Annotated in this window: 37 protein-coding genes (1 of these 37 running past the window's edge); 19 read left to right on the top strand and 18 right to left on the bottom strand. The window is 71.4% G+C overall.

The window, feature by feature from the left end:
* Nucleotides 1–4,799, bottom strand: the 5' portion of a protein-coding gene (pulA, locus tag AB0K21_RS36480; protein WP_364156481.1) for a pullulanase-type alpha-1,6-glucosidase. The gene continues 1,063 nt to the left of window position 1, outside the view; the window shows 4,799 of its 5,862 coding nt (coding positions 1–4,799); it begins with the start codon at nt 4,797–4,799; its stop codon lies beyond the left edge, outside the window.
* A gap of 369 nt (nt 4,800–5,168) precedes the next feature.
* Between pulA and AB0K21_RS36475 the strand changes: the two genes are divergently transcribed.
* The 10 genes from AB0K21_RS36475 to AB0K21_RS36430 all read left to right on the top strand — a co-directional run bounded on the left by AB0K21_RS36475 (nt 5,169) and on the right by AB0K21_RS36430 (nt 25,020).
* Entirely contained in the window at nt 5,169–6,461 is a 1,293-nt protein-coding gene (locus AB0K21_RS36475; protein ID WP_364156478.1) for an extracellular solute-binding protein, read from the top strand.
* 24 nt (nt 6,462–6,485) lie between these two features.
* Nucleotides 6,486–7,478 (top strand): sugar ABC transporter permease, encoded by a 993-nt coding sequence (locus tag AB0K21_RS36470; RefSeq protein ID WP_364156475.1) that lies wholly within the window; start codon nt 6,486–6,488, stop codon nt 7,476–7,478.
* Complete coding sequence (locus tag AB0K21_RS36465) at nt 7,475–8,338, top strand: carbohydrate ABC transporter permease (RefSeq protein WP_343978846.1); 864 nt, start codon at nt 7,475–7,477, stop codon at nt 8,336–8,338. Before AB0K21_RS36470 ends, AB0K21_RS36465 begins: the two co-directional genes overlap by 4 nt.
* Before the next feature lie 50 nt (nt 8,339–8,388).
* A complete protein-coding gene (locus AB0K21_RS36460; RefSeq protein WP_343978843.1) occupies nt 8,389–10,008 on the top strand; it encodes a glycoside hydrolase family 13 protein in 1,620 nt (539 codons plus the stop codon).
* A complete protein-coding gene (locus AB0K21_RS36455) occupies nt 9,995–11,050 on the top strand; it encodes a LacI family DNA-binding transcriptional regulator (RefSeq protein WP_364156471.1) in 1,056 nt (351 codons plus the stop codon). Before AB0K21_RS36460 ends, AB0K21_RS36455 begins: the two co-directional genes overlap by 14 nt.
* Nucleotides 11,051–11,238: 188 nt before the next feature.
* Complete coding sequence (locus AB0K21_RS36450) at nt 11,239–13,818, top strand: AMP-binding protein (RefSeq protein ID WP_364156468.1); 2,580 nt, start codon at nt 11,239–11,241, stop codon at nt 13,816–13,818.
* 62 nt (nt 13,819–13,880) lie between these two features.
* Nucleotides 13,881–16,976, top strand: coding sequence for an amino acid adenylation domain-containing protein (locus tag AB0K21_RS36445; protein WP_364156465.1), 3,096 nt, complete (start codon nt 13,881–13,883; stop codon nt 16,974–16,976).
* A gap of 4 nt (nt 16,977–16,980) precedes the next feature.
* A complete protein-coding gene (locus AB0K21_RS36440; protein ID WP_364156462.1) occupies nt 16,981–22,461 on the top strand; it encodes an amino acid adenylation domain-containing protein in 5,481 nt (1,826 codons plus the stop codon).
* On the top strand, nt 22,452–23,432 hold the full coding sequence (locus AB0K21_RS36435) for a DUF6734 family protein (RefSeq protein ID WP_364156455.1): 981 nt from the start codon (nt 22,452–22,454) through the stop codon (nt 23,430–23,432). Before AB0K21_RS36440 ends, AB0K21_RS36435 begins: the two co-directional genes overlap by 10 nt.
* Nucleotides 23,433–23,460: 28 nt before the next feature.
* Nucleotides 23,461–25,020 carry a condensation domain-containing protein gene (locus AB0K21_RS36430; RefSeq protein WP_364156452.1) on the top strand — a complete coding sequence of 520 codons (1,560 nt, stop codon included), beginning with the start codon at nt 23,461–23,463 and terminating at the stop codon, nt 25,018–25,020.
* Between the two features lie 181 nt (nt 25,021–25,201).
* Here AB0K21_RS36430 and AB0K21_RS36425 read toward each other — a convergent pair whose 3' ends face one another.
* Nucleotides 25,202–26,221 (bottom strand): DUF4331 family protein, encoded by a 1,020-nt coding sequence (locus AB0K21_RS36425; RefSeq protein WP_364156449.1) that lies wholly within the window; start codon nt 26,219–26,221, stop codon nt 25,202–25,204.
* 547 nt (nt 26,222–26,768) lie between these two features.
* Here AB0K21_RS36425 and AB0K21_RS36420 point away from each other — a divergent pair.
* From AB0K21_RS36420 to AB0K21_RS36410, 3 genes are all read left to right on the top strand, one after another.
* Nucleotides 26,769–28,037, top strand: a complete 1,269-nt coding sequence (locus AB0K21_RS36420; protein WP_364156446.1) for a right-handed parallel beta-helix repeat-containing protein — start codon at nt 26,769–26,771, stop codon at nt 28,035–28,037.
* Between the two features lie 95 nt (nt 28,038–28,132).
* Nucleotides 28,133–28,777 (top strand): amino acid-binding protein, encoded by a 645-nt coding sequence (locus AB0K21_RS36415; RefSeq protein WP_364156443.1) that lies wholly within the window; start codon nt 28,133–28,135, stop codon nt 28,775–28,777.
* 200 nt (nt 28,778–28,977) lie between these two features.
* Entirely contained in the window at nt 28,978–29,721 is a 744-nt protein-coding gene (locus AB0K21_RS36410) for a hypothetical protein (RefSeq protein ID WP_364156440.1), read from the top strand.
* Between the two features lie 72 nt (nt 29,722–29,793).
* On the opposite strand, the gene AB0K21_RS36405 is transcribed toward AB0K21_RS36410, so the two are convergent.
* Nucleotides 29,794–31,086 (bottom strand): ABC transporter ATP-binding protein, encoded by a 1,293-nt coding sequence (locus AB0K21_RS36405; RefSeq protein ID WP_364156437.1) that lies wholly within the window; start codon nt 31,084–31,086, stop codon nt 29,794–29,796.
* Nucleotides 31,087–31,381: 295 nt separating this feature from the next.
* On the opposite strand from AB0K21_RS36405, the gene AB0K21_RS36400 reads away from it, so the two are divergent.
* The 3 genes from AB0K21_RS36400 (at nt 31,382) to AB0K21_RS36390 (ending at nt 34,193) form a co-directional block, all read left to right on the top strand.
* Nucleotides 31,382–32,446, top strand: coding sequence for a LacI family DNA-binding transcriptional regulator (locus AB0K21_RS36400; RefSeq protein WP_350920523.1), 1,065 nt, complete (start codon nt 31,382–31,384; stop codon nt 32,444–32,446).
* Nucleotides 32,447–32,471: 25 nt separating this feature from the next.
* The gene (locus tag AB0K21_RS36395) at nt 32,472–33,359 is read left to right on the top strand and encodes a carbohydrate kinase family protein (RefSeq protein ID WP_343978837.1); all 888 of its coding nucleotides are present in this window, start codon (nt 32,472–32,474) and stop codon (nt 33,357–33,359) included.
* Nucleotides 33,360–33,491: 132 nt separating this feature from the next.
* Nucleotides 33,492–34,193, top strand: coding sequence for an NAD-dependent deacylase (locus tag AB0K21_RS36390; RefSeq protein ID WP_343978834.1), 702 nt, complete (start codon nt 33,492–33,494; stop codon nt 34,191–34,193).
* Nucleotides 34,194–34,322: 129 nt separating this feature from the next.
* Here AB0K21_RS36390 and AB0K21_RS36385 read toward each other — a convergent pair whose 3' ends face one another.
* The 7 genes from AB0K21_RS36385 to zwf all read right to left on the bottom strand — a co-directional run bounded on the left by AB0K21_RS36385 (nt 34,323) and on the right by zwf (nt 42,270).
* Complete coding sequence (locus tag AB0K21_RS36385; RefSeq protein WP_343978831.1) at nt 34,323–34,649, bottom strand: cupin; 327 nt, start codon at nt 34,647–34,649, stop codon at nt 34,323–34,325.
* A gap of 69 nt (nt 34,650–34,718) precedes the next feature.
* Nucleotides 34,719–35,336: an ATP-binding protein gene (locus AB0K21_RS36380; RefSeq protein WP_343978828.1), complete on the bottom strand. Its 618-nt coding sequence runs from the start codon at nt 35,334–35,336 to the stop codon at nt 34,719–34,721.
* Nucleotides 35,337–35,768: 432 nt separating this feature from the next.
* A complete protein-coding gene (locus AB0K21_RS36375; protein ID WP_343978825.1) occupies nt 35,769–37,016 on the bottom strand; it encodes a TIGR03118 family protein in 1,248 nt (415 codons plus the stop codon).
* A 245-nt stretch (nt 37,017–37,261) separates the two neighbouring features.
* A complete protein-coding gene (eda, locus tag AB0K21_RS36370; RefSeq protein ID WP_343978822.1) occupies nt 37,262–37,879 on the bottom strand; it encodes a bifunctional 4-hydroxy-2-oxoglutarate aldolase/2-dehydro-3-deoxy-phosphogluconate aldolase in 618 nt (205 codons plus the stop codon).
* Nucleotides 37,876–38,832 carry a glucokinase gene (locus AB0K21_RS36365; RefSeq protein WP_343978819.1) on the bottom strand — a complete coding sequence of 319 codons (957 nt, stop codon included), beginning with the start codon at nt 38,830–38,832 and terminating at the stop codon, nt 37,876–37,878. The genes eda and AB0K21_RS36365 overlap by 4 nt, the downstream gene beginning before the upstream one ends.
* Before the next feature lie 43 nt (nt 38,833–38,875).
* Complete coding sequence (edd, locus tag AB0K21_RS36360; protein WP_343978816.1) at nt 38,876–40,744, bottom strand: phosphogluconate dehydratase; 1,869 nt, start codon at nt 40,742–40,744, stop codon at nt 38,876–38,878.
* A gap of 50 nt (nt 40,745–40,794) precedes the next feature.
* Nucleotides 40,795–42,270 (bottom strand): glucose-6-phosphate dehydrogenase, encoded by a 1,476-nt coding sequence (gene zwf, locus AB0K21_RS36355; protein WP_343978813.1) that lies wholly within the window; start codon nt 42,268–42,270, stop codon nt 40,795–40,797.
* 146 nt (nt 42,271–42,416) lie between these two features.
* Here zwf and AB0K21_RS36350 point away from each other — a divergent pair, with 146 nt between their 5' ends.
* The 3 genes from AB0K21_RS36350 to AB0K21_RS36340 all read left to right on the top strand — a co-directional run bounded on the left by AB0K21_RS36350 (nt 42,417) and on the right by AB0K21_RS36340 (nt 47,312).
* Complete coding sequence (locus AB0K21_RS36350) at nt 42,417–43,619, top strand: ROK family transcriptional regulator (protein ID WP_343978810.1); 1,203 nt, start codon at nt 42,417–42,419, stop codon at nt 43,617–43,619.
* 622 nt (nt 43,620–44,241) lie between these two features.
* Nucleotides 44,242–45,501 carry a pectate lyase gene (locus tag AB0K21_RS36345; RefSeq protein WP_364156428.1) on the top strand — a complete coding sequence of 420 codons (1,260 nt, stop codon included), beginning with the start codon at nt 44,242–44,244 and terminating at the stop codon, nt 45,499–45,501.
* Between the two features lie 227 nt (nt 45,502–45,728).
* Nucleotides 45,729–47,312: a right-handed parallel beta-helix repeat-containing protein gene (locus AB0K21_RS36340; protein WP_364156425.1), complete on the top strand. Its 1,584-nt coding sequence runs from the start codon at nt 45,729–45,731 to the stop codon at nt 47,310–47,312.
* Between the two features lie 304 nt (nt 47,313–47,616).
* On the opposite strand, the gene egtD is transcribed toward AB0K21_RS36340, so the two are convergent.
* The 8 genes from egtD to AB0K21_RS36300 form a co-directional block, all read right to left on the bottom strand.
* Entirely contained in the window at nt 47,617–48,597 is a 981-nt protein-coding gene (gene egtD / locus AB0K21_RS36335; protein ID WP_343978801.1) for an L-histidine N(alpha)-methyltransferase, read from the bottom strand.
* Nucleotides 48,598–48,739: 142 nt separating this feature from the next.
* Entirely contained in the window at nt 48,740–49,456 is a 717-nt protein-coding gene (egtC, locus tag AB0K21_RS36330) for an ergothioneine biosynthesis protein EgtC (protein WP_364156422.1), read from the bottom strand.
* The gene (egtB, locus tag AB0K21_RS36325; protein WP_343978795.1) at nt 49,457–50,818 is read right to left on the bottom strand and encodes an ergothioneine biosynthesis protein EgtB; all 1,362 of its coding nucleotides are present in this window, start codon (nt 50,816–50,818) and stop codon (nt 49,457–49,459) included. It lies immediately after the preceding gene.
* A 70-nt stretch (nt 50,819–50,888) separates the two neighbouring features.
* The gene (gene egtA / locus AB0K21_RS36320; RefSeq protein ID WP_364156419.1) at nt 50,889–52,148 is read right to left on the bottom strand and encodes an ergothioneine biosynthesis glutamate--cysteine ligase EgtA; all 1,260 of its coding nucleotides are present in this window, start codon (nt 52,146–52,148) and stop codon (nt 50,889–50,891) included.
* 292 nt (nt 52,149–52,440) lie between these two features.
* Complete coding sequence (locus tag AB0K21_RS36315) at nt 52,441–54,234, bottom strand: DUF2264 domain-containing protein (RefSeq protein WP_343963145.1); 1,794 nt, start codon at nt 54,232–54,234, stop codon at nt 52,441–52,443.
* A 140-nt stretch (nt 54,235–54,374) separates the two neighbouring features.
* Nucleotides 54,375–55,223, bottom strand: coding sequence for a carbohydrate ABC transporter permease (locus tag AB0K21_RS36310; protein WP_343963144.1), 849 nt, complete (start codon nt 55,221–55,223; stop codon nt 54,375–54,377).
* Nucleotides 55,220–56,185, bottom strand: coding sequence for a sugar ABC transporter permease (locus tag AB0K21_RS36305; protein ID WP_343963143.1), 966 nt, complete (start codon nt 56,183–56,185; stop codon nt 55,220–55,222). The genes AB0K21_RS36310 and AB0K21_RS36305 overlap by 4 nt, the downstream gene beginning before the upstream one ends.
* Before the next feature lie 18 nt (nt 56,186–56,203).
* On the bottom strand, nt 56,204–57,421 hold the full coding sequence (locus AB0K21_RS36300) for an ABC transporter substrate-binding protein (RefSeq protein ID WP_364156415.1): 1,218 nt from the start codon (nt 57,419–57,421) through the stop codon (nt 56,204–56,206).
* Nucleotides 57,422–57,671: the final 250 nt, after the last annotated feature.

Raw genomic sequence — 57,671 nt, 5'->3', positions numbered from 1 at the left:
TCGAAGCGGGCGTTGTCGGCGACCTCGCCGAAGTTCCAGCCCTCCCCGTACAGGATGATCGACTTCCCGTCCACGCCGTCGCGGGCCACGGTCAGCCTGTCCAGGGCGGCGCGGACCGCGAGCATGTTCGCCTTGGGGTGGTGACCCATCAGGTCGAACCTGAAGCCGTCCACCTTGTACTCGCGGGCCCAGGTGACGACGGAGTCGACGACGAGCCTGCCCATCATGGCGTGCTCGGGCGCGGTGTTGGCGCAGCAGGTGGAGCTGGCCACGGTGCCGTCGTCGAGCAGCCGGTGGTAGTAGCCGGGCACGATCCGGTCGAGCACCGAGGTGGGGTCCTGGCCGGCGGCGTGGGTGTGGTTGTAGACCACGTCCATCACCACCCGCAGTCCCGCCCCGTTCAGCCCGCCGACCATGCTCCGGAACTCCTTGATCCGCGAGGACCCCTCGGGGTCGGCGGCGTAGGAGCCCTCGGGCACCGTGTAGTGCAGCGGGTCGTAGCCCCAGTTGAAGGAGTCTCCTGCCGCGGTGCGCGCGACGCAGGCCTGCTGCTCCTCGGAGTCGGGGGGCAGCGAGGCCAGGTCGCAGTCGGGCTCGGTCCGCTCCGACCTGCGCTCGGGGACCGTCGCGATGTCGAAGACCGGCAGCAGGTGCACGTGGGTCAGGCCGTCCTTGGCCAGCCCGCGCAGCTCCCTCATCCCCGCCGAGTCGCCGGTGAAGGCCGAGTAGGTGCCGCGCCTGGAGGCGGGGACCGTGGTGTCGGAGGCGGAGAAGTCGCGCACGTGCAGCTCGTAGATCGACGCCTTCTCCTGCGGCACCGCCCTGGGCTTGGCGAGTGACGACCAGCCGTCGGGCCGCAGGGAACGGTCGGACAGGTCGACCAGCTGGCTGCGGCCCGAGCCGGCGGCCAGCGACAGGCTGTAGGGGTCGGTCACCTCGTTGGTGACGATCCTGCCCTCGGCGGGCGCGTAGACCGTGACCAGGAAGGTGTAGTAGCGGTCCTTCCAGCCCTGCTGCCCGCGGACCGACCAGATGCCGGTGCCGTCGTCGCGCCGCATGGCGTGGACGGTGCGGGCCCCGCCGGAGGGGGCGCGGTAGAGCGCCAGCTCGACCTTGCGCGCCGTCGGCGCCCAGACCGACAGAGCGGGCGTGCCGCCGCTCCACGAGGGGCCGAGCCCGGCGGTCGCCGCCTTGGCGTGCAGGTCGTCGAGTACGCCGGGCAGCTGCACGCCGGTGGCGGCCAGCAACGCGCCCGAGGCGTCGCGCTCGACGGCCACGACCTGGCCGCGTAGCGCCTTCCCGACGAGGTCGGCGTCGCGCGGGTCGATCGTGAACGCGGCGTGCCCGGCCAGGTGCGGCCACTTCGCCCGCTGCGCCTCGGTGAGCGCTCCGGGAAGCAGGCGGATGATCCGGAGGTCGCCGGTCAGCTCGCCCTTGGCGTAGGCGATGTCGCCCTTCTCGGAGAAGGCCAGGGAGTGCCGGAGCGAGGACGACGGCTCGACCTTCCACACCACGGTGCCGCGGTCGATCCAGTGCGCCGCGGACTTCGACAGGTCGGCGTCCGCGCCGCGTGCCGCCGGCTGCGGCAGCAGGTGGCCCTCGGTGGCCGCGATCCGCCAGACCTCGTGGCCGGTCGCGGTGAGGTCCAGCGCCTGGTTGTCGGGAAGATCCTTCTCGTCGCCCTTGTGGAGGATGTAGCTCACGTTCTTGGCCCCCTCGGTCAGGGGGACGCGGAAATGGACACCGAAGGCGTCTTCGCCCGCGGGCTGGAGCGGGGTGGCCCACTCGGTGGGCTGGGCCACGTCACCCCACAGGTGCAGTCCCCAGCCTTCATACTTCCCGTCGGGACGGTGGTAGTGCAGGATCGCCACGTTCTCGGCCGAGGCCCGGCTCTGATGGACCTTCGCCACGCCCGAGACGACGGCGGCCTCCGGCTGGAGTGCCGGGGTGAACGACTGGTCGGGGCCGGGGTCCTTGGTGTCGCCCTTGTGGATGATGAAGTTCACCGGCGTCGAGGCGTTCTTCAGCGGGACCTTCCAGAACGCGCCGTAGGAGTCGGTGCCGTCCGGCGGGCGCGGTGTGGCCCACTCGGTGGGCACCCCGTCGGCGAGCCCGTCACCCCACAGGTGCAGGCCCCAGCCGTCGTAGTTCTTGTCCGGCCGGCTGTAGCGGATCGTCGCGTGGCCCTGGGCGGCCGCGCGGGACAGGTGCGTCTCCGCCTTCCCCTCCGCGAGCCAGACCTCGCCGTTCCTGGTGGGGTTGACGACCCGGTCGCCGCCGTCCTTCTCGTCACCCTTGTGGGCGATGATCCCGACGTTGGACGCGCCGGGCTTGAGCTTGATCCAGGCGAAACGGCCGTAGGCGTCCTCGCCGGTGAGCTTGAGCGGCTCGGCCCACTCCGTGGGGTTCTCCACGTCGCCCCAGACGTGCAGGCCCCAGCCGTCGTAGTCCTCGCGCTGGTAGTGCACGACCAGCCAGTCGCGCCTGACCGCGCCCGGCTCCTCGGGGGCCGGCTCGGCGCCGACGGTCGCCGCCGCGCTCGCCGAGGCGAAACGGCCCGCGGAGTCCTTCACCACCGCCTTGTAGGAGATCTTCGTGCCCGCCGCGATGCCGCGCAGGTCGTGGAAGACCCGGAAGACACGGCCCGCGGCGGAGGCGTTCGGCGCGTCGTCGGTGCCGATCACCCGCCAGGGGTCCTCGCCGACCTTGGCGGCGAAGGTGACCTGGTCGAAGCCGCCGCCGGGCACGGTCGCGGCGACCGGGATCCGGCCGTCCTCGGCGGTGCCCCTGATCTCGGCCCCCGGCAGCGCGATCGAGACGGCCGGGGCCGCGGCCGGGGTGGCGAGCTTCGCGGACGCCTTGTAGACCACCGCCGACAGGGCGGGGACGGTGAGCGCGAGCTTCGTGTCCGAGCCGGTGGTGAGCGCGGCGGCGCCCTCCCCGTACACCCTGGTGAAGGCGGCGCCCGCGGAGAAGGTGGGCACGCTCGCGCTCGCCGGCTGCTCGGCGTTGTTGACCGCCACGACGTACTCGACCTGCCGCGTGGCGTCGATCCTGGAGAAGGCGTAGACGCCGCCTGAGGCGAGCCGCTCGATCTGGGCGCCGTCGGCCAGGGCCGGGTGGGCGTCGCGCAGCGCGGCCAGGGCGGAGATGCCCCGGTACAGCGGGTGGGAGGGGACGAAGTTGTCGCGCGCGTGGGTCGCGTCGGTGCCGATCAGGTCGTCGCTCAGGTAGCTCTCGGTCTTCGAGGCGAACATGGACGCGCGGGCGTCCTGGTCGCCGCCCTTGCCGGTGAAGCCCTGCTCGTCTCCGTAGTAGACGACCGGCTGGCCCCGGGTGAGGTACATCAGCTCGTGGGCGAGCAGGTCCCTGCGGAGCAGTTCGGAGTCGGGCGCGCCGGGGTTGTCCTGGGAGATGAAACGGCCGATGCGGCCCATGTCGTGGTTGCCGAGGAAGGTCGGCAGCGACGCGGCGTTGCTGTCGGCGTCGGTGTGGTGGTCGTCGCCGGCGTACAGCTGGGCCAGCCGCGCCGCGCCCGCCGTGCCGCCGCTGAAGGAGCGGGCTGCCTCCTGGAACGGGAAGTCCAGGGTGGCGTTCATCTGGCCCCGGGTGGAGTAGCGGCTGGTGAAGGCGGGCTCGCTGGAGTAGACCTCGCCGAACATGAAGAACCGCTTGTTGCCGTGCTGGGCCGCGTAGCCGCGCAGGGCCGGGGAGAACCTCTCCCAGAACTCCATGTTCACGTGCTTGGCGGTGTCGATGCGGAAGCCGTCGAGGCCGGTCTCGCGCACCCACGTCTGGTAGATGTCCGTCATGCCCTTGACGACCTCGGGACGCTCGGTCCACAGGTCGTCGAGGCCGAAGAAGTCGCCGTACTGGTCGTTCTCGCCGCTGAAGGTGGAGTCGCCCCGGTTGTGGTACATCGTCGGGTCGTTCAGCCAGGACGGGGTCTTGGCCTTCTCGGGCGCGACCGGGGTGTACGGGAACGAGCCGGTGTCCACCTTGGGGAAGGTGTTCTTGCCCGCGTAGGCCCGGTCGTCGAACGGCACGCCGTCGGTGTCGACGTAGGGGTAGGCGCCCTTGGACCGGTAGGAGGAGGTCTTCTCCGCGTAGTCGATCACGTCGGCGGTGTGGTTGGTGATGATGTCGAAGAAGACCTTCATCCCGCGCCGGTGCGCCTCGCGCACCAGTTCCTTCATCTGGGCGTTGCTGCCCAGGTGCGGGTCGATCCTGGTGAAGTCGGTGATCCAGTAGCCGTGGTAGCCGGCCGAGACGTTCGCGCCGGTGCCCTGCACGGGGCGGTTGACGAACGCCGGAGTGATCCAGATCGCGGTGCTGCCCAGATTCTTGATGTAGTCGAGCCTGCCGAGCAGCCCCTTGAGGTCGCCGCCCTGGTAGAAGCCCTTGTGGGTCGGGTCGAAGCCGGTGGTGAGCCGGTCGCCGGACAGGCCGCCCCGGTCGTTGCCGGGGTCGCCGTTGGCGAACCTGTCGGTCATCGCGAAGTAGAAGCGCTCGCGGCTCAGGTCGGCGCGGAGCGCGTCGCGGGCCAGGTCCCTGTCCGAGGGTTCGGCGGTGCGGCTCAGCGCGGAGACCACGGGTTCGGCGGGGCGTTGCGGGAGGGGGGCCGAGAGGGCGGTCGGCCCGGGGGATGGCGCGGAGGCCGCGAATCCGGAGGTACCGGTGGCGGAGGCGGCTGCGGGGAGGGGGGTGGCGGCGAGGGGGGTGACGACCAGGGCGGCCGCGAGCGCGGCACCCTGCAGAAAGGTGTTTCTCGCGCGCCGTGGGGGGAGTGGCCAGACCACGGGGGGCCTCCACGGGAGTTGTTTCGAGGGTGTTGCCCGGAAGTTACTCACTGGGATTGCTCTATGCAATCCCTTGCGGCAATTTTCTGAATCCGACTCCCTGCGGACAGGGGCGCCGAGAGGTAACCAAGGGACAAAACTGGATAAATGCCACTTTTTGCCCTCCGGGGGATGGTGGCGCCTCCGTAAGGGTCTCCAGCCGGAGGTGTCTCGGCCCCCGGTTTTGGAGTACTTTGTAACGACTTTGCAGACTCTTGCAGAAAGTTCTTCCAATGGGGTTCACGTCGGCGTAACGTCCGGCGTACTCCAGACCCGGCCGGGCGGCTTCCCCCGCCCCTGGCCGGTCCCCTTGAACCTGAGGAGAAACACATGCGGCGAGCCTTCTCGGCTGCGACGATCGTCGCGGCCCTCGCCCTGGCGGTCTCCGCCTGCGGTGGCGGTGACGCCGGCACGGCGGCCCCCGCCCAGTCCGCGGCGACGGACCCGTCGAAGATCAGCGGCGAGATCACCTGGTGGGACACCGTCCGGCCGGACAGCGAGGGTCCGACGTTCCAGGCGCTCATCAAGGAGTTCCAGGCGAAATACCCGAACATCAAGGTCAAGTACGTCAACGTCCCCTCGGACCAGGCGCAGAACCAGTTCCAGACCGCGGCGCAGGCGGGTACGGGGGCCCCGGACGTCATCCGCTCGGAGGTCGCCTGGACCTCCCAGTTCGCCTCCCTGGGCTACCTGCAGCCGCTGGACGGCAGCCGCGCCGTGGAGAACGAGTCCGACTTCCTGGTCGGCCCGCTGAGCAGCACCAAGTACAACGGCAAGACGTACGCGGTCCCGCAGGTCACCGACACCCTCGCGCTCATCTACAACAAGCGGATCCTGGCGGAGGCCGGCCACGAGAAGGCTCCCGCCACCGTCGAGGAGCTCAAGCAGGCCGCGCTCGACGTCAAGGAGAAGACCGGGGTCAACGGCCTCGCGCTCAACGTCGACTCCTACTTCCTGCTGCCCTTCATGTACGGCGAGGGCGGTGACCTCCTCGACGTGCAGAACAAGAAGATCACCGTCAACTCCCCGGCCAACGTGAAGGCGATGGCCTCGGTGGCCGATCTGGTCACCTCCGGAGCCGCGCCCAAGCCGGCGATCCAGGACAGCTACGCCAACGCGATGACCGCCCTCAAGGACGGCAAGGCCGCGATGATCTACAACGGCCCGTGGGCGCTGTCGGAGATCTACCAGGGCAAGGAGTTCAAGGACAAGGAGAACCTGGGCATCGCCCCCGTCCCGGCGGGCTCGGTCAAGGCCGGCGCCCCCACCGGCGGCTGGAACCTGGCGATCTACGCCGGCTCCAAGAACATCGACGCCTCCTACGAGTTCGTCCGCTTCATGAGCACCCCGGAGGCCCAGGCCAAGGTCGCCAAGGAGATCAGCCTCCTGCCGACCCGCGTCTCCGCCTACGACAACCCCGACGTGCAGGCCAACAAGGACGTCGCCGTCTTCAAGCCCATCATGGAGACCGCGACCGCGCGGCCGTGGATCCCCGAGGGCGGCCAGCTCTTCCAGCCGCTCCTTGAGGGCTACCAGTCGCTGGTCGGCGGCAAGACGACCCCCGAGGACATGCTCAAGAAGGTGGACGACCAGTACCGCGGCATCTTCAAGGACTGGAGCTGATCCGTGGCGCTCTCGACTGGACGTGTGAACAGCACGGCCAGGGACCGGGCCGCGGGCGCCGACGGCGCCCGCGGCCAGGGCCGCCACCAGGGCACCGGCCCGTTCCGGCGAACGGTGGACAGGCACTGGTACGCCTGGGCCATGGTGGCCCCGGTGATCCTGGTCACCGGGCTGCTGATCGGCTGGCCGCTGGCCCGAGGCGTCTACCTGTCCCTGACCGACGCGACCGAGGCCAACATCGGCCGCACCATCGGCGTCAACGTCATCCCCTCGACCTACGAGTTCGTCGGGCTCGACAACTACATCGCGATCCTGACCAGCGGCCTGTTCTGGGAGAAGCTGGTCTGGACCGTGGTGTGGACCGTCGCCTGCGTCTCGCTCCACTACGGCCTGGGGCTGGGCCTGGCGCTGCTGCTCAACCGCAGGCTCAGATTCCGCTCGGCCTACCGGCTGCTGCTCATCCTGCCGTGGGCGATCCCCGGGTTCGTCTCCGCGTTCATCTGGCGCTACCTCTACAACAGCGACTTCGGCGTGATCAACGCGATGCTCAAGGCCGCCGGCCTCGGCGCGGTCGGCTGGCTCGACGACCCGACCACGGCGAAGATCGCGGTCATCGCGGTCAACGTCTGGATGGGTGTGCCGTTCATGATGGTCGCCGTGCTGGGCGGGCTCCAGTCGATCCCCGGTGAGCTCTACGAGGCGGCGGAGGTGGACGGCGCCACCCCCTGGCAGCGCTTCCGCTTCATCACCGTCCCCGGTCTGCGCACCGTGTCGAGCACCGTCGTCCTGCTGGGCACGATCTGGACCTTCAACATGTTCCCGGTGATCTACCTGATCAGCGGGGGAGGGCCGGGCAGCTCCACCGAGATCCTGGTCACCTACGCCTTCCGCGAGGCGTTCACCGGGGTTCGCAACTACTCCAACTCCGCGGCCTGGGGAGTCATCGTCCTGCTGCTCCTCGTCGTGCTGGCCGTGGTCTACCGGCGCTCGCTGCGCAAGCAAGGGGAGGTCTGGTGAGCACCGTCACCACCGGGCACGCCCGCGGCCGCGGGGAACGCAGCGCGGGAAGGTCGATACTGCTGCACGCGACCCTGCTCGCCGCGGTCGCCATCTCACTGTTCCCGATCGTCTGGTTGGTCCTGACCTCGCTCAAGCCGCGCGACGGCTGGCTCTCCAGCGAGCTGGAGATCTTCAACCAGCCCTCGCTGGACAACTACGTCCGGGTGCTGACCGAGACGCAGTTCCCGACCTGGCTGCTCAACTCGGTGATCGTCGCCGGGCTGACCACGGTCATCGGCGTCTTCCTGGCCTCGACGACCGGGTACGCGATCAGCCGCTTCCGCTTCCCCGGCCACCGCGGGGTGATGTGGACGCTGCTGATCACCCAGATGTTCCCGGTGGCGATCCTGATCGTCCCCCTCTACAACCTGATGGCGGGCCTCGGGCTGCTCAACCAGATCGCCGGGCTGGTCATCGCCTACATGACCGTGGCGGTGCCGTTCTGCGCGTGGATGATGAAGAGCTACTTCGACTCCATCCCGCGCGAGATCGACCAGGCCGGACTGGTCGACGGCCTGACCCCGTTCGGCACGTTCTGGCGGGTCGTCCTGCCGCTGGCCAGGCCCAGCCTGGCGGTCACCGCCTTCTACTCCTTCATGACCGCCTGGGGCGAGGTGGCCTACGCCACCGTGTTCATGTCGCAGGAGGAGAAGCGCACGCTCGGCATCGGCCTCCAGCAGTTCGTCGGCCAGCACTGGTCCGACTGGGGCCTGCTCACCGCCTCGGCGGTGCTGATCGCGGTGCCCGCGGCGATCGTCTTCCTGCTCGTCCAGCGGCACCTGGTCGCCGGACTTACCGCCGGTGCCACGAAGTCGTAACACCACCGTGCTATCACGTCCTGACATGTCATCTGATCGGGGAATTTAACATGACTGAGCTGGTTTACGCGGACCATGCCGCCGGGACCGTCACCCGATGGTGGCGCGACGCGGTGATCTACCAGGTCTACGTGCGCAGCTTCGCCGACGGCAACGGCGACGGTGTGGGCGACCTGCTCGGCGTGCGTGGCAGGCTCCCGTACCTGGCGGACCTCGGGGTCGACGCGATCTGGCTCACCCCGTTCTTCACCTCGCCGATGGCCGACTTCGGCTACGACGTGGCCGACTACCGGGACGTGGACCCGATCTTCGGCTCGCTGGCCGACGCCAGGGCGCTGATCGACGACGCGCACGGCCATGGCCTGCGGATCATCGTGGACGTGGTGCCCAACCACACCTCCGACCAGCACGTCTGGTTCGAGGAGGCGGTGGCGGCGGGCCCGGGGGACCCCGCGCGCGAGCGTTACATCTTCCGCCAGGGCCGGGGGGCGACCGGAGAGCTGCCACCCAACGACTGGGAGTCGGTCTTCGGCGGCTCCGCGTGGACCCGGCTGCCGGACGGCGAGTGGTACCTCCACCTGTTCGCGCCCGAGCAGCCCGACCTGAACTGGGAGAATCCCGAGGTTCACGCGGAGTTCGAGTCGATCCTGCGGTTCTGGCTCGACCTGGGGGTCGACGGCTTCCGTATCGACGTCGCCCACGGCATGGTCAAGGCCGAGGGGCTGCCCGACATCGGGCACAGCGACCAGATCCGGATGATCGGCACCGACGTGGTGCCGTTCTTCGACCAGGACGGTGTGCACGAGATCCACCGCGCCTGGCGCAGGCTGCTCGACTCCTACCCCGGAGAGCGGATCGGCGTCGCCGAGGCGTGGGCACCGTCCCCGCAGCGGCTGGCCAACTACGTCCGTCCCGACGAGCTGCACCAGGCGTTCAACTTCCACTTCCTCAACACCCCCTGGGAAGCGGAGCGGTTCCGCGCGGTCATCGAGGAGTCGCTGGCGACCGCCGGACTGGTCGGCGCGCCCAGCACCTGGGTGCTCTCCAACCACGACGTCAAGCGGCACCTCACCCGCTACGGTGGCGGCGAGGTCGGTCTGCGCCGCTCCCGCGCCGCGGCCCTGCTGACCCTCTCCCTGCCCGGCTCGGCCTACGTCTACCAGGGCGAGGAGCTCGGCCTGCCCGAGGTCCTCGACCTTCCCGAGGAGTTCCTGCGCGACCCGCAGCGGCTCCGCAACCCCGACGACGGCCGGGACGGCTGCCGGGTGCCGCTCCCCTGGTCCGACGGCGAGCCGCACTTCGGCTTCAGCCTGCCGGGCGTCAACGGGACGTGGCTCCCCATACCGTCCTCCTGGGGCCCGCTCAGCGTCGAGTCCCAGCTGGAGGAGCCGCTCTCCACGCTGAACCTGTACCGCGAAGCGCTCCGGATCAGGCGGGAGCGGAGGGCCTTCGGCGAGATGCCGCTGGCCTGGCTCGACTCCCCGGAGGGAACGCTGGCCTTCACCCGCGACGCCGGCTTCACCTGCACCGTCAACCTCACCGGCGAGGACGTGGAACTGCCCGCCCCCGGGCGGGTCCTGCTGGCCAGCGCCGAGCCGGTCGTCCAGGGCGGCGTCGCGCGGCTCGCGCCCGACTCCGCCGTCTGGTGGCAACGCGATGACGCCTCCTAGTGCCGTCGGCCCGCTCGGCAACGGCGCCGCCCGGCTGACCGACATCGCCGCGCAGGCCGGGGTCAGCGAGGCCACGGTCAGCCGGGTGCTCAACGGCAAGCCGGGGGTCTCCGCCGTCACCCGGCGCTCGGTGCTGGCCGCGCTGGACGTCATGGGGTACGAGCGTCCGCAGCGGCTGCGCCAGCGCAGCAACGGGCTGATCGGCCTGGTCACCCCGGAACTGGACAACCCGATCTTCCCGGCGTTCGCCCAGGCGTTCGAGAAGACGCTGACCCAGTACGGCTACACCCCGGTGCTCTGCACCCAGCTGCCCGGTGGCGCGGTCGAGGACGAGTTCACCGAGCTGCTCGTGGAGCGCGGGGTCAGCGGCATCATCTTCGTCTCCGGGCTGCACGCAGACGTCACCGCGCGCTCGGACCGCTACACCCAGCTGATCGGGCAGGGCGTGCCCATCGTCCTGCTCAACGGGCACGCCGCCGACGTCCCCGCCCCCTTCATCTCACCCGACGACCGGGCCGCGGCGCGGCTGGCCGTCCAGCACCTGGTCGACCTGGGCCACGAGCGGATCGGCCTGGCCGTCGGTCCCAGCCGGTTCGTGCCGGTGATCAGGAAGATCGAGGGGTACCGGCGGGCGATGGCGCAGTTGCTGGGGGCGACGGAGGTCGACGAGCTGATCTCGCATTCGCTGTTCTCGGTGGAGGGCGGGCAGGCTGCGGCGGCGCAGCTGCTGATGCGCGGCTGTACGGGGATCGTGTGCGCGTCGGACCTGATGGCGCTGGGGGCGATCCGGGCCTGCCGGGATCGGGGGCTCTCGGTGCCGGGGGAGGTGTCGGTGGTGGGGTTCGACGACTCGCCGCTGATCGCGTTCACCGACCCGCCGCTGACCACCGTGCGCCAGCCGGTCCAGTCGATGGTGACCGCCGCCGTCCACACCCTGCTGGAGGCCATCGCCGGCACACCGGGCCAGCACTCCGAACTGATCTTCCAGCCCGAGTTCATCGTCAGGGGATCGACCGGATCCGGCCCCAAGATGCTCCGGTGACGGCCTGATCTCCCCGATCTCCCCTGACCCCCTCTCCCGTCGCTCGAATCCATCACCCCTTCTCCACGAGGGGACCGGCATCGCCGCCGGTCCCTCTCCCCGGCATGTGCACCATCCGGACCGCCCACGGTCCGGGATCTCACTCTCGTTCGATCCACCGATCCCGAGCGCCCGCCCAGGAGGCCGGCATGAGTGTGCACGACCCGGCTCCGCCCACCGTTCCCCGGCTGCTCGCAGCACGGGCGGAGACCGATCCCGACCGCCCCGCCCTCGTCGCCGGTGAGCCCGCCGACGGATCGGGCGACCTGACCTTCGGCCAGTGGGAACGGCGTTCCAACGCCGCCGCCCGCGGCCTGCTCGCGCGCGGGCTCCGTCCAGGAGACCGTGTCGGCCTGCTGTTCGGCGGGGACGAGTGGCCCGCCTTCGCCGTCGCCTTCTGCGCCGTGCTCAAGGCCGGCGGCGTGGCGGTGCCGCTCTCCGCCCGCCTCGGCGGTCATGAGATACGCGACACCCTGCGGCGTTGCGCCGCCGTGGGCGTGCTGCACGGGCGGCAGGCCCCCGCGCCTGCCGGGGAGGACCCCGGCCGGTGGCGGTCACCGGTGCCGGACGGCGGCGACGGCTCACCGATCAGCGGCGTCGAGGTGCGACCGGGCGACCTCGCCCAGATCATCTACACCTCCGGCACGACCGGTACCCCCAAGGGGGTCGGCGCCACCCACGCCAACCTGACCCACGGCCGCCCGCTACGCCCTCGCCGCCGGGCCTACGCCCACTCCGAGCGCTTCCTGCACGCCTTCCCCATCGGGACGAACGCCGCGCAGATGATGCTGATGGACGCCCTCACCGCCCACCCGGCCGCGCTCACCCTCCCCGGATTCGAGCCCGAGGAGTTCTGCCGCCTCATCGAGACCCACCGCGTGGGCACCGTCTTCCTCGTCCCGTCCATGGCCATCGAACTGCTCGGCTCCGGCGCCCACCGCAGACACGACCTGTCCGGGGTGCTGCTGCTCAGTTCCTCGGCCGCCGCGCTGCCCCCGTCCGTCGCCCAGGACCTGGCCGTCGCCTTCCCGGGGGCGACGCTGGTCAACTACTACACCTCGACCGAGGCGGTCCCCGCCCAGACCACCATGATCGTCGATCCCGCCAGGCCCACCTCCCTGGGACGCGCCACCGACCCCGGTGACCTGCGCGTCCTCGGCGAGAACGGGGAGAGGCTACCTCCGGGTGAGACGGGCGAGGTCTGGCTCCGCTCCCCGGCGCCGCCGCGCTCCTACGTGGGCGACCCCGAGGGCAGCGCGCTGGTCTTCCGCGACGGCTGGGTGCGGATGGGCGACGTCGGCCACCTCGACGCCGACGGCTACCTCTACCTGTCCGACAGGGAGACGGACGTCATCAAGTCGGGCGCCCTGAAGGTCTCGACCGTGCGGATCGAGGCGGTACTGCACGAGCACCCCGCGGTGGCGGAGGCCGCCGTCGTCGGCGTTCCCCACCCCGTGATGGGCGCGCTGCCCGCCGCCGCCGTACGGCTGGCGTACCCGGTGCCGATGGACGAGATCCGCGACTTCCTGTCCGGGCGGCTGGCCCGCCAGGAACTGCCGACCAGGATCGTGCCGGTCGAGGAGTTCCCCCGCAACGACCTCGGGAAGATCCTGAAGTCCGGGGTCCGCGAGCTGTTCGCCGCGCGGGGCCGCCGGGTCCCGCTGACCGCGGGGCAGGCCGGACCGCCGGCCCACGAGGAGACGGTCCGGGTGGCGATGCGGGTACGAGACACCGTCGACCCGGGGATCCTGCGCAGGGCGCTCCGCGAGGTCGCCGCCGCCCACGAGGCACTGAGGCTCACCTTCCCCGTGCCGGACGGCGCCCGCGTCGCCGAGATCACGCCGGAGGCGGAGCCCGAACTCGTCCGCGTCCCGCTGGAGGCCGCCGTCGAGTACGAGCTGTCCCGGGGTTTCGACCTCGAACGGGGGCCGCTGCTCAGGACGATCCTGACCGACCCCACCCCCGGCGGGTCCCTGCTGGTGCTCTGCGCCTCCGCGCTGGCCTGTGACGACTGGTCACTCGAGACGGTCCTGTACGAGCTCGGCACCGCCTACGCCGCCGCTCTCGCCGGGCGTACGGCACCGCCCCCGCCGGCCACCGCGAGCTACGCCGACTGGGCCGCCACCCGCCCCCCGGCCCCGGGTGTCCCGCCGTCCCGGTCCCCGTCGCCGCTCCCGCACCTCCCGGCCGGCGTCGCCGGGGCATACGGCTTCAGCCTGCCGCCCGAGACGGCCGGGCGGCTTCGGCAGGTGGCGCGGGCCCGCCGGGTGGCGCCCGCCGAGGTGGCCCTGGCCTGCTGGGCGGCCGCGCTGTCGCGGGCCGGGGGCCTGACCGAGCCGACGGTGCTCGTGCGCGAGCCGGGGCGCTCGGAACCCGCCCACGCCACCCTGGTCGGCCCGCTCGCGCTGGACGTGGCCGTCCGGATCACGATCCCCGGCGACCCCGGCGACCCCGTCGATCCCGCCGCGCTGATCGGCCTGGCCGAAGCGGCGCCGGAAACGGCGGGGCATGCCGGCCGGTTCCGTTTCGAGGGCTTCCGTCCTGAGCCGTACCTGCCCGGCCTGAAGTCCGAACCGTACTCGCTGCCCGCGGCTCCGCCCGCCGACGGCGGGCCGTCCCTCACCCTCACCGAACAGCCGGACGGATCCATGTCCGGCGTCTGCGTGGGACCCGCCGCCGACGACCTCGGCCGGGGGTTCCAGCGCCTGTGCGACCTCCTCGCTCCCTGATCGACCCCCTGACTCCCCCTGATGAGCTCTCTCCGCCGAGCCCTCATCTGAGATCGGAAGTGATGCCAGTGACGTCCGAGATCGTCTCCGCACCCGTTCGGGCCTCGCTCGCCCAGCAGGGAATATGGTTCAACGAACGGCTGGGCGGCATCGGGACCGTCTACACGATGCCGTTCTCCGTCACCTTCGACGGTCCCCTCGACGCGGCCGCCCTGGCCGCCGCCTGGGAGGGGCTCGTCGCCCGCCATCCCGTTCTGGCCCGCGCGGTCGAGGAGCGGCAGGGCGTGCCCTACCTGGTACCCGCCGTCCCACCCGGGCTGCGGGTGGCGGACGCCCCGCGGGAACGGCTCGCGGAACTGGTACGGGCCGAGATCCTGCGCCCCTTCGACCTGGCCGCCGGACCCCTGGTGCGGGCGGTCCTGTACCGGGAGGGCGCCGGGCGGGCGACGCTGCTGGTCGTGGCACACCACATCGTCTTCGACGGCGAGTCCACCTCGGTGTTCCTGCGCGACCTCGCCGAGCTCTACCGGGCCGAGGTCACCGGAACCCCCGCGGACCTGCCCGAGCTGCGCCACGAGGAGCCGGGCGCCGGGCGCGTCGAAGCCGGGCTCTCCTTCGCCAGGGAGTTCTGGAACTCGCGGTGGCGCCAGCCGACAGAGGTGACCCTGCCGGGACTGGCGGGGGAGACGGCCACCTCGGCCGAGGGCGCGGCCGAGGGCGCGGTCGTGGAGTTCGCGCTGGCGGACGAGGCACGGGAGGCACTGGCCCGGCTGGCGGAGGAGATCGGTGCCGGCAGGTTCGAGATCGTGCTCGCCTCGCTGCACGCGCTCCTGTACCGGTACGGCAACACCGAGCCGACCGTCGCGGTCGATCTGGGCACCCGATCGCCGGAGACCCGCCACCACCTCGGCGCCTTCGTCAACGAGTTGCCCGTCACGGCCAGGATCCAGCCGGATTGGAGTTTCCGCCGGTTCGTCGCCGACCAGCGGTTCGGCTACGGGCTCCGCTCCGACCTGCGCGGCCTCTACCGGGTCAGGGAGGTGCCGTTGTCGCGGGCGGTCAGCGGCGTACGGCCCGGCGTCTCGCTCGCGCCGGTCTCGCTCGGCTACCGCAGGCGCGAGGCCGCGCCCGCCTTCTTCGGCGTGGACGCCCATGTGGAGTGGGCGCTCTTCAACCACACGGTCCGCGGCGCCATGCGCGTGCACATCGTGGACGGGCCGGACCGGTTCGGCGTCGCCCTCCAGTACAACCCGGAGGCGATGGGCCGCGACGACGCCGAGCGGGTCGCCGCCCACTGGCGGACGCTGCTCGCCGCGGCGGCGGCCGAACCGGACGCGCCCCTGGCCGGGCTGCCGCTGCTCGGCGCGGAGGAGACCGGGCTGCTGCTGTCGGGCTGGAACGACACATCGGTCGACTACCCCGAGCTCACCCTGCCCGAGCTGGTGGCCGTGCAGGCGGCCCGTACCCCGGACGCCACGGCCGCCGAGTGCGGCACGGACTCGATGACCTACGCGGAGCTCAGTGCGGCCACCGACCGCCTGGCCGGGCGGCTGCGCGCCGCGGGGGTGGGCCCGGGGAGGCTGGTCGCGATCTGCGCGGAGCGTTCGCCGGCGACCCTGGTCGGGCTGCTGGCCGTGGCGCGAGCCGGGGGTGCCTACCTGCCGCTCGACCCCGGACACCCCGAGGAGCGGCTCCGTTTCGTACTGGAGGACTCCGGCGCCGGGCTGCTCCTGACCGATCTCGCGACACGGGACCGCCTGGCCGGGCTCGAGCTCCCCACCCTCGTCCTCGAAGACCCGGCCGCCCCGGCCGAGGCGGAAGAGCCGGCCGGTCTCGGCCGGCCGTCGCCGGAGGATCTCGCGTACGTCATCTACACCTCCGGCTCCACCGGGCGCCCGAAGGGCGTGGAGATCCCGCACCGGGCCCTGACCAACCTGCTGCTCGCCATGCGCGACCGGCTCGGCTCCCGCCGGGGGGACGGCTGGCTCGCCCTGACCTCGCTGTCGTTCGACATCTCCGCGCTGGAGCTCTACCTGCCGCTGGTCACCGGCGGCCGGGTCGTCATCGCCTCCGGCGACGCCGCCAGGGACGGGCGCGAACTCGTCAGGATCGCCGGGTGCGGGGTGACCCACGTGCAGGCCACCCCGTCCGGCTGGCGGATGCTGCTCGACTCCGGGCTCGACCTGCCGCACGTGACGGCGCTGGCCGGTGGGGAGGCACTGCCCGCCCCGCTGGCTCGCGAGATCCTGCGCAGGACCGGCCGTCTGATCAACGTCTACGGTCCCACCGAGACGACGATCTGGTCGATGAGCGCGGAGATCACCGAACCTGTCACGGCGGTGCCGATCGGCGAGCCGCTCGCCAACACCCGGGTCCATGTGCTCGACGAACGGCTCGGCCTGCTCCCGATCGGAGTGCCGGGAGAGCTCTGCGTCGCGGGCGACGGCATCGCCGACGGCTACCGGAACCGGCCCGAGCTGACCGCGGAGCGGTTCGCGGACGACCCGTTCGGCCCCGGGCGGCTCTACCGCACCGGCGACCGGGTGCTCAGGCGGGCCGACGGCCTGATCGAGTTCATCGGCAGGCTGGACGACCAGATCAAGCTCCGCGGCCACCGCATCGAGCCGGGCGAGATCGAGGCCCGGCTGCTCGAACACCCTCAGATCCGCCGCGCGGCCGTGCTCGCCAGGGAGGACGACAAGGGCGAGCGGCGGCTGGTCGCCTACCTGGAGGCCGAGGCCGTCCCCGGTGACCTGCGGGAGCACTGCGCGAGGACGCTCCCGCCGTACATGGTCCCGAGCGACTTCGTGTGCCTGTCCCCGCTGCCGCTCACCGCGAACGGCAAGCTCGACCGGACCGCGCTGCCCGCCCCCGACACGGGAGGGGAGCGGGAGGCGAAAACGGGCTCGGCGGTGCCGGTCGCCTACAGCGGTGTGGCCGCCGAGCTCCACGAGATCTGGTGCGAGGTGCTGGGGGCGGCGGAGGTCGGTCCGGAGGAGGACCTGTTCGAACTGGGCGGGCACTCGCTCACCATCACCCAGATCGCCTCCCGGGTCCGCCTGCGCCTGGGCGCCGACCTGCCGCTCCACGTCTACTACGACGACCCCACGATCCAGGCGGTCGCCGCCGCGGTCGAGCGCCTGCGCGGGGAGGGCTGAGCACGTGCCGACCCACCTGCGGGACGCCGCCCGCACCGACGGCGTCCCGCTCTCGCCCGGCCAGGAACGGCTCTGGTTCCTGGATCAGCTCAACCCCGGTGACGCCGCGTACAACGTCTACGTCTCGGAACGGCTGCGCGGACCGCTGGACGCCGCGGCGCTGGCCCGCGCGTTCGATGAGGTCGTGGCCAGGCACGAGGTGCTGCGCACCCGCTACCCGAGCATGGACGGCCGGCCGGTCCAGGTCGCCGAGGAGTCCGGCCCCGGGCTGGAGCGGGTCGACCTGTCCGGTGGGGCCGTGCCGGATCCGGTCGTGCGGGCGCGGGAACTGGTGGCCGAGCTGACCAACCGGGGGTTCGACCTGGCGGCGGGGCCGGTGCTGCGCGCCGTCCTCATCCGGCTGGCCGCCGACGACCACGTGCTCTGCCTAGTCGTCCACCACATCGCGGTGGACGGCTGGTCGCTGGGCGTGCTCCGGGGCGAGCTGACCGCTCTGTACGAGGCGTTCGCCGCGGGGCTGCCCTCGCCGCTCCCACCGCCCGCGCTGCAGTACGCCGAGTACGCCGTGGCCCGCCGCGAGGCCCCCGCCGAGGAGGACCTGAGGTACTGGCGGGCCAAGCTCGCCGATCCGCCGGTTCTCGCGCTGCCCACCGACCGCCCGCGCCCCCGGATCAGGACCGCGCGCGGCGCCTACGTCTCGCGGATCATCCCCGGGCCGCTGGCGGCCGAGGTGGCCAGGCTGGCCAGGAGCGAGCGCTGCACGCTGTTCATGACGCTCACCGCCGCCTTCCAGGCACTGCTGGCCCGCCACACCGGGCAGGAGGACATCTGCCTGGGCACCCCGGTCGCGGCCAGGGACCGGCCCGAGCTGGAGGGAATGATCGGTTTCGTCGTCAACACGCTCGTGCTGCGGGGCGACCTGTCGGGCGACCCGACCTTCCGCGACCTGCTGCGCCGTACCCGCGCGACCGCGCTGGAGGCGTACCAGCGCCAGGACACGCCCTTCGACGTCCTGGTCAACGAGCTCGGGGTGGAGCGGGACCTGTCGCGCACCCCGGTCTTCCAGGCCCAGTTGGTCCTGCACGGCCGGGACCAGGAGGGGCCACCGCTGCCGGGGATCGTCACCGAGTTGTTCGAGGGCGGCTTCGCCCTGTCCAAGTTCGACCTCTCCCTGGAGATCGGGCACGACGGCGACGGGCTGCGGGCGCACCTCTCCTACAACGCGGACCTGTTCGAACCGGGCACCGCCGAACGGCTCGCCGCCCACTTCGAGAACCTGCTGCGTTGCGCGACCGGTGCCCCGGACACCAGGCTGTCGGAGCTGGAACTGCTCGGCCAGGACGAGCGCGAGCTCGTCCTGGAACGATGGAACGGCGGGGCGTCACGTCCGGGCGCCGCCGGGGAGGTCACCACCCTGCACGGGCTCGTGGAGCGTGCCGCGGCCCGCTCGCCGGACGCCGTCGCGGTCGTCTTCGGCGCCACCGAGCTGACCTACGGTGAACTCGACTCCCGAGCCGACCGGCTCGCCCGGGTACTGCGCGGTCACGGGGTCGGCAGGGACGACCGCGTCGCCGTCTGCCTGGAGCACTCGCCCGACCTGGCGGTGGCCGTGCTGGCCGTGCTCAAGGCGGGGGGCGCCTACCTGCCGCTCGACCCGGAGCAGCCCGCGGACCGGCTTGCCCACCTGGTCTCAGACTCGGGGACGACGGTGCTGGTGACCGCTCCGGCGCTGGCCGACCTGCTCCGCGCCCAGGTAACGGTCCTGCTCGACGGGGGCGAGGTCGTGGACCCGGGAGACCCCGCGGATCCTCAGGAGCCCGCGGGAGCGGGACCGGACGACCTGGCCTACGTGATCTACACCTCGGGTTCCACCGGCCTGCCCAAGGGCGTCGCCGTGCAGCACAGGCAGGTCCTCAACTACCTCGCCGACGTGCGCGAGCGATTCGAGATCGTGGACGGCGCCCGGTACGCCCTGCTGCAGTCGCTCTCCTTCGACTTCGGAGTCACGGTCTTCTACCTGGCCCTGGCCACGGGGGGATGCCTGCACCTCGTCCCGTCGCGGATCTCCGGCCCGGATCTCGCCGACTACGCGGACCGGGTGGGGATCGACTACCTGAAGATCACTCCCTCGCACCTGGCGGCGCTCACCGCCGAGGTCGACCCGCGCCGGATCCTGCCCCGCCGCATGCTCATCCTCGGCGGCGAGGGCTCGGCCTGGGAGTGGACCCGCGAGCTGGCCGCCCTCGGCGTCTGCCGCGTGGTGAACCACTACGGCCCCACCGAGGCGACCGTCGGCGCGACCACGTACGAGGTGGGGGCCACCGACGACGTCCGGGGGCCGATCACGCCGATCGGGCGGCCGCTCGGCCATGTCCGGGCCTACGTCCTGGACGCCGGCCTCGGGCCGGTGCCGATCGGCGTGGTCGGTGAGCTCTGCCTCGGCGGCGACCGGCTGGCACGCGGGTATCTCGGCCGCCCGGACCTGACCGCCGCCGCCTTCGTCCCCGACCCCTATGGCGGGCCGGGGGACAGGCTCTACCGCACCGGCGACCTGGCCCGCAGGCTGCCCAGCGGCGACCTGGAGTTCCTGGGCCGCCGCGACCTCCAGGTCAAGATCCGCGGGTACCGGGTCGAGCTGGGCGAGGTCGACGAGGCGCTCCGCGCCCTACCCGGCGTCGCCCACGCGGTGGTGGACGCCCGCGGCCGGCCCGGGGCACTGGAACTGGTCGCCTACCTGGTCGCGGCGGGGACATCCGGGGAGCCCGAGGCCGAGGGCACCGGCCAGGGCCCCGGTGGACCGGGCGTGGCCGAGCTGCGCGGGCGGTTGCGGGCCGTGCTGCCCGACTACATGGTGCCGACCCGCTACGTCTGGCTGGAGCGGTTGCCGCTGAAGTCGCACGGCAAGGTCGACAGAGCCGCGCTTCCCGACCCCGAGGCGGCCGGGCCGGATCGGACCGGGGAGTTCGAGCCGCCCTCCGGGATGGTCGAGGAGGCCGTCGCAGCGGCGTTCGCGCAGGTGCTCGGGGTGGAACGGGTCGGCGCCGGGGACGACTTCTTCGACCTGGGCGGGCACTCGCTGCTCGCCGTGCGGGTGGTCGCCAGGCTCCGCCGGAGCCTGGACGGCATGCGGCCGGTCAGTGTGATGGACCTGTTCGGCCACCCGAGCCCGCGAGCGCTGGCCGCCCTCGTCGAGTCGGACGACGGCGGGCCGCGCGGCCTGCTGTACGAGCTGACACCCAAGATCGCCGCACCCGGGCTGTCCCTGGTGTGCGTGCCGTACGGCGGCGGCAGCGCGGTGGTCTACCAGCCGCTCGCCGACGCCCTGCCCGCCGGGTGCGCGCTGCACGCGGTGGCGGTGCCCGGCCACGACCTGGGGCTGGCCGAGGAGCCACGCCCGCTGGCCGAGGTCGCCGCCGACTGCGTGGCCGAGATCCTGGCCAAGGTGTCCGGGCCACTGGTGCTCTACGGCCACTGCGGGGTGGGCGGCGCGCTGACCGTCGAGATCGCCCGCCGGGTGGAGGCCGCGGGGCGCCCGCTTGAGGCGGTCTACCTCGGCGGGCTGTTCCCGTTCGCCCGGCCCACCCGCGGCGTGCTCGGCCGATGGGCCCGCCTCACCCGGCTGGAACGGCTGCGCGCCGACCGGGGCCAGGTGAACTGGCTGACCGGAATGGGCGCCGACCTGTCCGGGCTGACCGAGGAACAGCTGGCGTTCGTCGTGCGCAACATGCGGCACGACTCCCGCGAGGCGGAGGACTACTTCACCCGGCTGGTCGAGGAGGGGGCGAAACCGCTGAGGGCCCCGATCATCTCGGTGGTCGGCGAGCGCGACCCCAGCACCGAGTTCCACCGCGAGCGCTACACCGAGTGGGGTTTCCTGTCGCCCCGTACCGCCCTCGCCGTGCTCGACGAGGGCGGCCACTACTTCCTCAAGTACCGGGCCGAGGAACTGGCCGAGATCGTCACCACGGTCCACCCGGCCCTCGCGGAACCTCCGGTGCCGGGGGCGGGGCCGCCGGAATCCACCGGCGGCACCTGGCGCCTCGCCGCCGCCTCCGGCGCCCCGGACGCCCCGGGTGGCCCAGGCCGCTCCGGCGGGCCGGACGGCCGGGAGGCGCCCGAACCGAGCCTGGCGCGCTTCCTGACGATCGCGGTCGGGCAACTGGTCACCATCGTGGGTGCCACGCTCACCGAGTTCGCGATCCCCATCTCCACCTACCTGGACGGCGGATCGCTCACCCGGTTCGCCGTGCTCCAGGTGCTCGCGCTGATCCCCGGAATCCTGGTCGCCCCGCTGGCCGGCGCGATCGTGGACCGGTCGAGCAGGCGGGCCGTCATGCTCGGCGGCAACGTCGCGGCGCTCGTCGTACAGCTGATCACCGGCATCCTGGTGTGGAGCGGCACTCTGGCGGTCTGGCACCTGTACCCGTTGCTCACCGCCCTGTCCGTCGCGCTGACCTTCCAGCGACTGGCCTACGTCTCGGCCATCCCGCAACTGGTCCCCAAACGCTATCTCGGGCACGCCAACGGGGTGGTCCAGGCGACCACCGGCGTGGCGCAGTTCATCGCGCCGCTCGGCGCGGTGGGGCTGCTCGCGCTCACCGGGCTGGGAGGCATCCTGGTGCTCGACGTCGCCGGGTACGTCGCGGGCGTGATCGTGCTGCTCTGCGTCGCCTTCCCCGCGACGCTGGCCGGCGAGCGCCACGAGTCCGTCGCGGCGGAGATCGCCGGGGGCTTCCGGCTGCAGATGGGCCGGCCCGGCTTCCGGGCCATGCTGGTCTTCTTCGCGCTCTTCAACCTGGTGCTCTCCCCGGTGTTCCTGCTCTTCTCGCCGCTGGTGCTCTCCTTCGGGACGCTCGGCGACGCCGGGTTCGTCGCGCTGCTCGGCGGCGCGGGCGCGGTGACCGGCGGCCTGGTCATGAGCGTGTGGGGCGGGCCGGCGCGCCGCCGGATGTTCGGCGTGCTGATGGGGACGCTGGCGCTGGCGGCCTGCTGTCTGGTGACCGGCGCGCACGAGTCGCTGCTGTTCGTCGGGGCCGGTGCGTTCGGGGTGTCCTGCTCACTCGCGCTCGTCAACGGCGTCTACGCCACCATCGTCCAGGTCAAGGTGCCCCAGCGGTTCCACGGCCGGGTCTTCGCGCTCAACCAGATGGTCGCGCTGTCGACGATCCCGCTCGGCGTGGCCCTGATCGCGCCGTTCGGCGAGCGCCTGCTGGAGCCGATGTTCCTGCCGGGCGGCCTGCTGGCCGATACGGCGGGCGCGGTCATCGGGGTGGGGCCGGGCCGCGGCATCGCGTTCATGTACATCGTGTGCGGCCTGCTGGTCGCACTGATCGCGGCCGGCGCGTTGCGCAGCCGGGCGCTGTCCCGTTTCGACGACGAGGTGCCGGACGCCGTGGCCGACGACCTCGTCGGTATCGAGGCCCTGAGCCGAAGGACCGGGCCGGACGGAAGAACAACGAGAAAGGAGCCGGTCCAGTGTCCCTGACCGTCCCCGCAGTCCACGTCAACTGGACCGGCCCGTACCGGGCCGGCCTCCGCCGCCACCGGGACCGGGCGCTGGAGAACGGACCCTACGGCCTGCCGGTCGAGGAGATCCTCACCTGCGTGCACAGCGTCCATGCCTGGCGCACCTTCCACGGAGGCGTCGAGCTGGTGACCGACGAACTGGGAGCCTCCTACGCCGCCGCGCAGGGGCTCGACGCGCTCTACGACCGGGTCGACACCCGCCTGGACGAGCTGGACGCCCTCGACGTCGACCCGCTCCTGTACTTCGCGGCGGGCAAGAGCCATGCGGCCCTGTCGCGGACCGCGCCGTTCGCCGTGGTCGACACCGACCTCTACCTGCGCCGTCCCATCGACCACCTGGAGCGCGGCGGGTTCGTCTTCGCGCACTGGGAGTCGGTCGGCAACTCCGTCTACCCGCCGATCGAGGAGATCCCCAATCCCGCGGGCCTGGACCTGTCCCGCTGGACGTTCGACACCCCGGCCGCGAACATGGCCGTCTCGGTCTTTCTCGACGACCGGCACCGCGCCGAGTACGCCGAGGCGGCGATGGCGTTCATGACCGGCAACGCGGGCCCTTCGAGCACCGACCCGATCGTCCGCCAGACCTTCGCCGAGCAGCGCATCGCCCCCGCGGTCGCCCGCTCCCTCGGCGTGGACCCGCGCCCGGTCACCGAGCGCTTCTGGATCGTGGAGACCGAGGAGTGGGACGGGCCCTCCTACGCCGACCGGTTCCACCACACCTGGAACCAGAAGCGTCTGCTGCGCCAGTTCCCCGAGCTGCGCCCGGCCTACTGGCGCTACCTGCTGGAGGACCTGCTCTGGAACCACCCTTCCGCCGCCGACCTGCTCCTGTCGGTGCCCGCGCTCGAAGAGTGCGCCGACCTCATCCGGGCCGTCCGGCGCGACCTGGCCGCACACGGCCCCAGCGTCCTCGATTGGAAGAGGCCATGACCCCGTACCGAGACCGGCTGGAGGAAGAATGACCGCGCAGAGCACCGAGACGGAGCTGGGCGCCCTGTGGCGTCAGGTGCTCCGTGTCCCCGAGGTCGCCCCGGGCGACAACTTCTTCGAGCTGGGCGGCGACTCCTTCAGGGCCGCCCAGCTGGCCTCCCTGATCGGCGACCGCCTGGGCGTGCCCGTCACCCCGGCCCTGGCCTTCGACCGGCCCGAACTGGGAGGGCAGGCCCGCTGGATCGACGACGCGCGCGCCTCGGCCGTCCCGGCCGCGGCCGCTCAGGAGACGGGCGGGGGAGCGGCGCTCAGCACCCAGCAGGAGGAGTTCCTGCACTGGATGTTCGAGAGCGAACCGGTCCGCGACATAGGATCCTGCGCCACCGCGATCCGTATCCGGGACGCCCTCGACGTGCCGCTCCTCACCCGGGCGCTGGAGGCGGTGATCGCCCGGCACGAGCCGCTGCGCACCGTCGTCACCGCCTCGGGGCGGGTCCTGGTCGCGGACGAGCTGCCTCCCGAGGTCGCCGAGGTCGCTGCCTCCGGTGACACGCCGTCGGAGCGCGAGCGCGACGCCGAGCGGATCGTCTGGCACGAGCGCATGCGCCTGGACAGCGTGCTGCGCGGCCCGCTCGTCCGGGCGCTGGTGGTGCGCGTCGACGAGGACGACCACGTGCTGGTCCTCGCCGTGCACCACTTCGCCTTCGACGGGTTCTCGCTGGGCGTCATGCTCAGGGAGCTGGGCGTCGTCTACTCGGCGTTGCGCACCGGCCACCCCAGCCCGCTGCGCCCGCTGCCCATGACCTACGCCGACCACTGCGCCTTCGCCCGGGAGCAGTGGCCGCGCAACCGGGCCTACTGGAACCGGGTCCTGGACGGCGCCCCCCGCGACCTCACACCGTTCCCCGGCCGCCGGGACACCGCCCTGTTCTCCCGGCGCAGGCACGCCTTCGAGATCGACGCGGGGCTGGCCCGCGGGCTGCGGGAGACCGCCCAGGCGCGGGGCGCGACCACGTTCATGGCGGTGGCGGCATGCTGGACCTGGTTGCTCCGCCAGTGGACGGGGATGACGGATCTGGTGGTGATGTCACCCGTGCCGGGTCGTACCGCGCCCGAGCACGAGGCGCTGATCGGCTGCCTGGTGCAGTCGCTCGTCCTGCGCTTCGACGCTTCGGGAGAGCCCGCCTACTCCGAGCTGCTCGACCGGGTCAGGGCGGTGTCGGTGGGGGCGGTGACACACCAGTTCCACTCCTACCTGGAGACCAGGCTGCGGGTGCCGTTCCCCTCGCGGATCCACTACGAGAGCTTCGGCGCCCCGCACTTCCCCGGCCTGTTGTCGGAGGCGTTCCCCTTCCCGCGCGAACAGGAGGGACTCGACTGGGCGGCGAACCCGGGCGAACTCGACCTCAGCGCTCCCGAGCTGATCGTCGAGGAGCAGCGGGACGGCTCCATGCTCGCCGCCGTGGTCTACAACCACTACGGGTACGACCCCGAGACGGCCGCCGAACTCGCCGGGGCCTTCCAGCGCTACGCCCGCATCGCGGTCGAGCACCCGGACGACCCCCTACCCGGGCTGGGGGCGGCCTGACCTCGTCTTTCAGTCTGCTGTGGCGCTGAACCATAAGGACGCCGGCGGATGTGGCCTAAGCGCCTGTTCCTAAGCTTCTGACCTTGCGCTTCGTGATCAGCAGGTGAAGAGACCCCGCCGGCGTGTGCCGGCGGGGTCTTGGCATGCGGGTGGCGTCCCGAATGCGTCCTTCCGGGATCGGTCAGGAAGCGGCTGCCGGGTGCGGGTCGCCGAGGTACGGGAACCGGTCCAGGGTGTCGGTGTGCGGGTTCAGACCGGTGGGCGGAGCCTCGTTCCTGGTGAGGAACGCGACGCGGATGTTGATGACGTCTTCGGTGAATGTCCGGCCATTAGGGTACGCAGCCGGCTTGGATGGGTCGAAGCGCAGCACGTCCGGCAGGAGGCCGTGCTCGTCGATCGCGTTGATCGCATCCTCGCGCGAGTAGCCGCCGGTGTGGCCCAGCAGATGGACGAACTGGTCGGTCCAGTTGTCCCGGTCGTTGACCGGCTCGCCGGCGTTGTAGTCCTCCTTCGTGTCATCGGTGTTGAAGAAGCTGCTCATCGACGGGTGTCCGGCCCGGTCGGCGTGGACGAGTTCGCCGTCGCGCCGGACGCTGCACCGGCCCCAGATGTGCAACCCGGACTTGGGCGCCAGCTCCGCGGTCGGTAGTTCGATGGCCATGGAGAAGACGTTGGCCATGAGGTTGGAGTCGACGCCGGTCCACGGGGACTTCCCGCCCAGATGTGGTGCGGTGAAGTTCCGCTTACCGCTGGTGTCGAACAGGTTCTTGATTCCGTCGAAGTCGAAAAAGAAGGCGTCACTGCGGCTGCCGGCGGCCACCTTGTAGTCGCCGCTGCCGACCACGTTGGCCTGGGGGCCGAAGGAGACGGCGGCGTCCGACACGATCTTGGTGCCGACCGCCTCGGGCTTGCGGGAGTCCGCACCGGTTGCCATGAGGACGCTGTAGGTCTGAGAGCCGTCGGATGCCGGCGGGCTGAAGACCCAGCTGAAGGCGACGTCGGTCAGATAGTCGCCGTCGTTGTCGATGTTCAGGCGGTATACGGCGTCGGGGTGCAGGGCGTCCGCGTTGGGATTGGCGTTGAGGATGACAACGGTCCTGCTCGGATCCCCGGGTGCGGTGAAGGCGTAGAGGTCGCACAGATCGAGACGCTGGTCTCCGAGTGGTGGCCCGAGGCTGAGGCCGGTGAAGTGATTGGACATATCAGGCCCTTTCATTGCTCGCTCACCAGACCCCTGCTGGAACGCTCCATTGGCCGTTCTGCGGCGCGGTCACGTCCCGTGGAGTGGCGTAGGAGTTGATCTCCGCTTGATCCTGTTTCTGCAGGTTAAGCTCTCCCCGCCAAAATGAACGAGAGGTATTGACGGGTGGCGAGTCGCTCGGCTCACCGGTGGTGCGAGCCCGCGTGCGGTGGCCCGGACGTGTGCGAACTGCGGCCTGCCTGTGCCGGAGCAGGCCCGGTCGTCGCGGCGGACGGGTAGCCCTTGGTGATGCCGTGCCCGACCGCGAACGGCACCGGTGGGCCGGTAGGAGGCCGGGCGGCGACTCCGCCCCCGACCGTGACGGACGCCCCTCCCGGCGGCCGGCCCACCGTGGGATGCACGCCGTCGCCGACCCGCCAGGAGCCCGCGGGTGAAGCGAAGGTAACGGCTGGCTGTGGGTCCGTCCTTGCGGATCGCTGACCAAACCCCGGGTGTGCGAAGATCTGCGCCTGACACACCTGTGGTGACGGCGATGGAGCGTACCAGCATGAGATCGACGAGACGGTGGGCCACTCCGGTGGCAGGGGCTTTCCTGGCGGGAGGCATGCTCGTCGCACTACCCGAGGCCACCGTGGCGGCGGCGGGCACCGTTTACTACGTCGACTCCAAGGCGGGGGACGACGCCGCGGCGGGCACCTCGGCCGCGGCGCCCTGGCGCAGCCTGGACAACGTCAACGCCGCCACCCTGCGTCCCGGTGACATCGTGCGCCTCAAGCGCGGCAGCGGCTGGCCAGGGGCGCTGAGACTGTCCGGCCAGGGCACCGCGGCCAGCCCCATCCTGGTCGAGCCGTACGGCAAGGGCGCGGCCCCGAAGGTCAGTGGCAGGGGCGAGGACTGCGTGGTGATCTCGGGCTCCTACGTGCGGGTTGTGGGGGTGCGGGCCAGCAACTGCCGGTGGGCCGGCTTCGAGGTCGGCGGCAGCCGCAACGAGCTCGACCGGATCGTCGCCGACCGCAACGTCACCGGGGTCCAGTTCTTCGGCGCGCACAACGTGCTCAGGAACAGCGTGCTGAGCGACAACAACCGCATGAGCGTCAACGACGAGGGCGGCGACAACGACTCCGGCGCCTTCGGCGTGCTGCTCAACGGCGACGACAACCTCGTCACCGGGAACCTGATCACCGGCAGCTACGCGAGCAGCAAGGACTACGGCACCGACGGCGCCGCGGTCGAGGTGTTCAACGGCGACCGCAACCGGATCACCCACAACGTGGCCAGGGAGAACAAGACCTTCGTCGAGCTGGGCGCGCAGAAGGGCAAGACCGCCGAGGGCAACGTCTTCGCCCACAACATGGTGACCGCCTCGCGCAAGAGCACCTCCTTCCTCGTCACACGCGGCGCCCGCCACGCGGTCGGGCCGGTGAAGGGCACCATCGCGGTGCACAACTCGGTCTACCTGCCGGCCCGCAGCACCCTCGGCTGGGCCTGCCACGACGGTTGCTCGCCGAACATCCTGAAGCTGCGCAACAACATCATCGTGGTCGGCGGCCAGGTGGGCTTCGAGGACGGCAAGGGAGCCGATGAGGACGCCGGCGTCTACAAGGGCCGTTCCCTCAAGTTCAAGCTCGGCCCCAGGTCGATCGTGGCCGATCCCCGGTTCAGAAGCCGGAAGGACCTGCGCCTGAGCCCCGGCTCCCCGGCGCTCGGCCGTGGTGTCAAGCTCGACCCCGCCTGGTACGGGGGTGCGACCCTGGCCAGGGACCTTTCCGGTGCCGCACTGCCCGTGGCCCCCGCCGCCGGGGCATATCAATCATGATTTTTACTCATCTTGGGTCTTAATCTGGACATCTCTCCGGAACCTTCGTGAAACCTGGCTAGGACAGTCTGGTGCGCAGAGCGAGGTGATCGGTGATGATGTTGCGGCTCCGTGTTTCCTTCCCCGACAGGCCGGGTGCCCTGGGCCAGGCGGCCCGGGTGCTCGGCACGCTGGGCGCGGACATCCTCCAGGTGACGGTCCTGGAACGTGAGGTCGGCCGGGCGGTGGACGACTTCACGGTCTCCTGGCCCGGCAGCGTGGACGCCGAGACGGTCAGGGACCGTCTCTCCGGGGTCCCGGGGATGAGGGTGGAGGGCGTCTGGCCCACCCGTGAGATCCCCGGCGCCGCACCGGACTACGACCTGCTCAAGCACGTCGCCGCCGATCCGGGCAGGGCGCTGGCCACCCTCGTGGACGCCATGCCGGATCTGGTGAGCGCCGAGTGGGCGGTGACCATGTCCTCGGAGAGCGGGGAGTTCGTCCACCGCAGCTGGCAGGCGCCGGCCGGTCTCGACGGTACGGGCGGTCTCGCCGGCATCAAGTGGACCGACCTCGCTCCGCTGCGACCGGCCGTCCTCGGGGCGGGCGTTCACCAGCTGATGAGCATTCCGGTGCCGGAGGTGAGCCTGCACCTGGTCCTCGCCCGTGCCGGAGGCCCGCCCTTCCACCGTGTCGAGCTGGACCGTGCCATCCGCGTCCTGGAGATCGTCACCATCATGGGGCGTGCCTCCCGGGCCTGAGTGTTTCCGATATGTCGGCTATTGGGTAGAAAGCGAGAAGTGGTGTGCTGCCACTTCCCGCGACCGGTTCCGTCGGGGCCGTCCGGCAACGGCCTGGCAGGCGGGTAACCACCGTGCACGTCCGCGTCAGCTCTCCCCCTGATAGACAGCGCAGGTCATATCGGTACCGGGCCCCGCGGGTCCGCGAGGAGGGCAGCCTGATGCCTAACCGCCACCACACCGTGGCCATGAGCCTGCTGGGGCTCTGCCTGGGAACGAGCACGGCCTGCGGGAGCGGGGACCGGATCGCCGGGGCCGGGGTTCCCGCCGACCTCGCGCGGAACTCCAGCCCCGGGCAGAGCGCCGCACCCACCACGAGCCCCGGTTCGGCGAGCCCCACTCCCGGGCGGAACACCGGTGTGGCACCCGTTCCCAACGGTTTCAAACCGATCGGCGGCACCGCCAACGGCGTCAGCGTCGCGGTCCCGAAGGAATGGGTCGCGATCGACCTGACCAAGGATGATCTCAACAGGGGACTGAAGAGCAGCGGACTGTCCGGCCCCACCCTGGAGCAGGCCAAGAAGAGCCTGCAGACCCTGGTCGACAACAAGGGGATCTGGGCGGCGGACCCCAAGTCGGCCAAGATCTCCCCGAACGGCTTCCCGACCAACCTCAACGGCTTCTGCCAGGCCGGGCGGCAGATCTCGACGGAACAGCTGATCAAGGAGACCAGATCCCAGCTGGAGCAGCTCAAGGCCAAGGTCGTCGCGGCGGGGACGGTGACGATCGGCTCCAGAAAGGCGGCCAGGATCGTCTACACCTTCCCGACCAACGGCGTCGACGTCAGGGGCACCCAGTACTACGTGCCGACCGAGAACAAGACCTGCATCGTCACGCTCAGCACCGACGTCGACGGCAAGCAGGAGCTGTTCGACCGGATCGGTCAGACGATCCGGCCGGTCTGACGGCGCGCCGGATCCTCGGCGGTCGCCACCGCGTCGCGGGGTCCGCGACCACCCTTCCCGCGGCGCTGCGGATCAGCGCTGCGGAGGGTCGATGCGGGCACCGTCCATGGTGAAGAGCATCAGGCGGGTGACGTCGACCCCCACCCTGGCGGACTCGCCGGCCCGCCAGACCGGGCGGGAGCCGAGCCGGACGATGAGGTCGGCGCGGCGGTGGTGGCCACTGACCTGCTCCTGTTCCTGCTGCGGCTCGACGTCCCCGTCGAAGAGGTTGCCGGGGATCAGCCGGCGCAGGACCGACCGGACGCGGCCGCCCGCGAGGGGGGAGGCGCCCAGGCCGTTCGCCCCGCGGCGGGGGTCCGGCGGCTCGGGCACGGCCACGGAGGTCAGGCCGCTCTCGACGTAGGCGAGCCATTCGTGGCCGTGGTACTCCAGGGCGCGGACGCGGCCGAGGAAGGTCGGCCCCTCGAAGGTGTCGGGAACCGGGGCCAGGCAGTCGGGGCGCAGGCCGACGATGATCTGGTGGCCGACGTGCTGGGAGATGACATAGGCCCTGGGATCGGTCCAGGGGATCATGATCTGGTGCGGGCCGAAGTCCAGCAGGATGAACTGGTTCTGCGGGGTGCGGACGGTGGCCGCGAGCAGGTTGAGCTGCTGGGAGCTGAGGAAGGCCGCGGTGAAGGCGGTCGCGGGATCGTTGTACACCTGGCCGGGGGTGCCGAGGTCCTGCAGGACGCCGCGGTTCATGATGGCGATCCGGTCGGCCAGGGTCAGCGCCTCGACCTGGTCGTGCGTCACGTAGATGGTGGTCACCCCGAGGGAACGGACCAGCGACGAGATCTCCATCCGCAGCTCGGTGCGCATGCCCGCGTCCAGGTTGGAGAGCGGCTCGTCCATCAGGAAGAGCGAGGGCTGGCGGACGATCGCGCGGCCCATCGCGACGCGCTGGCGCTGGCCGCCGGAGAGGGTTCCGGGGCGCCGCTCCAGGGTCTCGTCGATGTGCAGCGCCTTGGACAACTCCGTCACGCGTTCCCTGACCATCACGGGGTCGGCCTTGGCGATCTCCAGCGGGAAGGCGATGTTGCCGCGCACGGTCCGGTGCGGGTAGAGCGCGCCGTTCTGGAATACCATCGCCACGTCGCGGTCGCGGGGAGCGAGGTCGTTGGCGAGCGTACCGCCCAGCCACAGGTCTCCCTCGGTGACCTCCTCCAGGCCCGCGATCATCCGCAGCAACGTGGACTTACCGCAACCGGAGGGCCCCAGCAGAACGAGCAACTCCCCGTTTTCCGCGCGCAGGTTCATGCGGTCGACCGCAAGGTATCCACCCGGGTATACCTTGCTCACATTGTCGAGGACGACGGTACTCATGCTCGCTCGTTCCTCCCGGGCGCCCCCGCCCGGATCCCAGCCGTGTGATTGATGAGGTAGTACATCGCGACACTTGCCCGTGTGTCCATAGATGTCGTTAGAAATCGCTCATCTGATGGTTACTTCTACGTTCCCTGATGTGACGGTCAGTCGTGACCGGAAGGCTTTACCGGAATGCCACTGCGGGGGTTGAGATGTTACAGTTTGCGAAAAGTTGCAGAAATGAATTTCACAGCGGGTGTCGGACGCCGATCGGCTTGCGCCTGATTCGGCCGCATGGTGGGGTGGCTCATTGATGGACGGTGAACTCGCGCAGACCTCACGCTCCCGCTCCGACGGGACGGCGATTCGGCTGGCCGACATCGCCGCGCAGGCCGGGGTCAGCGAGGCCACGGTCAGCCGGGTGCTCAACGGCAAGCCCAGCGTGTCGCAGGCGACCAGGCAGGCGGTGCTGACCGCGCTCGACCTGATGGGGTACGAGCGGCCACAGCGGCTGCGCCAGCGCAGCAACGGGCTGATCGGCCTGGTCACCCCGGAACTGGACAACCCGATCTTCCCGGCGTTCGCCCAGGCCATCGAGAAGGCGCTCACCCAGCATGGCTACACCCCGGTGCTCTGCACCCAGCTGCCCGGCGGCGCTCCCGAGGACGAGTTCACCGAGCTGCTGATGGACCGCGGGGTCAGCGGCATCGTCTTCGTCTCCGGGCTGCACGCCGACACCACGGCGAAGATGGACCGTTACACCCGGTTGACCGAGCGCGGGCTGCCGATCGTCCTGCTGGACGGCTACAGCGAGCGGATCGACGCCCCCTTCATCTCACCCGACGACCGGGCCGCGGCGCGGCTGGCCGTCCAGCACCTGGTCGACCTGGGCCACGAGCGGATCGGCCTGGCCGTGGGGCCACGCCGGTTCGTGCCGGTGATCAGGAAGATCGAGGGGTACCGGCGGGCGATGGCGCAGTTGCTGGGGGCGACGGAGGTCGACGAGCTGATCTCGCACTCGCTGTTCTCGGTGGAGGGCGGGCAGGCTGCGGCGGCGCAGCTGCTGGCGCGCGGCTGTACGGGGATCGTGTGCGCGTCGGACCTGATGGCGCTGGGGGCGATCCGGGCCTGCCGGGATCGGGGGCTCTCGGTGCCGGGGGAGGTGTCGGTGGTGGGGTTCGACGACTCGCCGCTGATCGCGTTCACCGACCCGCCGCTGACCACCGTGCGCAAGCCCATCGGCGCCATGGCCTCGGCGGCGGTGGCCACCCTCCTGGAGGAGATCAACGGAGTCCGCGCCAAGCACGTCGAGCTGATGTTCCAGCCCGAGCTCGTCGTGCGCCGCTCCACCGGTTCAGGCCCGCTGGTCAACCGCTAGCCCACTCGTCGGTGAAAGGTTCGAGATGAACAGCGGTCACGACGTCGTCGTCATCGGCGGCACCGGGGTCGACACCACCGCCTACGTGCCCTCGCTGCCCCTGCCGTACGCCGACACCTACGCGGTCCCTCCGGTGGTGGACCGGATCGGCAACACCGGCAGCGGGGTCGCCCTCGGCTGTCACGCGCTCGGGTTGAGGGTCAGACTGGTCGACCTGATCGGCGACGATCCGCAGGGCCGCTTCATCCGGGCCCATTTCGAGGCCAGGGGGGTGGAGGCCGGCTGGGCGCTCGCCCCGCAGGGAACCCGGCGCAGCATCCTGCTCGTCGGCCCCGACGGGCGGCGCACCTCGCTGTTCGACCCGCGCGCCGTGGCGGGCGAGCGGCTGCCCAGGGAGCTCTACCTGGACGCGGTCCGCGCGGCCCGGCACGTCCACGTGTCGATCACCGACTTCTCCCGGCACGTCTACCCGGACCTGGGCCCCGGGTCCGTCTCCACCGACCTGCACGACTGGGACGGCGAGAACGACCACCACAGAGACTTCGCCTACTCCTCCGACCTGGTCTTCCTGTCGGCCACCGCCCTCGGCCCGCGCCGCGACGAGGTCATGCGCGACATCCTGGCGCGCGGCCGGGCCAGGGCCGTGGTCTGCACCGAGGGCGCGGAGGGCTGCCACGTCCTCGATGAGAACGGCCTGCGGGGCTTCCCCGCGGCACCGCTGCCGGGACCGGTGGTCGACAGCAACGGAGCCGGGGACGCGTTCGTCTCCGGCGTACTGTACGGCCTGCTCTCCGGGCGCTCCCTCGACGACTCCATCCCCCTCGGGGCCCACGCCGGAGCCCACGCCTGCACGTCGGAGGGCACCCACGAGAACCCCATCGGAGAGCCGGACCTCCTCGACCGTGCCGGGTGACCCTTCTCCGACCGGAAGCTCCACGCGGGCCCGGGCACCGCGCGGATCCCGGCGGCGGGCCTCCTCGTCGCGTCGGGCGCCCGGCTCGCCGTCGAACCGCTCCGCGGACGGGAACGGCTTTACCATCGACCCATGACGCTGACGGTGCTGACGGGCGCGGGGATCTCCACCGAGTCCGGGATTCCCGACTACCGAGGACCGAACGGTGTGTGGCGTAAGGACCCCGACCACGAGAAGCTCGTCACCTACGAGCACTACATGGCCGATCCGGAGATCCGGCGGCGCTCGTGGCTGATGCGCCGTGACAACCCCGCCTGGCGGGCCGAGCCGAACGCGGCGCACCGCGCCCTGGCCGGCCTGCCGGACGCGTGGATCGTCACCCAGAACGTCGACGGCCTGCACCAGCGGGCCGGATCGCCGCCCGAGCGGGTACTGGAGCTGCACGGCAACATGTTCGACGCCCTGTGCACCGCCTGTGGTGCCGCCTCCACCACGCGGGAGGCGGTCGACCGGATCCTCGCGGGTGAGAACGACCCCGCCTGCCATGACTGCGGCGGCATCCTCAAGACGGCCACCGTGATGTTCGGCCAAGCCCTCGACAGGGTCACCCTCACCCGGGCGATCGAGGCGGCCGAGAAGTGCGAGATGTTCGTCGCCGTCGGTACCTCGCTGCAGGTGCAGCCCGCCGCCTCCCTGGTGGGCGTCGCCGTCGGAGCGGGCGCCCGGCTGGTCATCGTCAACGCCGAGCCGACCCCCTACGACCACCTGGCCGACGAGGTGATCAGCGACCCCATCGGTGTCGCGGTCCCCCGCCTCTGCTCGTCCCTCGCCTGACGGAGGGCGGCGGCGGGCCGGTCACCGGCGGACGTGCCGCGGGCGGAGCGCCGCGTCCGGGGAACGGGAACCGTCGGGGTCGAACGGGCGAGGACGGCGGTCATCCGCCGGGCGTGCCCCGGGCAGGCCTCATACGGAGATGTTGACGACGCTGGTGAGGATGACCGCCGAGTCCTCGTCCGCCTCCACCGAGTGACGTCGCTGCGGGATCGGGGTGGCCTGCCCCGCGCCGACTTCGACGCTCCGCCCCTCCTCGACGATCCGTACCCGCCCGGACAGGACGTGCAGGCTCCCGGCCGGCGCGGCCTCGTGGTCACCGAGGGCCGTCCCGGCGGTCAGCGCGATGACCGCCTGACGCAGCGTGCCCTCGTTGAGGTAGGTGTGGGCGCTACGGCCGTGCGCGCTCTCCCTGGCGAGGGCGAGATGTTCCCCGGCGAGAGCCAGTACGTCGATCATTGAGGTTTCCTCCCGGTCGTTCTGAACCTGCCCTGGGTGAGGAATGCCCAGTGCCAGACGAAGGTAAAGTCATCCGTCCCGCGCGGGGGACCGTTCGTCGAAGCGGATGGCCCGGAGCAGGTCCGCGGCGGGACGGTCGAGGATCGTGACGCCCGTGGCCGGGGGGAGCACGCCGCCGCGGGCGCGTTCGACGAGCACCCGCCAGCGGCGGCAGTGCCGGGCGAAGGTGGCGCTCGTGACGACCCGGCCGCGCGAGAGCTGTCCCGCACGGGCCGCGCTCGGCTCCACGTCGAGCAGGATCAGATGGATCTCGTTGCCGACCCCGCGCGCCAGCCAGGCGAAGCCGTACAGGATGTGCGGCCAGGTGCCCCGGGTGTGCGCGACGACACCGTGCCCCTGCAGCAGGGCGCGGGCGATCCGTGCCACATGGGTGGTGTGCACGATCGGGGTACGGGCTCGCGGGGGGATCGGGCCGAGATAGCGGGCCCACCAGTTGCGGGACTGGCGAGAGTCGATGACGCGGACCTCACCGGCGCGGACCGGTTCCCTCTCGTCGCCGCGCAGCCCGTACAGCCGGTCGAGCAGGGTGCTCTTGCCCGCGCCGGGAAGCCCCGCGAGGAGCACCAGCGTCCCGGCCGGATAATGCAGCTCCTCGTCGGAGGACTGGCCGGCCGATGTGGTGGCCATCGCGTGCACCTCGCAGGAAAGGGGACTCCCACCATCATGTGTCTCGGGGCACTGCCGCGGTGGGATCGGGTTCGCCGCCGATCCGGAGGGCGCCGGAGGGGACTGCGCCCGGACGGTGGAACGCCGGGAAGGTGGTACCTGCGGGAGACCGTCGGTGGGCATGCTCACTCCTCGAATGCGCTCGGTCATTCGAGGTCTCCTTCACCCGCACCTCGCGGGCAGCCGTCCGGGGACGCCACAGGACGTCCGTACTGACCGGGGCGGCTCTTGGGAAGTACTCCCCTCGTTCGTTCAAGGGTAGGGGAATCCGGGCGGTGGCGCGGTCACCGGGAGGAGACTCTCCGGTAAACGCGCGGCGCCGGCACCTTTTTCGGCGGTGGGGTGCCGGCGCCGCCTGCGAGCCCCGGGGCTCTCCTGGGGCCCTCGTGCCCGTCAGTAGCCGTAGCCGGAGTTGCCGGAACCGGAGTTGTGGGAGCTCGGATGCGAGGGCGAAGGCGCGGGGGAGGCGCCGCTGGAGGGAGAGGTCGTCGGGGTGGCGGCGCCCGCGGGCCGGATCAGGCCGAGCAGGCCGTGGGTGCCACCGTCGCTGCCGGCGCTGAACCACAGGGAGTCGGTGCCGCCGACGGCGTCTGTGCCGGGTTCCAGGTCCCACAGGCCGCCCAGGGAGATGGGCCTGCCGTCGGCGGAGCGCAGCGGGCCGAGCGGGCGGCCGTTGCGCGGGTTGTAGGCGTTGATCCGGCCGTCGCCGAAGTTGCCGACGAGCAGGGCTCCGGAGTGGGCGCCGAACCCCCTCGGGGCCGGCGTCATCGCCCAGGGCGCGTTGAGCGCCCCCCGCGCGGCGAAGCGGCCGACGAACCGGCCGGAGCCGTTGAACCGGCTGATGAACCCCTTGCCCCGCCCGGCCACCGACTTGCCGGTCTCGGGGTCGCGCTTGGCGTACGCGACGAGGATGGAGCGGCCCACGACCTCCACGTTGAACGGCGCGTAGTCGTCAGGCAGGCCCGGGTCGCGGAACGCGCGGCGACTGGTCATGATCCGTTCGAAGTCGCCGTCGAAGACGTGGATCCGGCCGCCGGCGAAGTCGGCGGCCAGCAGCAGCGGCCCCCGGTTGGTCTGGGCCAGGGCCAGGCCCTTGAAGTCGGCGCCCTTCACGAACGCGCTGATGATCGCGTCGTCCGGGTCGGCCTCGGCGTTCCAGCCGGTGATCGCCCCGCTGGGGCTGGCGAAGATGAACGTCGCGGGCCCCGAACCGCCGGGTCCTTCGACGACGAACTCCTCGCCCGGGTTGACGACCTGCCCGGTGGGCCTGCCGCCGGGGACGCGGACCCGGGTCCTCTCCTGCTTCACGGTGCCCGCGCCGCCGGAGTAGACCGTGGCCAGGCCGCTGCCCGCGGCCGAGACCCAGAGGGTCCTGCCCATGGCCAGTCCCCACGGGTTGATCAGTGTGGGGTCGGTGACCGCCGCCCGCCCGCTGACGTCCGAGACCAGGTTGGTGACCGAGAAACGGCTCTGCGTGCGTCGCGTTCCGGTCTGCGCGTGGCCGGTCCAGGATTTCGCCTGGCCGGTTCCGGCTCGGGCCTGTTTCGCTCCGTTCTGCGCCTGCCGGGTTCCGGCGGACGCCGTACCGGCGGCGCCCATGACCAGAACCGTGGCGCAGATCGTGACGATGCGTACTCGCATTCATGGCTCCTCTGTGAGGGAGTGCCTTTCGCCGCGAGATACGCGCGGGGTCCTTACCGGGGTTCAGCCCGCTTCCGGTGGCCGGGAGCGGCGAGGAGCCGGCCGGGCGAAAAGGAATGGCCCATGGCCGCCGGGTAGGGCGGCCATGGGCCGGATCTCATGAGCGTCACACCGGGTCACGGCCGGCTCATGACCGCGGGCGGACCAAGGGAGGACAGGCACGCCCGCGGAGTCCTGCCGGCGAGCTAGCGGCGGAGGGCGGCCGCCTCGGTGGCCAGCTTCTCGATCCGCGGGTAGTCACCGGTGGCGAGCGCGTCGGCGGGGGTGAGCCAGGTACCGCCCACGCAGCCCACGTTCGGCAGTGCCAGGTAGTCGGGGGCGGTCGCGAGCCTGATGCCGCCCGTCGGGCAGAACCTGATCCGCGGCAGCGGGCCGCCGAGCGCCTTCAGATACGGCAGGCCGCCGGCGGCCTCGGCCGGGAAGAACTTCATCTCGGTCACCCCGCGCTCGGCCAGCGCCATGACCTCGGACGCGGTCGCCGCGCCGGGCAGGAACGGCACCCCGCCGGCCTCAAGGGCGTCGAGAAGTCCCGGAGTGGTTCCCGGGCTGACCAGGAAGGCGGAACCGGCCGCCACCGAGGCGGCCACGTCGGCCGGGGTGCGGACTGTGCCCGCGCCGACCACCGCCTCGGGGACCTCGGCGGCGATGCGCGCGATGGCGTCCAGGGCGGCGGCGGTGCGGAGGGTGACCTCGATGGCCGGCAGGCCGCCCGCCACCAGGGCGCGGGCCAGGGGGACCGCGGTCTCCGGGTCGTCGATCACGACCACCGGGATGACGGGGGCGATGTCGAGCAGGCTACTCACACGTACTCCAGGTTGGACAGGTGTTGGTTCAGCCACGCCGCCGCGCCGACCAGGGCGGGCTGTGGGGCCACGATCAGCGTGGTGGCGATGCCGGAAAGGTAGTCGTTCAGAGTGGGGGTGGCTTCGAAGCGGCGGCGGAAGTCGCTGGAGCGGACCCGGTCCACGATACGTGGCAGCACGCCGCCGCCCAGGTAGACCCCGCCCCGGGCACCGAGGGTCAGTGCGACGTTGCCGGCGAAGGTGCCGAGCATGGCGCAGAAGACCTCGATGGTCTGCGCGCACAGCGAGTCGTCCATCCGGGCCACGATGTCGGAGGCCGACAGCCTCGGCGCGTCCACCCCGCGGACGAGGGCGAGCCCCCGGTGCAGGCGAGACAACCCCGGCCCGGAGAGCAGGTGCTCGGCCACCACGTGCTCCATGCCGTCCGCGCGCAGCGCCCGGACGATCTCGTGGTCGCGCTCGTCGAGGAGCGGCATGGTGACGTGGCCGCCCTCCCCGGGGATCGGCACCCAGCCCTCGGCGGCGGGCACCAGGCCGCCCACGCCGAGGCCGGTTCCGGGCCCGAGCACGGCCTTGACGCCGCGCGAGGGCTCCGGGCCGCCCAGACAGACCAGGTCCTCGCCCCGCAGGTACGGCAGGGACGCGGCGAGGGCCTCGAAGTCGTTGAGCAGCCAGGCGTTCGGGATGCCCAGCTCGCCCACCGACCCCGTCCACCCGGCGTTGGTGAGCCGGTAGCGGTCACCGTCCACGGGGCCTGCGATCGCGATGCACGCGGCTCCCGGCCGAACTCCGCCCGCATGGTCTGCGAGATAGGCGGCTACGGCTTCGGGAAGGCCGTCGTGTTCCGCGCCCGCGAGCACGGCCACCGTGCCGGGCCGGCCACCGGCCTCGGTGACCAGCCCGAACCGGGCGTTGGTGCCGCCGACGTCCGCGACGAGCCAGGGAAGGCTCACATGATCTCCTTTGCGGGCCGTACCGGGGAGACGGTGTGCGCGATCACGCCCGGCCGCCGTTCGCGACGGCCTCGGCGTGGCCGTTCAGGGCGAAGATGCCCGCGCCGCGCTCGGCCGGGCCCGCCGCGCGGCGGAAGGAGCCGAACAGCTCGCGGCCGGTGCCCACCCACTGGGCGTCGGTGAGCGGCGCGCCATGCGGGGACCGGGCGGCCAGCTCGTCGGCGGGGACCAGCAGTTCCAGGGTGCCGGCGGCGGCGTCGAGGCGGATCGGGTCGCCGTCCAGCACCAGCGCGATGGGGCCGCCGTCGGCGGCCTCCGGCGACAGGTGGATGGCGGCGGGGACCTTGCCCGACGCGCCGGACATGCGGCCGTCGGTGACGATCGCCACCCGCTGTCCCCGGTCGAGCAGCACCGCCATCGGCGGGGTGAGCTTGTGCAGCTCGGGCATGCCGTTCGCGCTCGGTCCCTGGTATCGGATGACCGCGACGAAGTCCTGCCCGTCGAGCTCGCCCGCGTCGAAGGCGCGCAGCAGCTCCAGCTGGTCGTCGAAGACCTTGGCGGGGGCCTCGATGACCAGGTGCTCGTCCTTGACCGCGGAGACCTTGCTGACCGCGCGCCCCAGATTGCCGTTGAGCATGTGGATGCCGCCGTCGGCGGAGAACGCGTCGGAGACCGGGCGCAGCACGTCCAGGTCGGTGCTGCCCTCGGTGCGCTCCGCCCAGACCAGCTCGCCGTCCTTGAGCTCGGCGGCCGAGCGATAGTGGTCCAGACCGCGCCCGGCGACGGTCAGCACGTCGCCGTGGAGCAGCCCGGCGTCCAGCAGTTCGCCGATGAGCACCTGCATGCCGCCCGCGGCCTGGAAGTGGTTCACGTCCGCCTGGCCGTTGGGGTACATGCGGGTCAGCAGCGGCACGACCTTCGACAGCGCGGCCAGGTCGTCCCAGAGGAGTTCGATGCCCGCCGCCGCGGCGATGGCGACGATGTGCATCGTGTGGTTGGTCGAGCCGCCGGTCGCCAGCAGCGCCACGCAGGCGTTGACTATCGCCTTCTCGTCGACGACCTCGCCCACCGGGGTGTACTCGTCGCCGTGCGCGGTCAGCTCCACCGCCCGCCTGCCCGCCGCCTTCGTCAGGGCCTCGCGCAGCTCGGTGCGCGGGTTGACGAAGGTCGAACCCGGCAGGTGCAGGCCCATGACCTCGATCATGACCTGGTTGGAGTTGGCGGTGCCGTAGAAGGTGCAGGTGCCGGGGGAGTGGTAGGACTTCGCCTCGGCGTCGAGCAGCTCGTCCCTGCCGACCTTGCCCTCGGCGAACAGCTGCCGGGTGCGGGCCTTGACCTTGTTGGGCAGGCCGGAGGTCATCGGCCCGGCGGGGACGAACAACGCGGGCAGGTGGCCGAAGTGCAGCGCCCCGATCAGCAGGCCGGGAACGATCTTGTCGCAGACGCCGAGCATGAGGGAGGCGTCGAACATGTCGTGCGAGAGCGCGATCGCGGTGGCCATCGCGATGACCTCGCGGCTGTAGAGCGACAGCTCCATGCCCGCCCGGCCCTGGGTGACGCCGTCGCACATCGCGGGCACGCCGCCGGCGAACTGCGCGACACCGCCGGCCTTCCTGACGGCCGCCTTGAGGATCGCCGGGTAGGTCTCGTAGGGCTGGTGCGCCGAGAGCATGTCGTTGTAGCTCGACACGATCGCCACGCCGGGCTTGACGCCTGCCCGCAGGTCGCGCTTGTCGTTCTCTCCCACGCCGGCGAAACCGTGGGCCAGGTTGGCGCAGCCCAGGCTCGCCCTGGCGGGACCGCGCCGGCGGGCCGCCTCGGCCTCGGAGCGCAGCCGGGCCAGGTACGCGGTACGGCTGGGGCGGCTCCGCTCGACCAGGCGGTCTGTCACTTCTTGGATCACGGGATGCATCCGGTCTCCTGCGTCGCGGTCGGTTCGGTCTGTGTGCTGTTCCCGGCCGCTCACGCCAGTCCCTCCCCGTGCCAGGTGCGGCCGCTGCGGCCGACGAGTTCGTGGGCCGAGGCGGGGCCCGCGCTGCCCGCCGGGTACGGCTCGGGGGCCGTGCCCCGCGACTCCCACTCGCTGATGATCGGATCGATCCACCGCCAGGCGGCCTCGACCTCGTCGCGCCGCATGAACAGGGTCGGGTTGCCCGCCAGGACGTCCATGAGGAGTCGCTCGTAGGCGTCGGGAACCCGGCCGGTGAAGGTCTCGGCGAAGCTGAGGCTGAGCGGGACGGGTTTGAGGGTGACCTCGCCGGCGCCGGGCTCCTTGGCCATGATGTTCAGCTGGATGCCCTCGCTCGGCTGCAGCCGCAGCACCAGCCGGTTGGGCGTGCTGCCCGGGAAGATCGAGTGGGGCACGTCCTTGAACTGCACGACGATCTCCGAGCAGCGGTACGGCATCCGCTTGCCGGTGCGCAGGTAGAACGGCACCCCCGCCCAGCGCCAGTTCTTCACCTCGGCGCGGATCGCGGCGAAGGTCTCCACCCGCCGGGAGGCCTCGGTGGGGGCGGTGCGGTCGGGCTCGTCGAGGTAGCCGGGGACCCGGGCGCCGCCGGACTCGCCCGCCGTGTACTGGCCGCGTACGGTGAAACGGTCGACCTCGCCGCCGGTGACGGCCCGCAGCGACTGGAGGACCTTGACCTTCTCGTCGCGGATCGACTCGCGGTCGTTGCGCGAGGGGGGCTCCATCGCGACCAGGCAGAGCAGTTGGAGCAGGTGGTTCTGCACCATGTCGCGGAGCGCGCCCGCGTGGTCGTAGTAGCCGCGCCGGCCGGGGGTGCCCACGGTCTCGGCGACGGTGATCTGGACGTGGTCGATCCAGAGGGAGTTCCAGATCGGCTCCAGGAACGCGTTGGCGAACCGGAGCACGAGGAGGTTCTGGACCGTCTCCTTGCCCAGGTAGTGGTCGATGCGGTAGACCTGCCGCTCGTCGAAGATGGCGCCGACCTCGTCGTTGATGCGCAGTGCGCTGGTCAGGTCGCGCCCGAGGGGTTTCTCCAGCACCACCCGTGAGGCGGGGGTGACCAGACCCGCGCGGTGTGCCTCCCGGCAGAACGGGCCGAACGTCATGGGCGGGCTGGCCAGGTAGAAGACCCGGGCGCGGTGCTCGTACCCGGCGAGCAGCCCGGTGAGCCTCGCCCACCCGGTCGGGTCCTGGCCGCCGATGTCGACGCTGACGTGGTGCAGGCGGCCGAGGAAACGCTGCCAGGTGCCCGGGTCGTCCACCGGCACCGAGCCGCGCACCTCCGCGTCCACCTTGCCACGGAAGTCGGCGTCGTCGAGCCCGCCGCGGGACATCGCGATGACGCGGGTGGAGGGGGCGAGGAGGCCGGCGCGGTCGGAGTGGTAGAGCGCCGGGAGGAGTTTCCGCATGGAGAGGTCACCTGTGCCACCGAAGACGATGAGGTCGGCGGGTTGCGGGGTCTCGGACATGGGGGAGCGCTCCGTGATGATCTACCGAAATTGGGGATAGATCGGACAGTAGCCATATCTTGCGCTCTACACAAGCCGAGTTTTGTAATTTGAGATGAGAAAGTACGACGTTTTCATTTCATAAGCAGGTGTGGTTCACTTAACCGATGCCTCGACGTCCCGCTGCCGCGCTGGCCACCAGCGGTGAGGTGCTGCGCCTCATCCGCTCCGGTGAGGCGGTCACGCGCGCCGACATAGGGCGCGTCACCGGCCTGTCCAGGCCGGCCGTGTCCCTGCGCGTCACCGAGCTGCTGGAGCAGGGCCTCGTCGTGGAGGACAGCGAGGGCCCCTCCACCGGAGGCCGTCCGCCCACCCGGCTGGTCCTGAACGCCTCGGGCGGCCTCGTCCTGGTCGGCTCGCTGGGCGCGAGCCGCGCGCAGGTCGCCGTCTGTGACCTGGCGGGCGAGGTGGTGGCCCGCGCGGAGTTGTCCGTGGACGTGGAGGAGGGCCCTGACGTCGTCCTCCCGCTGGTCATGCAGACCTGGAGTGAACTGCTCGGCGACCGCCCCGTCTCCCTGGTCCGCGGCGTCGGCCTGGGGGTCCCGGCCACCGTCGAGTTCGCGGCCGGGCGCACCGAGAGCGCCCGGATCATGGCCAGCTGGACGGGGGTGGCCATCCCGCCGATCATCGCCGAGCGCTTCCCCGTTCCCGTCCTCCTCGACAACGACGTGAACGTCATCGCCATCGGCGAGCACCGCGCGATCTACGCGGGTGAGGCCGACGACCTGCTGTTCATCAAGGTCTCCACCCGGATCGGCTCCGGTGTCATCGCCGGCGGCGAGATCCTGCGGGGGGCACTGGGCGCCGCCGGGGAGATCGGGCACATCCCGGTCCGCGACGGCGGGGGAGTGCTCTGCCGCTGCGGCAACATCGACTGCGTCGACTCGGTCGCCAGCGGCACCGCGATCCTGCGCGAGCTCCGCGCCCGGGGGCACGAGGTCAAGACCATGGCCGACGTGGTGAGCCTGGTCCGGGCCGGCGACGCGGAGACCATGACCGTGGTCCGCAACGCCGCCCGGATGCTCGGCGAGGTCGTCGCCAGCGCGGTCAACCTGCTCAACCCCGCCGTGGTCGTACTCGGCGGCGACGTGGCGGAGACCTTCCAGCCGATGGTCTCGGGGGTCCGCGAGGTGATCCACCGCCGCTCGACGGCCCTGGCGACCCGTAACCTGCGCATCGAGCGCAGCCGCCTCGGCCCGGGCGCCGGGATCGTCGGCTGCGCCCACATGGTCCTGGATCACATCCTCTCGCCCGAGGCCGTCGACTCCGCCGTCTGGCAGGCGGTCCGCTCCGTCCGCTCCCTGGCCTGACCGGTTCCGCGCCTGGCGCCGCGCTGTTCCAGACTCCGCCGCCTCGAACCTTCAAGATCGCCATTGTCCGGACCGGGACCGAGATGGGGATCGCCGGATGCGGCGACATCGTCCGCGGGAGGGCACTGCCCGCCCTGCCGTCCCCGGGAGCGGCCGTTGCCTGCCTGCGAGGTCGAGGCGGAAGCGGCCCTGGACGGGCGCAGGGCGGGGCGCCGGCCTGCGGGGCGGACGTCCCGTCGGCGGAGCCATCGGAACGGCTCAACCGGCGGGCCTTGACGGCGGCAAATGAAAGTTTCAGGGATGCCCCAACTCGGGTGACCTTCAGAAAATCGCTTTGACCTGCCCCGATGTCGAGCCGTCGAGGTGTTTCGCCCATCGGGGCTTCTCGTCTCCGTCCGCCTTGTGCTTCACTCCGAACATGTCGGGAAAGCGCTTACCGGCCGAAGGTGAGCGATCTCTTCCATGGTGTCCGGCAGGCCGGCCTGTTGGCGAAGGGAGCTTGACGAGGACGGCGACGATCAGGGCACGTGGGCTGTCGTCGGCGCGGCCGCCGAGAAGATCACCCCCTGACGCGCTTCGACCCCGCCAAGCGCTCGCACCCCCAACCGAACTGGAGATTACGATGCGCAAAGACCGAAGACTGGTGGTCACGCTGGCCGCCGCTCTCGTGACGGGCAGCGGGCTGGTGACCGTGCTCTCCACCCCAGCCTCGGCAGCCCCCTCCAACGGTGACTACACGCTGGCCAACGCCGGCAGCGGCCTGTGCGCCGCCGTGCCGGGACAGAGCACCGGCGACGGCGTCCAGTTGGCCCAGAGTGCCTGCACCAACGCCGCCGGGCAGGTCTTCACGCTCACCTCCTCGGGCAGCGGCTATCAGATCAAGGCGGCGCACAGCGGCAAGTGCCTCGGTGTACGGGATGCCTCCACCAGCGCCGGCAAGGCGGTCCAGCAGGAGTCCTGCACCGGGGCCGCGTCGCAGACCTGGCAGCTCACCGCTTCGGGGTCCAACTACCGGGTGGTCAACGGCAACGGCGGCAAGTGCCTCAACGTCCAGGACAACTCCACCTCCTCCGGCGCCCTGCTGCAGCAGAACTCCTGCGACTCGGTGGCCACCAAGCAGTGGACGCTGCAGTCCGCCGGAGGCGGCACGCCCGGCCCCAGCCCGGAGCCCACCCCGACCGTGACGCCGCCCCCCTCCGGCAACGGTGACGGCAGCGGCCCGTGGCCCTCGAACACCGGCAGCGTGCACCAGACCACCACCCGCAACGCCGGCACGTTCTTCGACGGCGGAATGAAGCGCTACTACGGCATCGGCGACGGAGGCCAGGGCGAGAGCCAGGACCCGATGTTCGTCGTGGCCAACGGCGGCACGATCCAGAACGTCATCCTCGACGCCCCGGCCGGTGACGGCATCCACTGCGAGGGCTCCTGCACCATCCGCAACGTGTGGTGGAACGACGTCGGCGAGGACGCCGCGACGTTCAAGTCCTCCAGCTCCTCGGCCACCTACCTGGTGGACGGCGGCGGCGCCAAGTCCGGCGCCGACAAGGTCTTCCAGCACAACGGCGCCGGCACGCTCACGATCAGGAACTTCCAGGTGCACAGCTCCGGCAAGCTGTACCGGGCCTGTGGCAACTGCTCCACCTCCTACACGCGCCACGTGGTGATGGACGGCGTCACCGCCCGCTCCACCAAGGTGCTGGCCGGGATCAACTCCAACTGGGGCGACACAGCGCGCTTCGGCCGGATCACCGTCTACGGCAGCGCCACCATCTGCGAGCGCTACAAGGGTGTGCCGAAGGGCAGTGAGCCCACCAAGATCGGTGAGGGCCCGGACGGCACGCACTGCCTGTACTCCGAATCCGACATCACCCGCCGCTAGAGATCCCGGGCAGGCGGGCGGGCACGTCCCCGCCCGCCTGCCCGGCGTTCCCGAAAGACGACCTTGGCCGCGACCACGAGACCACATCGACCGCCCAGACGTGCAACGGTGGCGGCTTCTCGCGTCGTGTCCGTCGCCGGAGCCGGGCCAAGGCGCCGGAGAGACCAACCTGTGGCGGTCCCGCCTCCACTCGTCGTCCGACGATGCAACGATCCTGGAGACCAACGATGCGCCTGACGCCTTTCCTCGCGTGCACCGGCCTGCTCGCCGGCCTGTTCGTCGCGCTGTCCGGGAACGCGGCGCACGCCGCGCCCATCCGCTATGAGGCCGAGACCTCGCCCGCGGCCTGCACCGGCACCATCGATTCCAACTGGTCCGGCTACTCCGGCAGCGGTTTTTGCAACGGAGACAACGCCACCGGCGCCTACGCCCAGTTCACCGTGAACGCCTCCGGTGCCGGTGTCGCGACATTGGGGATTCGCTTCGCCAACGGCACCACCACCGCCCGGCCCGCCGGCCTGATCGTCAACGGATCCACGGTGGCGACCCCGTCGTTCGGAGGCACCGGCGCCTGGACGGCCTGGGTCACCAGCACCCTGGCCGTACCGGTCGACGCGGGCAGCAACACCATCCGGCTCACCCCGACCACCTCCGCCGGGCTGCCCAACATCGACTACCTCGACGTCGAGACCGGGGGCCAGCCGCAACCGGCCAACGAGCTGTACGTGGCGACCAACGGCAACGACGCCGATCCGGGCACGCTCAGCGCGCCGCTGAAGACCATCCAGCGGGCGGTCGATCTGGCCCAGCCCGGCCACACCATCGTCATTCGGGGCGGAACGTACGCGCCGAGCACCAACATCCAGATCCTCAAAGACGGCACGCCGAGCCGGCCCATCACGATGCGCAACCACAACGGCGAAAGGGTCATCCTCGACGGTGAGAACATGCCCTACACGCCCGGCGCGGTCGGCTCCTCCATCCCCCGCCCCGAGCGGGGGGCCATCCACATCGAGGGCGACTGGTGGCGCCTGACCGGCCTGGAGATCATCCACGGTCCGTACGGCATCTTCGGCCTGGACACCAGCGACAACGTCTTCGACCGTCTGATCACCCGGGACAACTACGAGTCGGGCCTGCACCTTCAGGGCGCCTCCGGCAACAACCAGATCATCAACCTGGACGCCCACGGCAACCGCGACCCGCGCAAGAACGGCGAGAGCGCCGACGGCCTGGCCATCAAGGAAGGCTCGGGCAGCGGCAACGTGGTGCGCGGCGCCCGGCTGTGGAACAACTCCGATGACGGCCTGGACTTCTGGATGTTCCTGTCCCCGATCACCGTGGAGTCGTCGGTGGCGTGGGGCAACGGATTCAACCGGTGGAACCTGCCCGACTACACCGGAGACGGCAACGGCTTCAAGCTCGGCGGCGGTGACCCGGACCCGCAGGCCGACCACCTGATCCGCAACTCCATCGCGTTCGACAACGCGGTCGGCGGCTTCATCGACAACGGCAACCCCGGCCGGCTGACCGCCGACCGCAACACCGCGTGGCGCAACGGCGGCACCGGATTCGACTTCGCCCGTTCCAGCTCCACCCTCACCAAGAACCTGTCGGTGGCGAACGCGACGCAGGCCTCGCTCGGCTCGTCGTCCTCCGGCCCGGGCAACTCCTGGAACCTCGGCGGCACCTGGGCCTTCGTCGGCACCGATCCGAGCACGATAACCGGACCCCGCGCGGCAGACGGCTCGATCCCGTCCTCCTCCTTCCTGCGCCCGTCCAACGGCGCCGACGTCGGCGCGCGCATCTGACCCGCGGATTCACACCCCGCGGCACGGCTTCTCTCCTCGGCCACTCCAAGAAGGGCATCGCCGGCACGCCCTGGCTGATGGTCACCATCCCTACGGCGGCCGCGCGGTTCACGGCCCGGAACGGTGGACTTCCCGAACCGCGTCCGCTCTTCCGGAGGCTCGCCGTCCCAAGTTCGGGGCGGCTGTCCTGACCGTGACCGCGTACGACGGCCGGGCCCGTGCCGTCGACCCCCGTCGTGACCCGATGGTCCCAGGAGCCGCGCCGGGCGAGGAGGTGGCATGTGCACATCGCGGCGGCCACGGATCACGGGTGGGCGAGCAGAAGGACGAAGTCGCCGGTGGGGTCGATGTACTGGCGGGTCGTCCCGAAACCGGCCGTGAGGAGTTCCCGGCGCAGCCCCTCGGGGCGGAACTTGGCGCTGATCTCGGTGCGCATCTCCTCCCCGGCCACGAAGGAGGCCCGCAGGCCGAGATCGGGAATCCGCACGCGCATGGCGCGGCTCGCGCGCAGCCGCATCTCGATCCACTCGTGCCGCGCGTCGTACAGTGCGACGTGCTCGAAGGCGTCCGGGTCGAAGTCGGCGCCCAGCTCCCTGTTGATCACGTGCAGGACGTTCCGGTTGAAGGCGGCGGTCACCCCGCTCCCGTCGTCGTAGGCCGCGACCAGCCGGTCGGTGTCCTTGACCAGGTCCGCGCCGAGCAGGAAGGTGTCGCCGGGGCGTAGCGTGGCGCGCAGCTCCTTCAGGAAGACCTCGCGTGCCGCCGGGGCGAGGTTGCCGACGGTGCCGCCGAGAAAGGCCACCAACCGCCGTCCGGTACGGGGCAGCAGCGCCAGGTGCGCCTCGAAGTCGGCGCAGATCGCCCGGACGGTCAGGCCGCGGTAGCGCCAGGCGAGCCAGTGCGCGGCGTCGGCCAGGGTCGCCGCGTCGACGTCCACCGGGGTGTAGACGCGCAGCGTTCCCGTAGCGGAGAGGGCGTCGAGCAGCAGCACGGTCTTCTCGCTGGTCCCCGAGCCGAGCTCGACCAGGGTGTCGGCGCCGGAGCGCGTGGCGATGTCGAGGGAGTGCCGGCGCAGGATGGCCAGCTCGCGGCGGGTGGGGTAGTACTCGGGCAGCCGGGTGATCCGGGAGAACAGCTCGCTGCCGGCCTCGTCGTAGAACCACTTGGGCGGCAGCCACTTGGGCGTCGACGTCAGCCCGGTGCGGACGTCGTGTTCGAGTGCCTGGTGAAGATGGTCACGGCCGAGATGGTCCACCAGGTGTACGGCTGACTGGCTGACTGACACGAGGCCTCCTGGGTCCGTGGGTCACGGGTCCCGCTCGCCGGTCCGTGACCGGGGTGCTGTGTTCTCCTGCGGTCCGGCTCCTCTCCGTCACAGTGCTGCCATAGTGCTGCCACGGTGCTGTCGCGGTGCCGCCGCTGCCTGGTCACAGCGGCTGGACGTGCACGCCGTCCGCGGCGGCGAGGACCAGGGTCCGATCCGGTACGGCCTGCCAGCCGGGCCGGTCGTCCAGCGGTTCGCTCGCCATGAGCACGCCGTCGCGCGGGTGGTCCCCGAGGTGGAGGAAGAGCGTGTCGCCCCAGGCGGTCGCGGCGATCGACCGGCCGTCGCAGGCGAGCAGGTTCAGCCGGGCGTCGGGATCCTTCACCCCGGCGTGGGTGACGACCTCCACCAGGGCCTCGCCGAGCGGGTCGCCCATGCGCCGCCGGGTGAACACCGCGGCGGCGAGCCACGCCGAGTCGCAGGAGCTCTCCGCGTCCTCGGTGAGTTCCCTGACCGCCTCCCGCGCCACGCGGCCGTTGTGGCTGAGCAGCCACGGCCCGTCGGCGAAGGGCGCGGTCGCGCTCTCCTCGATCGGCATCCCGGCGGTGGCCGACCGTACGGCGGCCAGCAGGCAGCCGGAGCGGGCGACCCGGGCGATATCCGTCAGGTTGGCGTCCGCCCAGATGGGGATCGTACGGCGGTAGCGGACCGGTTCGGCGCGGCAGACGTCGTACCAGCCCATGCCGAAGCCGTCGGCGTTGACGGTGCCGTAGCGCTGCAGGCGCGGGGCGTGGGCCTGCCGGAGCAGGCCGTGGCCGGGCTCGTGGATCAGTGAGGCCAGCGGACGGGGGGCGCCCAGCCAGGCCGCGTGGCGGCACATCTACCGCTGCCCCGGTGAGCGCCCGGAGAAGTGCTCCGGTGAATGGCCCGGGGATTCCTCCGGCGAGTCCTCGGGGGAGGCCGAGCGGGCACACCGGAAGCCGGAGAAGATCTGCCTGCGGGCAGGACGGTCCCAGTTCCTGAACGTGGTGCGGACCACGGCCGGGTCGGACGCCCAGGATCCGCCGCGCAGCACCCGGTACCGAGAGTCGAAGAACACCTCGCTGTACTCGGGGTAGGGGAAGCTACGGAAGCCGGGGTGGGGCAGGAACCACGAGCCGGTCCACTCCCACACGTCCCCGATCATCTGCTCGACGCCGTAGGCGCCCGCGCCCGCGGGGAAGGCGCCGAGCGGTGCGGGCCGTGCCGCCCGGTGCCCGAGGTTCGCCGTGGCGGGCCCGGGATCGTCGTCCCCCCACGAATATCTCCGTGCCCGCCCGGCCTTGGGGTCCCAGCCGCAGGCCTTCTCCCACTCGGCCTCGGTGGGCAGCCGCCTGCCGGCCCACCGGGCGTAGGCGTCGGCCTCGTACCAGCACACGTGCTGGACGGGCTCGTCCATGGGAAGGGGCTCGGTCCGGCCGAAGCGGGTGCGCCACCAGGCGCCGCCGTCGGAGATCCAGAACAGCGGGGCGAAGGCGCGGCTCCGCTGCAGCCAGAGCCGGCCCTGCGGGGACCACCAGCGGGGGTCGTCGTAGCCGCCGTCGGCGACGAAGTCCGCGTAGGCGCGGTTGCCGACGGGGAACCTGTCGATCCAGTAGCCGGGCAGGTCGATCCGGTGGGCGGGGCGTTCGTTGTCGTAGGCCCACGGCAGGGTGTCGGTGCCCATCGTGAAGGGACCCGCGGGAACGAACACCTCGTCGGCACCCGAGGGCCGGCCGGGCGGCAGTTCGCCGTCGCGGACCAGGCCGGGCGTGCCGGACAGCTGCAGGGTGGCGAGCATCGTCTCGTCGTGCTGATGCTCGTGCTGGATCACCAGGCCGAAGACGAAACCGCCACGGTGCAGGGGGTCGGGGCCGTACGGGTCGATCGCGTCCAGGGCGTCCAGCACCCGGCCGCGCACGCCCTCGATGTAGCGGCGCGCCTCCGCCGGCCCCAGGATGGGCAGGGTCGTGCGGCTTGCGCGCGGATGCCGGAACGCGTCGTACAGGTCGTCGATCTCCGGGCGGAGCGGGGTGATCCCGCAGGCCTGCCGCAGCACCCACAGCTCCTCGTAGTTGCCGACGTGCGCCAGATCCCACACCAGCGGCGACATCAGCGGCGAGTGCTGCCTGACCAGCAGGTCCTCCTCGGCGTCGGTGTAGGCGGTGGACCGGCTCCGCGCGGCGGTCAGCCCGGCGGCGATCCGTTCCTTGAGGTCGCTCATCAGATACCTCCGTGCTGGAGATTCCGCTCCCCGGCCCCGGGCAGGTCCCGGGCCGGCCTTGGTGAGGGCGTCAGATCCGTCCTTCCTGGGCCAGCCAGTCGGGCAGGCGCCGTTCCGGCCCGCCGGCCAGGTTCAGCAGGTCGGCGGCCGGGGAGCGGCCGGGGCTCACGTGGCGGTTGGCGAACGCGGCGACCTCGCAGACCAGGGCCGGTGTCGCCCCCAGCCTCGGCAGTGCCGCGAGGGCGGCGCGGAAACAGGACTCGGCGGCCCTGCGCAGCAGGGGGTCGGCCAGGCCGCGGCGTGCCGCCCGCTGCCACATTCCCGCGCACGGCTCGGCCGCGGCCAGCGCCGCGTCGGCCGCGCGGTCGTCCGTCACCAGGGCGTGGGTCACCGCCGCGCACACCGGCCAGCTCGCCGGATGCTGGGCGTCGAGGTAGCGGATCTCCAGCCAGCCGCGTGGCCGTACGGGCGGGAAGAGCGTCGTGGCGTGGTAGGTCAGATCCGCCAGGGTCGGCGGCCGCGCGGACGCGGCCAGCCGGTCGCGGAAGGTCGAGCCATCACGGACCGGGCGATACCGTGCGTCCTCGGAACTCTCCGGGTTCCCCGGGCTCCCGGTGGCCTCGCGCACGGCCATGAGGCGGGCGTCGAGCAGGTACTCGGCCCAGTCGGCGGCGGGGTCGCCGCCGGCGGGGACAGCGGCCGTCCGGGTGCGGTCGAGACGATCCCACACCGCCTGGCGGCCCGACATCCACCCGCATGGCCGGCTCCCGCTGAGCGGCGAGTTGGCGAAGGCCGCCACCAGGACGGGACCCAGCAGGTGGGTGCGGTCCCACCTGGTCGCGGGTCTGGTGCCCAGGTCCAGGTTGACCTGGATCGAGGCCGTCGAGCACATCATCAGCGCCCCGTACGGCCTGCCGAGGAACTCCGCCATCGCCTCGTACCGGGGCAGGCGCAGCTGCCGCCACGCCGGCCGCAGCGGGTCGAGTCCCACCCCGGCGAGCACCAGGCCGGCGTCCCGCAGCGCTCCGCGCGCGGCGTCCACATCGGCGGTGAGGCGGGTGATCGCGTCGGGCAGCGGGCCCGGCGGCCCGGAGAGCTCCAGCTGGCCGCCAGGCTCGAAGGTCACCACGCTCCCGCCGGGTAGCGGCGGCAGGACTTCGGCGATCCTGGTCCACGGAACCTGGCGGGCGGGAGCCGTGCGGTCGAAGACCAGGAACTCCAGCTCGACCCCCACCTGCTCGCCGGGGGAGGCGAGAAAGCACTGCCGTGCGAAGGCCTCCACGTCCGAGGCGTTCCGGATCAGCGTGTTCTCGGTCGCCAGACCAGTCATCCCCGTCCCCTTTCAACATTTATCTGTGGATCTACAGACTTGTGTGATGTTCAGGGGGTGGGCGGTATCGGTGAGTCACGACGGTGTGGCGCTCTGTTCCGGCCCTCGGGCATCGCGGTGCCATGTCCGGTGGGATGCTCAGGAAAGTGATGGTGCTTCTAGAGGGAAAGTTCCCATTATGGGCGATTTCGACACATTTCCCTCCTTGGTCGGCCGGCCACCCGCCATGGCGTTCCGCGACCGGGCCGGAGACCGCGTGCTCCCGGCCGTGCCGCCGTGCCGCGCGATGTCGTCAGCGGTCCCCGAAGGGGTGGCCGCCGGGGAGAAGCGCCGAGATCTCCTCCAGGCCGGGCGGTTCCGGCCAGCCCGAGGCCGGCCCGGTGCCGGAGGGGGCGGGGGTGGAAGAGCACGGACCGGAGAGGCCGAGGACCGCGCAGGCCAGCCAGTGCTCGCCCGGCTCGTGCTCGCCGCGCAGCGTGGGAATGACCGTACGCGGCACGATGACGTTGGTACCCGGCAGGGGGAGGACCAGCTCCCCGCTCCGGGCCCCGCAGAGGTCCTCGATCACGCACAGCCCGGCGGGGGAGTCGAGGCGGGCGTGGCCGGGGCCCTCGGCCGCGCGGTACGCGGCGGGATCTCGGTCGACGGCGAACGCCCCCTCGGCCGACGACAGCCCGCGCCCCGACCGCAGCCGGTGCACCCGTATGTGCCACGGAGGACGCGGGAGCAGCCAGGTGTCGACCTCCACGTCCGGCCATGGCGTCCAGCGGGCGTGCAGCAGGCCGCCGCGTGAGGAGAGGCAATCGGGCACCTCGCAGGGCCGCCAGTGCGTCCCGTCGTCGCTCACCGCCAGGGTGCTGTCGAAGGCACCCTGCTCCAGCCCCCACGAGCCGCCCGGCACGCTGAACCCGAAGGCCGTCGAGTAGGCGAACTTGGCGTACTTCGCCGCGCCGTGCCGCACCCACGTGTGGTGCTGCCCCGCGCTCAGCATGACGACCTGCCGCCCTCGCTCGCACCGCATCAGCGCGACCCCCGCCTCCGGTTGGACACTGGTCGCGGCGAGTTCCCGCGCCGCCCGTTCCCCCGCCGTCCAGAAGGGATGCTCGGCGGCGAGTGCCAGCGGCAGGAACGCCTTCAGCGCCCAGTACGGGGAGCCTGGGGCGTTGTACTGCTCGGCGAGAGCGGGCTGGGCGTAGCCGTATCCCAGAGTGAGCAGGCCGGCGGAGTCGCGGATCGGCCGCCCGGACCACCAGCGCAGATGCCGCATCAGCTGGCCCTTCACCTCACCCCACGGCAGGGCCTCGACTCCGGCGAAGGCGAGGGCGCCCCAGAAGGCTCCCTGTGCGAAGCGGTAGGTCAGGCTCCGGCCGAAGGGCACGGCGGCTCCGTCGGAGGTGAACCAGTGCTGGAAGTCCAGCGCGAAGGCCGCCGCCCGCTCACGCAGGCGCCCGGCGCGGCCCAGATCGCGGTCGGCGGCCAGGGTGGCGTAGAGCAGGCCGTAGTAGTGCATCGCGAAGGGGACGTAGTAGTCGCGCTGGGCGGTGGGGCCGTCGCTGTACCAGCCGCCGCCCAGCGCGAAGGACTCCAGCCGCTCCAGGCGGGCGAGGTTGGGCCCGGGGTCGAAGCGCACCCCGACGCGGTCCAGGCCGAGCCCCACCATGACGGGGAAGAACCGCCAGTTGTTGTCGACGGCCTCGACGCTCATCGAGTGGAGCAGCCAGGCCGCGAGGTCGTCGCGTTCCCGGCCGCTCAGCGGGTCCCACACGGCCTCGGGCGCGAGGGCCAGTGCCAGGCCGATCGCGGCGGTCTCCACCAGCCGCTGGTCGACGTCGGTCACCGCCCCCCAGAACTCCTCGTGCCCGGGGTTCGTCCCGGCGGCGAGACCCCGGCGCCAGAGCTCCCAGTGCTCGAAGGACCCACCTCCGGCCGCCAGCGGCGCCAGTCCCCACAGCGGGCGGGCGAACGCCTCCAGCTCGGCGGCCGCGTCGCCGTAGTGGGCCGTGTTGCTCCCGAGCCGAAGCCGCGCCCGGCCCGGACTGAGCCGGGGGAGCAGCGGCAGGACGAGCTCGGTCACGAGCCGGCGCATGTCCTCGCGGTCATGCGGCGCCCCGCTCCCGTCCGGCCCCGGCGACGCCGATGACATGGCTGGTCGTTCCACCGCCGCGGACCCCCTTCCGATGATCGGTGACCGTGGCCGCCCGGGCCGGATCCGCGCTGAGTGCACGGTCAGCTCTTGAGCCCGGTGAACGCGATCCCCTGCATGATGCGGCGCTGGAAGATCAGCAGGACCACGATGACCGGGATGACCGCCAGGGCGGCGCCGGCCATGATGTAGTACGCCCGTCCGGACTCGCTGCTGGCCAGCTGCTGCAGGGCCAGCGGCAGCGTGTAGAGCTCGGGGTCGTTGAGCACCACCAGGGGCCAGACCAGGTCGTTCCAGTGGAAGATGAAGCTGGTGATCGTCACGACCGCGAGCACCGGCTTCGACAGTGGGACGATGATGCGCCAGAAGATCTGCATTCGTCCGGCGCCGTCGATGCGCGCCGCCTCCTCCAGCTCGCCGGGCAGCGACATGAAGAACTGGCGCAGCAGGAAGATGTCCAGGACCGAGGCGACATTGGGCAGGATCAGGCCCCATCCGGAGTCGAACATGCCGAGCGCCTGGGTGACGTGGATGCGTGGCACCAGCAGGGTGATCGTGGGGACCATCATGCCCGCGAGCAGCACGACGAACAGCTTGTCCCGGCCGGGAAAGGGGATCCTGGCGAAGGCGTAGGCGGCCAGCGCGTCCACCAGGAGCTTGCCGGGAACCAGTATCAGGCAGACCCAGACGCTGTTGAGGAACGCCTGGCCCAGCCCGCCGACCTGCAGGACGTGTTCGTAGTTCTCCAGCGTGGCCGACCACTCACCGGTCTTGCGGTCCAGCGGGAGCAGGCTGGGCACCTTGGTGTAGACGTCCGGGCCGTGCTTGAAGGAGGTCGCCAGCATCCACAGGAACGGGATCACCGATATGGCCGCCAGCAGCACCAGGGCGATGTAGACGGGCGCGAGCCGCGCTTTACCGGCCGTCCTCACGACGCCTCCTGCCTGACGAACTTGAACTGCAGCGCAGTGATGATCATGATGAAGAGGAACAGGATGAACGACATCGCGCAGGCCGCGCCCATCGCGTCGTAGCGGAACGCGAACAGGTACAGGTGCAGGACGTAGGTCAGGCCCGACTGCTCGGGGCCGCCGGTGACGCTCCTGCCGCCGCCGCCCGAGAAGATCACGTACACCAGGCCGAAGACCTGCAGCGCCGCGATCACGCCGGTGACCAGCAGATAGAAGGTGGTGGGACGCAGCATCGGCACGACGACCTTCCAGAATCGCTGGACGGGGCCGGCGCCGTCGATGATCGCGGCCTCGCGGATCGAGTCGGGGATGCCCTTGAGCCCGGCGAGATAGATGATCATTGAGATGCCGCACTGCCAGGCGGCGATGAACGATAGGGCCGGGATGACCAGCTCGGGGGTGTTGAGCCAGTTCTGCCCGGGGACGCCGAACAGGCCGAGAAGGCTGTTGACCAGCCCGTACTGCGGGTCGTACAGCCAGCGCCAGATGGCGCCCACCGCGGCCTCGGCGGTCACGACCGGCAGGAACAGTAGCAGCCGGAAGACGTTGGAACCACGGCGGATCGTGTTGATCAGTAGTGCCTGGGCGAGCGCGGTGGCCAGCGTCAGCGGTACGGCGATCAGCGTGTACTGCAGGGTGACCCGGATCGACTTCCAGAAGTGCGGATACCGTACGTCGTCGAAGAGCAGGTCGGAGTAGTTGGCCGGCCCCACCCAGTTGGGCGCCGACCGCAGGTTCCAGTCGGTGAAGCTGTAGTACAGCGCGGCCAGCGCGGGGTAGAGCAGGAAGATCACGAAATAGACCACCGCGGGGGCGATCAGGAGCCACCCGATGACGTGGTCGCGCCGCCCGAAACCCGGGCGGCGGCGCCGCCCGGGGAGGGGCGTCACGGCGGGCTTGTCAGCCAGCACCGGAGATGCCACGTTTGCCTCGCTTTCGCGTTAGCCGTTCCAGCCGAGCAGCGCGCGGGTCTTGGTCGCCGCCTCGGTCAGCGCCTGCTGGGAGGTGGCCTTGCCGCTCAGCGCGGACTCGATCGCGGGGGCGATGATCTCGTCGTTGATCTGGATCCACTCCGGCAGGGCCGGCCTGGCATGGGCGACCTTGAGCTGCTCGAGGAAGGCCGCCTGGTCGGGCCCGAAGGTGGCCGCGTCCCTCTCCGCCGCCGCCACGTTGGTCGGGAAGCCCCCCAGCGCCTGCGCCAGCGCGGTGTTGTTGTCGGCGTTGGTCAGGTAGGTGAGCCACTTCCACGCCAGCTCGGCGTTCTTGCCCTTGCTGAAGACCACCGCGTTCTCACCGCCGATGTTGCCGGCGGGCTCGGTCTTGTACGGCAGCGGGGCGGTGCCGAACTCCAGGTCGGGGAACTGCTCCTTGATGTTGGCCACGTCCCACGGGCCGGAGATCATCATGCCGGCCAGGCCGTTCTCGAAGGCCTTGTCCGAGTCGGTGATCGCCCTGGGGGAGGACGGCAGCAGGTCCACCCAGAGCTGGAGCGCGTCGACACCGGGCTGCTGGTCGAACAGGATCTTCTTGTCCTTCTCGTCGACGAGGGAGCCGCCGGCGCCCGCGAGGAAGCCCGGCCACATCCAGCCGCCGTAGCCGTCGCCCTTGGGCACCACCATGCCCGCGATCTTCGGGTCGTCCTGGTGGACCTTCGCGGCCGTCTGCTTGAGTTCGTCCCAGGTCTTCGGCGGCGTCGGCACCAGCTTCTTGTTGTAGAAGAGCGCCACCGCGGTGTGGTCCAGCGGCAGGCCGTAGATCTTGCCGCTCACCTTGTTGGTGTTCAGGGCGCCCGGGTAGTACGCCTTCTCGTCGACGGTGCCGGCGGGCATCTCGCTGATGGTGCCGTCGAGTGCGTACCTGGCCACCAGCGGCTGGTCCAGGATGCCGACGTCTGGGACGGTGCCGGCGGCGACGGCGCTGCCCAGCTTGGTGTTGTAGTCGTCCTTGGGGATCTTGACGATCTTGACGGTGACGTTGTTGGCCTTCTCGAAGTCGGTGCGCAGCTTCTCGACGACCTCCCCCGCCTGAGGGGTGCGGTCCTGGAACATCCAGTAGGTCAGTGTCGTGGCCTCCGAGGCCGTCCCGTTGCCGCCGCCGCATGCGACAAGCCCGGCCAGCAGTGCCATACCCGTCGCGGCCCCTGTGACTCTCCTGATCATTTCTTCCTCCTGTCGGGGGGTGCAACGGAGGATAATGTAAGGTGTGAAAAAAGTTCAGTCCCCTTGAGAAACGCTTTGGTAACACGGAGGAGAGGGAGGTGTGGGGCATTCGTGAGGTGCCCCCTGGGGAGCGGTCCGGCCGGGGGACGCCCCGTCGCGACGGGACAGGTGCAGCAAAGAGAGCCCCGTTAGCCGGTAGGTTTACCTCCTAAGCACGTCATGATTCGCAATTCCTCGTGAACGGGAGATC

It is taken from the genome of Streptosporangium sp. NPDC049248, from assembly GCF_040678965.1.
GTDB lineage: Bacteria > Actinomycetota > Actinomycetes > Streptosporangiales > Streptosporangiaceae > Streptosporangium > Streptosporangium fukuiense.
Note: the sequence above shows the minus strand (reverse complement) of the source record. Positions and strands in the feature narration are given on the sequence as shown.

Excerpts from the sequence above, each read along its gene's own strand:
- AB0K21_RS36375 (WP_343978825.1), bottom strand. The coding sequence starts at position 37,016 with ATGCGAGTACGCATCGTCACGATCTGCGCCACGGTTCTGGTCATGGGC.
- AB0K21_RS36315 (WP_343963145.1), bottom strand. The coding sequence starts at position 54,234 with ATGCGCCGGCTCGTGACCGAGCTCGTCCTGCCGCTGCTCCCCCGGCTC.
- AB0K21_RS36430 (WP_364156452.1), top strand. The coding sequence starts at position 23,461 with ATGACCGCGCAGAGCACCGAGACGGAGCTGGGCGCCCTGTGGCGTCAG.
- AB0K21_RS36405 (WP_364156437.1), bottom strand. The coding sequence starts at position 31,086 with ATGAGTACCGTCGTCCTCGACAATGTGAGCAAGGTATACCCGGGTGGA.
- AB0K21_RS36415 (WP_364156443.1), top strand. The coding sequence starts at position 28,133 with ATGATGTTGCGGCTCCGTGTTTCCTTCCCCGACAGGCCGGGTGCCCTG.
- AB0K21_RS36460 (WP_343978843.1), top strand. The coding sequence starts at position 8,389 with ATGACTGAGCTGGTTTACGCGGACCATGCCGCCGGGACCGTCACCCGA.
- AB0K21_RS36400 (WP_350920523.1), top strand. The coding sequence starts at position 31,382 with ATGGACGGTGAACTCGCGCAGACCTCACGCTCCCGCTCCGACGGGACG.
- AB0K21_RS36390 (WP_343978834.1), top strand. The coding sequence starts at position 33,492 with ATGACGCTGACGGTGCTGACGGGCGCGGGGATCTCCACCGAGTCCGGG.
- AB0K21_RS36425 (WP_364156449.1), bottom strand. The coding sequence starts at position 26,221 with ATGTCCAATCACTTCACCGGCCTCAGCCTCGGGCCACCACTCGGAGAC.
- AB0K21_RS36455 (WP_364156471.1), top strand. The coding sequence starts at position 9,995 with ATGACGCCTCCTAGTGCCGTCGGCCCGCTCGGCAACGGCGCCGCCCGG.
- AB0K21_RS36420 (WP_364156446.1), top strand. The coding sequence starts at position 26,769 with ATGAGATCGACGAGACGGTGGGCCACTCCGGTGGCAGGGGCTTTCCTG.
- AB0K21_RS36395 (WP_343978837.1), top strand. The coding sequence starts at position 32,472 with ATGAACAGCGGTCACGACGTCGTCGTCATCGGCGGCACCGGGGTCGAC.
- zwf (WP_343978813.1), bottom strand. The coding sequence starts at position 42,270 with ATGTCCGAGACCCCGCAACCCGCCGACCTCATCGTCTTCGGTGGCACA.
- egtB (WP_343978795.1), bottom strand. The coding sequence starts at position 50,818 with ATGAGCGACCTCAAGGAACGGATCGCCGCCGGGCTGACCGCCGCGCGG.
- AB0K21_RS36345 (WP_364156428.1), top strand. The coding sequence starts at position 44,242 with ATGCGCAAAGACCGAAGACTGGTGGTCACGCTGGCCGCCGCTCTCGTG.
- AB0K21_RS36475 (WP_364156478.1), top strand. The coding sequence starts at position 5,169 with ATGCGGCGAGCCTTCTCGGCTGCGACGATCGTCGCGGCCCTCGCCCTG.
- AB0K21_RS36385 (WP_343978831.1), bottom strand. The coding sequence starts at position 34,649 with ATGATCGACGTACTGGCTCTCGCCGGGGAACATCTCGCCCTCGCCAGG.
- AB0K21_RS36380 (WP_343978828.1), bottom strand. The coding sequence starts at position 35,336 with ATGGCCACCACATCGGCCGGCCAGTCCTCCGACGAGGAGCTGCATTAT.
- edd (WP_343978816.1), bottom strand. The coding sequence starts at position 40,744 with ATGCATCCCGTGATCCAAGAAGTGACAGACCGCCTGGTCGAGCGGAGC.
- AB0K21_RS36300 (WP_364156415.1), bottom strand. The coding sequence starts at position 57,421 with ATGATCAGGAGAGTCACAGGGGCCGCGACGGGTATGGCACTGCTGGCC.
- AB0K21_RS36340 (WP_364156425.1), top strand. The coding sequence starts at position 45,729 with ATGCGCCTGACGCCTTTCCTCGCGTGCACCGGCCTGCTCGCCGGCCTG.
- AB0K21_RS36450 (WP_364156468.1), top strand. The coding sequence starts at position 11,239 with ATGAGTGTGCACGACCCGGCTCCGCCCACCGTTCCCCGGCTGCTCGCA.
- egtA (WP_364156419.1), bottom strand. The coding sequence starts at position 52,148 with ATGACTGGTCTGGCGACCGAGAACACGCTGATCCGGAACGCCTCGGAC.
- AB0K21_RS36410 (WP_364156440.1), top strand. The coding sequence starts at position 28,978 with ATGCCTAACCGCCACCACACCGTGGCCATGAGCCTGCTGGGGCTCTGC.
- AB0K21_RS36445 (WP_364156465.1), top strand. The coding sequence starts at position 13,881 with ATGCCAGTGACGTCCGAGATCGTCTCCGCACCCGTTCGGGCCTCGCTC.
- egtC (WP_364156422.1), bottom strand. The coding sequence starts at position 49,456 with ATGTGCCGCCACGCGGCCTGGCTGGGCGCCCCCCGTCCGCTGGCCTCA.
- AB0K21_RS36350 (WP_343978810.1), top strand. The coding sequence starts at position 42,417 with ATGCCTCGACGTCCCGCTGCCGCGCTGGCCACCAGCGGTGAGGTGCTG.